General features: G+C 33.4%; 42 protein-coding genes and 1 tRNA gene (2 of these 43 running past the window's edge). 20 read left to right on the top strand and 23 right to left on the bottom strand.

All coding sequences use genetic code 11. The annotated features are described in order from the left end of the window. The 6 genes from J8M14_RS07305 to J8M14_RS07280 all read left to right on the top strand — a co-directional run. A protein-coding gene (locus J8M14_RS07305; protein ID WP_211073940.1) for an RHS repeat-associated core domain-containing protein crosses the window boundary here: on the top strand, positions 1 to 4,298 show its final stretch. It extends 5,263 nt beyond the left edge of the window; only the last 4,298 of its 9,561 coding nucleotides appear in the window; the start codon falls outside the window, past its left edge; it ends in the stop codon at positions 4,296 to 4,298. Positions 4,299 to 5,370: 1,072 nt separating this feature from the next. Beyond that, positions 5,371 to 6,528 (top strand): hypothetical protein, encoded by a 1,158-nt coding sequence (locus tag J8M14_RS07300; protein WP_211073939.1) that lies wholly within the window; start codon positions 5,371 to 5,373, stop codon positions 6,526 to 6,528. A 321-nt stretch (positions 6,529 to 6,849) separates the two neighbouring features. Further along, positions 6,850 to 7,395 carry a hypothetical protein gene (locus tag J8M14_RS07295; RefSeq protein WP_211073938.1) on the top strand — a complete coding sequence of 182 codons (546 nt, stop codon included), beginning with the start codon at positions 6,850 to 6,852 and terminating at the stop codon, positions 7,393 to 7,395. 50 nt (positions 7,396 to 7,445) lie between these two features. Next, a complete protein-coding gene (locus J8M14_RS07290) occupies positions 7,446 to 8,042 on the top strand; it encodes a hypothetical protein (RefSeq protein WP_211073937.1) in 597 nt (198 codons plus the stop codon). Positions 8,043 to 8,182: 140 nt separating this feature from the next. After that, entirely contained in the window at positions 8,183 to 9,103 is a 921-nt protein-coding gene (locus J8M14_RS07285; protein WP_211073936.1) for an AraC family transcriptional regulator, read from the top strand. 259 nt (positions 9,104 to 9,362) lie between these two features. Continuing rightward, on the top strand, positions 9,363 to 10,514 hold the full coding sequence (locus J8M14_RS07280; RefSeq protein ID WP_211073935.1) for a leucine-rich repeat domain-containing protein: 1,152 nt from the start codon (positions 9,363 to 9,365) through the stop codon (positions 10,512 to 10,514). A gap of 511 nt (positions 10,515 to 11,025) precedes the next feature. Here J8M14_RS07280 and J8M14_RS07275 read toward each other — a convergent pair. Both J8M14_RS07275 and J8M14_RS07270 read right to left on the bottom strand, forming a co-directional pair. Further along, positions 11,026 to 12,369 carry an MATE family efflux transporter gene (locus J8M14_RS07275; RefSeq protein ID WP_211073934.1) on the bottom strand — a complete coding sequence of 448 codons (1,344 nt, stop codon included), beginning with the start codon at positions 12,367 to 12,369 and terminating at the stop codon, positions 11,026 to 11,028. Beyond that, a complete protein-coding gene (locus J8M14_RS07270; protein WP_211073933.1) occupies positions 12,366 to 12,866 on the bottom strand; it encodes a GNAT family N-acetyltransferase in 501 nt (166 codons plus the stop codon). The genes J8M14_RS07275 and J8M14_RS07270 overlap by 4 nt, the downstream gene beginning before the upstream one ends. 118 nt (positions 12,867 to 12,984) lie before the next feature. Between J8M14_RS07270 and J8M14_RS07265 the strand changes: the two genes are divergently transcribed. Beyond that, positions 12,985 to 13,058: transfer RNA gene (locus tag J8M14_RS07265), tRNA-Ala, on the top strand. Positions 13,059 to 13,352: 294 nt separating this feature from the next. Here the strand turns inward: J8M14_RS07265 and J8M14_RS07260 are convergent. The 9 genes from J8M14_RS07260 to J8M14_RS07220 form a co-directional block, all read right to left on the bottom strand. Continuing rightward, positions 13,353 to 13,922, bottom strand: coding sequence for a hypothetical protein (locus J8M14_RS07260; RefSeq protein ID WP_211073932.1), 570 nt, complete (start codon positions 13,920 to 13,922; stop codon positions 13,353 to 13,355). A 7-nt stretch (positions 13,923 to 13,929) separates the two neighbouring features. Then, on the bottom strand, positions 13,930 to 16,641 hold the full coding sequence (locus J8M14_RS07255) for a Dyp-type peroxidase (protein ID WP_211073931.1): 2,712 nt from the start codon (positions 16,639 to 16,641) through the stop codon (positions 13,930 to 13,932). Positions 16,642 to 17,602: 961 nt separating this feature from the next. Beyond that, positions 17,603 to 18,154 carry a type 1 periplasmic binding fold superfamily protein gene (locus tag J8M14_RS07250; protein WP_211073930.1) on the bottom strand — a complete coding sequence of 184 codons (552 nt, stop codon included), beginning with the start codon at positions 18,152 to 18,154 and terminating at the stop codon, positions 17,603 to 17,605. A gap of 5 nt (positions 18,155 to 18,159) precedes the next feature. Beyond that, on the bottom strand, positions 18,160 to 20,559 hold the full coding sequence (locus J8M14_RS07245; RefSeq protein WP_211073929.1) for a TonB-dependent receptor: 2,400 nt from the start codon (positions 20,557 to 20,559) through the stop codon (positions 18,160 to 18,162). Between the two features lie 78 nt (positions 20,560 to 20,637). After that, positions 20,638 to 20,922 (bottom strand): hypothetical protein, encoded by a 285-nt coding sequence (locus J8M14_RS07240; RefSeq protein WP_211073928.1) that lies wholly within the window; start codon positions 20,920 to 20,922, stop codon positions 20,638 to 20,640. 57 nt (positions 20,923 to 20,979) lie between these two features. After that, positions 20,980 to 21,828, bottom strand: a complete 849-nt coding sequence (locus J8M14_RS07235) for an alpha/beta fold hydrolase (RefSeq protein WP_211073927.1) — start codon at positions 21,826 to 21,828, stop codon at positions 20,980 to 20,982. Positions 21,829 to 21,833: 5 nt separating this feature from the next. Next, positions 21,834 to 24,422, bottom strand: coding sequence for a PD-(D/E)XK nuclease family protein (locus J8M14_RS07230; protein ID WP_247672577.1), 2,589 nt, complete (start codon positions 24,420 to 24,422; stop codon positions 21,834 to 21,836). A 209-nt stretch (positions 24,423 to 24,631) separates the two neighbouring features. Continuing rightward, positions 24,632 to 26,056 carry an OmpA family protein gene (locus J8M14_RS07225; RefSeq protein ID WP_211073925.1) on the bottom strand — a complete coding sequence of 475 codons (1,425 nt, stop codon included), beginning with the start codon at positions 26,054 to 26,056 and terminating at the stop codon, positions 24,632 to 24,634. A 284-nt stretch (positions 26,057 to 26,340) separates the two neighbouring features. Next, a complete protein-coding gene (locus J8M14_RS07220; RefSeq protein WP_211073924.1) occupies positions 26,341 to 29,493 on the bottom strand; it encodes a UvrD-helicase domain-containing protein in 3,153 nt (1,050 codons plus the stop codon). A gap of 171 nt (positions 29,494 to 29,664) precedes the next feature. Here J8M14_RS07220 and J8M14_RS07215 point away from each other — a divergent pair, with 171 nt between their 5' ends. After that, positions 29,665 to 30,273, top strand: coding sequence for a superoxide dismutase (locus J8M14_RS07215; protein WP_211073923.1), 609 nt, complete (start codon positions 29,665 to 29,667; stop codon positions 30,271 to 30,273). Positions 30,274 to 30,536: 263 nt separating this feature from the next. On the opposite strand, the gene J8M14_RS07210 is transcribed toward J8M14_RS07215, so the two are convergent. The 4 genes from J8M14_RS07210 to purN all read right to left on the bottom strand — a co-directional run bounded on the left by J8M14_RS07210 (position 30,537) and on the right by purN (position 34,850). Then, entirely contained in the window at positions 30,537 to 32,435 is a 1,899-nt protein-coding gene (locus J8M14_RS07210) for an amidophosphoribosyltransferase (RefSeq protein WP_211073922.1), read from the bottom strand. Between the two features lie 84 nt (positions 32,436 to 32,519). Next, a complete protein-coding gene (locus tag J8M14_RS07205) occupies positions 32,520 to 33,449 on the bottom strand; it encodes a PfkB family carbohydrate kinase (protein WP_211073921.1) in 930 nt (309 codons plus the stop codon). A 69-nt stretch (positions 33,450 to 33,518) separates the two neighbouring features. Further along, positions 33,519 to 34,154: a ribonuclease H family protein gene (locus J8M14_RS07200; RefSeq protein WP_211073920.1), complete on the bottom strand. Its 636-nt coding sequence runs from the start codon at positions 34,152 to 34,154 to the stop codon at positions 33,519 to 33,521. Between the two features lie 117 nt (positions 34,155 to 34,271). Further along, on the bottom strand, positions 34,272 to 34,850 hold the full coding sequence (gene purN / locus J8M14_RS07195; RefSeq protein WP_211073919.1) for a phosphoribosylglycinamide formyltransferase: 579 nt from the start codon (positions 34,848 to 34,850) through the stop codon (positions 34,272 to 34,274). Between the two features lie 180 nt (positions 34,851 to 35,030). Between purN and J8M14_RS07190 the strand changes: the two genes are divergently transcribed. The 5 genes from J8M14_RS07190 to pyk all read left to right on the top strand — a co-directional run bounded on the left by J8M14_RS07190 (position 35,031) and on the right by pyk (position 39,368). Next, positions 35,031 to 35,264 carry an acyl carrier protein gene (locus J8M14_RS07190; protein ID WP_024768509.1) on the top strand — a complete coding sequence of 78 codons (234 nt, stop codon included), beginning with the start codon at positions 35,031 to 35,033 and terminating at the stop codon, positions 35,262 to 35,264. 17 nt (positions 35,265 to 35,281) lie between these two features. Continuing rightward, positions 35,282 to 36,535 (top strand): beta-ketoacyl-ACP synthase II, encoded by a 1,254-nt coding sequence (gene fabF / locus J8M14_RS07185; protein ID WP_211073918.1) that lies wholly within the window; start codon positions 35,282 to 35,284, stop codon positions 36,533 to 36,535. Further along, entirely contained in the window at positions 36,535 to 37,269 is a 735-nt protein-coding gene (gene rnc / locus J8M14_RS07180) for a ribonuclease III (RefSeq protein ID WP_211073917.1), read from the top strand. Before fabF ends, rnc begins: the two co-directional genes overlap by 1 nt. 180 nt (positions 37,270 to 37,449) lie before the next feature. Beyond that, the gene (locus tag J8M14_RS07175) at positions 37,450 to 37,941 is read left to right on the top strand and encodes an IPExxxVDY family protein (protein ID WP_211073916.1); all 492 of its coding nucleotides are present in this window, start codon (positions 37,450 to 37,452) and stop codon (positions 37,939 to 37,941) included. Continuing rightward, positions 37,941 to 39,368: a pyruvate kinase gene (gene pyk / locus J8M14_RS07170; protein ID WP_211073915.1), complete on the top strand. Its 1,428-nt coding sequence runs from the start codon at positions 37,941 to 37,943 to the stop codon at positions 39,366 to 39,368. Before J8M14_RS07175 ends, pyk begins: the two co-directional genes overlap by 1 nt. 46 nt (positions 39,369 to 39,414) lie before the next feature. Here pyk and J8M14_RS07165 read toward each other — a convergent pair whose 3' ends face one another. From J8M14_RS07165 to J8M14_RS07150, 4 genes are all read right to left on the bottom strand, one after another. Then, positions 39,415 to 39,831, bottom strand: a complete 417-nt coding sequence (locus tag J8M14_RS07165; RefSeq protein WP_211073914.1) for a response regulator — start codon at positions 39,829 to 39,831, stop codon at positions 39,415 to 39,417. Positions 39,832 to 39,849: 18 nt separating this feature from the next. After that, complete coding sequence (locus tag J8M14_RS07160) at positions 39,850 to 41,301, bottom strand: PAS domain-containing sensor histidine kinase (protein WP_211073913.1); 1,452 nt, start codon at positions 41,299 to 41,301, stop codon at positions 39,850 to 39,852. Positions 41,302 to 41,345: 44 nt separating this feature from the next. Then, positions 41,346 to 41,741 carry a DUF2721 domain-containing protein gene (locus tag J8M14_RS07155; protein WP_211073912.1) on the bottom strand — a complete coding sequence of 132 codons (396 nt, stop codon included), beginning with the start codon at positions 41,739 to 41,741 and terminating at the stop codon, positions 41,346 to 41,348. Positions 41,742 to 41,837: 96 nt separating this feature from the next. Beyond that, the gene (locus tag J8M14_RS07150; protein ID WP_211073911.1) at positions 41,838 to 44,693 is read right to left on the bottom strand and encodes a glycosyl hydrolase; all 2,856 of its coding nucleotides are present in this window, start codon (positions 44,691 to 44,693) and stop codon (positions 41,838 to 41,840) included. 134 nt (positions 44,694 to 44,827) lie between these two features. Between J8M14_RS07150 and J8M14_RS07145 the strand changes: the two genes are divergently transcribed. Next, the gene (locus tag J8M14_RS07145; RefSeq protein ID WP_211073910.1) at positions 44,828 to 46,123 is read left to right on the top strand and encodes an aminopeptidase P family protein; all 1,296 of its coding nucleotides are present in this window, start codon (positions 44,828 to 44,830) and stop codon (positions 46,121 to 46,123) included. A 120-nt stretch (positions 46,124 to 46,243) separates the two neighbouring features. Next, positions 46,244 to 46,627 (top strand): VOC family protein, encoded by a 384-nt coding sequence (locus J8M14_RS07140; RefSeq protein WP_211073909.1) that lies wholly within the window; start codon positions 46,244 to 46,246, stop codon positions 46,625 to 46,627. On the opposite strand, the gene J8M14_RS07135 is transcribed toward J8M14_RS07140, so the two are convergent. Together J8M14_RS07135 and brnQ are read right to left on the bottom strand one after the other, a co-directional pair. Next, positions 46,624 to 47,964 (bottom strand): cytochrome c peroxidase, encoded by a 1,341-nt coding sequence (locus J8M14_RS07135; RefSeq protein ID WP_211073908.1) that lies wholly within the window; start codon positions 47,962 to 47,964, stop codon positions 46,624 to 46,626. The two genes, J8M14_RS07140 and J8M14_RS07135, sit on opposite strands and share 4 nt — an antisense overlap. Before the next feature lie 149 nt (positions 47,965 to 48,113). Next, positions 48,114 to 49,388: a branched-chain amino acid transport system II carrier protein gene (gene brnQ, locus J8M14_RS07130; RefSeq protein ID WP_211073907.1), complete on the bottom strand. Its 1,275-nt coding sequence runs from the start codon at positions 49,386 to 49,388 to the stop codon at positions 48,114 to 48,116. A 49-nt stretch (positions 49,389 to 49,437) separates the two neighbouring features. Here brnQ and J8M14_RS07125 point away from each other — a divergent pair, with 49 nt between their 5' ends. Beyond that, positions 49,438 to 50,232 (top strand): alpha/beta hydrolase, encoded by a 795-nt coding sequence (locus J8M14_RS07125; protein ID WP_247672576.1) that lies wholly within the window; start codon positions 49,438 to 49,440, stop codon positions 50,230 to 50,232. A gap of 198 nt (positions 50,233 to 50,430) precedes the next feature. Beyond that, the gene (locus J8M14_RS07120) at positions 50,431 to 50,700 is read left to right on the top strand and encodes a hypothetical protein (protein WP_211073906.1); all 270 of its coding nucleotides are present in this window, start codon (positions 50,431 to 50,433) and stop codon (positions 50,698 to 50,700) included. Here the strand turns inward: J8M14_RS07120 and thiL are convergent, their stop codons facing one another. Further along, on the bottom strand, positions 50,701 to 51,747 hold the full coding sequence (gene thiL / locus J8M14_RS07115) for a thiamine-phosphate kinase (RefSeq protein WP_211073905.1): 1,047 nt from the start codon (positions 51,745 to 51,747) through the stop codon (positions 50,701 to 50,703). A gap of 191 nt (positions 51,748 to 51,938) precedes the next feature. Further along, a complete protein-coding gene (locus J8M14_RS07110; RefSeq protein ID WP_211073904.1) occupies positions 51,939 to 52,472 on the bottom strand; it encodes a hypothetical protein in 534 nt (177 codons plus the stop codon). Positions 52,473 to 52,667: 195 nt separating this feature from the next. On the opposite strand from J8M14_RS07110, the gene J8M14_RS07105 reads away from it, so the two are divergent. The 3 genes from J8M14_RS07105 to J8M14_RS23365 form a co-directional block, all read left to right on the top strand. Then, positions 52,668 to 53,900 carry a choice-of-anchor B family protein gene (locus J8M14_RS07105; protein ID WP_211073903.1) on the top strand — a complete coding sequence of 411 codons (1,233 nt, stop codon included), beginning with the start codon at positions 52,668 to 52,670 and terminating at the stop codon, positions 53,898 to 53,900. Between the two features lie 74 nt (positions 53,901 to 53,974). Further along, positions 53,975 to 55,417: a choice-of-anchor B family protein gene (locus J8M14_RS07100; RefSeq protein WP_211073902.1), complete on the top strand. Its 1,443-nt coding sequence runs from the start codon at positions 53,975 to 53,977 to the stop codon at positions 55,415 to 55,417. A 237-nt stretch (positions 55,418 to 55,654) separates the two neighbouring features. Continuing rightward, a protein-coding gene (locus J8M14_RS23365) for a choice-of-anchor B family protein (protein ID WP_348772828.1) crosses the window boundary here: on the top strand, positions 55,655 to 57,671 show its 5' portion. 686 nt of this gene lie beyond the right edge of the window; only the first 2,017 of its 2,703 coding nucleotides appear in the window; the start codon lies at positions 55,655 to 55,657; its stop codon lies off the right edge, out of view.

The following is a 57,671-nucleotide window of genomic DNA, read 5'->3' as shown; positions in this document are numbered from 1 at the left end:
CACCTAAATTCACCTACTTTTTTAAAGAATTTTTGAATGCTTTATTAGACGATGAGGACTTTTATCGAGATAATGTTTCATTAAGTAGTCATCCAGAATTTAATACCTTTTTACAGGAGTTTTTTACGAATAATTATATATCGCTTTGTCAAAGTAGTGATTGTACTCCTATTGATTTTAGCGAAACTAATACGATACGTTGGCACGGAGCTTCTCTATCAGAAGGAAGCGGAAGAGCTTTTCTTTATAACGAAGGAGAAAGAGTAGCCAGTATCGTTTTAGGCAATTGGAATTCTAATACCCATCACGAAAGTTTAAAGAATATAGAAAGTATTATTTCTGTAGAAAGTGGGGATATACAATTTGCAAATAACCTTACATATACTTATTTAGATACAAATGGAGAAGAATTTACGTATGGAAATAGAGCTGTATACATAGAATATACAAAAGAAACACCTCCCGCAGGTTTAGTGTCATCCATACTAAGGTTCAGTTGCGGATTAGCAAATATTGATTCTCAAGATAATCCCACCCTACTATCTGAGAATAATTTTGATGTGGATTCAAACAATTCTCCAAGCCAAAATAACACCCCACAAACCTGTATAACCTGTATCCCACAGCCGGTAGCTCCGGTAAGTTGTTCAGAGCAATATCCTGTCTTTATGGATTTCTTGGATCTGGATGCGGATGGAAATTCTGCAAGGATTACAGATTACACTTTACCAGAATTTTTTGATGAAAAATTCTTCTGCGAGCTTAATTTTGCCTACCTGGTAGATTCTTATATATCTTATATCAATACATTGGGCATTACCAGTACGGATGATTACGCGTATTTGTCTATAGATGAGTTTGGAAGTACAAAACTTAATTATGGGTTTGATAGAATCGAAAACGTAATCCAAGCCTATAAAATAGCTGGCGGTAATACAGAAGGGGCGCCTTCATGGATCACCTTTGTAAACGAAACCTATTTGGTAGAAAATCAAGTATGTCCTCCGGCACCATTACAACCTAAAATATCCATGGATATTGACATCGAGATCGAAAAAGATCCGTGTACAGAGTTCAACCTCAGTGTATCAGAAACCTATCAAAAGGATTCTTATGATCAATACCTCCAGACCAAAAAAGCTCAGTTTATCAGATCATATACAGAGGCGGCATATGCTAATGCCAAAGAAACCTTTACGATGACCTACTATGATAAAGAATATCACTATACATTGTATTACTACGATCAGGCCGGTAATTTGATCCAAACAGTACCACCGGAAGGGATCGATCGATTAGATAATGCTGCTCATGAGGAGATTAACTATTTACGAGTAAATGAGCCTAACTATACATTGGCTACAGGTAGAAATAATGAGAAGGTATTACCAGAGCATCGTTTACAAACAGAATACAAATATAATTCGTTGAATCAATTAATCTGGCAGCAAACCCCCGATGGTGGGATCACTCGATTTGCGTATGATAAACTGGGTCGTATCATTGCTTCGCAAAATGCCAGGCAAGTCGCTAAAAATGGTACAGAACGTTTTAGTTATTCTACTTATGATGATCTGGGTAGAATTGTAGAAGCCGGAGAAATCTGGTTGCCAGAAGGAACCTATACCATTACCGAAAAAGGACGATTACAAAAAACAGGAAATACAGGCTATCAAGACGGATTTGAAAAAACTGATCGTAACGATCTGAGAGAAGTAACCGTTTCTCAATACGATTATACTGATAATGATGGCATACAATACTTTAAAACCAACTACGATCCGTATAACAGTCGTAATAGGGTAGCCATGAGCCTGTATTTTGATACCTATAATGAGGCTACAGCACTAAGCACCTATGACAATGGCTGTTATTATAACTATGATGTACATGGCAATGTAAAAGAACTGATGATGATCATCCCGGATATGGCGATTAATAACTTTGCACAAGGTGTAAAAAATACCATCTATGAGTACGATTTGATCAGTGGTAATGTACACTCGGTAACCTATCAAAAAGACCAACCCGATCAGTTTATCCATCGATACAGCTATGATGCAGACAATAGGATTACAGCGGTAGAAACTTCTACCGATGGAGTGATCTGGGAAAAAGATGCATCCTATCTCTATTATGCACACGGCCCAATCGCCAGAATGATTGTAGGAGATAAAGAAGTACAGGGTATCGATTATGCGTATACCTTACAAGGTTGGATCAAAGGTGTGAACTCAGAAAGTCTAACACCGGATACCGATATGGGTAAGGATGGAGCAACCGGTTCTGCCGTGGCAAAAGATGCGTTTGGGTATTCTTTAGGGTATCACAAAGGTGATTATATATCCGTAGGCAATACAGCGACCAACGCATTTGCCCATAGTAACAATGTAGCTTTACAGACCAATAGAAACCTATACAATGGTAATATCAAGCAAATGGTCACTAGTTTGATCGATACGGATGAGACTGCCTTAGCGCCACAAATAAATCATTATACCTATGATCAGCTAAACCGTATCACATCTATGAATGGGTATACCGATCAAGGCACTAGCAACTATAATAGTGCATATACCTATGACCGTAATGGAAACCTGCAGAGCTTGCAACGATCTGCAAAAAATGCTAATGGGCAAATGGTAGAAATGGACAACCTGTCTTATAACTATAATGTAGATGCCGAGGATAATAAAGTGAATAATCAGTTACGATCCGTGTATGAAACAGTAGGGTTAGATGCTAATTTTGACACCGATCTGGATAGCGGGCAACAACAAGATAACTATGTTTATGACGAGATTGGCCAATTGCTAAGAGACAAGCAAGAAGGACTTACGATCGAGTGGCGTAATGATGCCAAGGTAAAAAGCGTGACCAAAGATGATGGTACGGTGATTACATTTGCTTATGACCCTACAGGTAACAGGATTTCTAAAACCACTACCAGAAATAATGTGGCAAGCACTACCTATTATGAGCGCGATGCACAAGGTCATGTGCTGAGTACCTATACAAAAGAAGATAAGAACGGTACCAAGTCATTAACGCTTAACGAACAACATATCTATGGTAGCAATCGATTAGGAATACAAGAAAATAGCTTGGATCTTTTAGCTAATACCCAAAACCTAACACCTAACACCTACAACCGCCAGGTTGGTGACAAACGTTTTGAGCTTAGTAATCATCTAGGCAATGTGTTAAGTGTTACAACTGATCGTAAGTTGGCCGTTGGAAACGTATTTACACCTGATGTAGTTGCCTATAATGACTATTATCCTTTTGGGATGCTATTACCTAACCGACAAGGAAACTCAGCTGAGTATCGATATGGGTTTAATGGTAAAGAAAAAGATGATGATTGGAAAGGAGAAGGCGTACAATATGATTATGGATTTAGAGTATATGATGCAAGGATTGCTAAGTTCTTAAGTGTAGATCCATTAGCACCAAGTTACCCATGGTATACACCCTATCAGTTTGCAGGGAATATGCCAATTGAAGCAATTGACTTAGACGGTTTAGAGCCTCAATTTGTTAATGGTGTATTTACTGGTCAATATAAAGTTAAGGAAGGTCAAGGGCCAACTCAAATTGCTAAAGATATGGCTGGGTATGGTATAAATGTTGATTGGATGGATATTACATATAGTAATCAACAATATTTTGATCATATTCCTGCTCCTGAATTTGTTAAAACTAGTCCTAAATTTAAAAAGTTGAATATGAATCCAGGAGATACAGTAATTATTCCAATTACCAATGATACTAATTCTAAGACAACTAATAATGATAGTGGGAATAAAAGCTCATTTATTAGTGATGGCATAAATGCACTTGGTGTAATGGGGAATGTTGGTAATGAGACCTATTATAGTAAAAACTTTAATACTTGGATGGATAAAAAAGGAAATTTAAGGTCACAGAAATGGGGTGGGAACGGTTCTATGGGAGGAAAGCATAAGTTTGCCAGAGCTAGAGCTAAAGGATTGGGTTTATTGAATTATGGTGCTGGTGCGTATAATTTGTATTCAATTAATGAAGATTATGAGAATGGAATAATTGATGATAGAACAAAAAATTTATTGCATTATCAAAATGCTGTTGGAACTATTTCTCCTCCTCTTATTTCAATACCAATGACCGTTGGAGGTAAAATTGGAGAAGAAAATGCTTCAGAAATTGAGAAAATGGTAATCTGGCTTTCAATACATTTGGGACCCTTTAAAGAAGAAGGATTTAATAAAAATGAAAAACAAAACAAAGTTGATGAAGATGAATCTACAAGTAGGTAATAAAGAATAGAAAGTACATATGCAGCTCTGTAAAGTTTGCCCCCGCTTGCGCCCGAATCCTTTCGGGTGCCGTCAAAGATTGGCAGAAGTTTCAATGCTAGTGGCGACTATGAGTAAGCATGTACCATCATAGAAAACGTTATAAAAACTACTTTCCAAGAAAAGTAGTTTTTATATTTTAGTAGGATTATGAGTCGTAATTATAAATTTCATAACAAGTCAGGATTGTATTTTGTGAGCATTGCAACTGTACATTAGATAGATGTGTTTACAAGACAATTATATTTTGATGTATTGGTAGAAAGCGTTACCCGCTCTCCAAAGAGTGATTAAATTATAATGGTATTGCTGCCCACACGTCTCCTGACTTTGCGCAATAGCGCTCGTGCCAAAAGTTGTTTTAAAGTGTTAAAAAATGAATTTTTAAAAAGAATACAAAGTAGAAGCAATCTTCACTATACTTATAGTCAAATGTTTATTTAGCCCAAAACACCAATATTATACAGTTGTCACAATGACAATTGCATAGTTTTTAAGAGTTTTTCATTCTTTTTTATAGGGGTAACCACTATCTCAGAGATACCTCATAGGTATGTCGCAGTAGGTAACCTACCATCTCGATAAGGGTACAGAGGTGTCTTGTTAAGGGTATTGACCCATCTTCCATAGGGGTCCAGACCATCTATAAGACCCCTCTGTCAGGTTAGTGTCATACAAGCTACCCATAAGCTGTCATATAAAACAGCCCTGTTGCTGAGGGGTCAGGACTATCTCTGAGATAGTTCCTACCCATTACTGAGATAGTGCTGAGGTATCTGCGAAATAGCTCTAAGGTATTAACAAGATAGCGCTGTAGTATCTATTGCATGGCTATGAAGTATCTCTGAGGTATTGGTTGCCTATAGTTGCCTGGTGGTTTGGGCACATTAGAAATACCAGATCCAAATCTTCAGGAAAGAAGCTTTATCTTCTGTTTGAGGTCTTTTAGAAGTTAGAACTGGCAATTCAGAAACTCCGTATTCAATTGTATTACAGGTTTATAGTTATTTGCATTAATATAATTCAAACGACTATGAAATTTAATTTTACATCTATTCAAACTAGAACATGCAGACGACCATTTTTATTATTAATGGCTCTTGCATTTATGACCACAGGCGTATCTAATGCGCAGTTTGGGAAACTATTAAAAAAGAAGAATAAATCTAGTAAAGTAGATAAATCTGACCCTAATTATGATCCGAACAGAAAAATTCTTATTACCGATGTGCCTGCCTTAAAATATGATAAACCGTTTCCTCCGGCAGTGATGTATCGATCTTTTATGAAGCACATCGATTTTACGAGTGATGGTTATCTTGATCTAGATTATGTATCTATAGGGTTCCCTCCAAAACAAGATGTAGACGGTAACCCAGAGAAATATAACGGGCGAAAGGCTTCTGGTGGCGGTGGTATAATGGGAGGTACACAAAAGAGGGATGATTATTACAGATTTCATTTAAGATTGATAAAAGAAGGAAAAGAAGTGTATGATGTATGTTATAAAGCTCAATATAACAATGAGTTGTATATTAAATTTGAGCGAGTAGATTTTGCACTAAGTGATCGTGATGGATCTTCAGAAGAACCGTATAGTAAACGTAAATTAGAGAACGGTAAATATACTTTTGAATTCTATTTTGATGATAAAATGTTCTCACGCATTCCTTTTGAAGTAGTATCTATAAAAAATGATGATCCGTATGCCAAAGTAGCTGAGAAAAAATTTATAAGAGGAGTATGGAATGACTATGGATATTTTGATTGGGAAAAAAACACAGATAACCCAAGAATATATTGGAATATTTATGCACAGGTCGAAGAACTTTTAAACAGTAAATATAAAGAAGTACCAATGTATTGTGATGTATATAAGAATGGTAAATATTTTGCTACATCAGGAAGAGTAGATCAATATGATAATCCTAGTAAAGAAAAGCTAGAAAACACCTGGGATTTATATAGATATTCATTGATGCTTAAAGGCAAAAAATCAGGAGACTATGTAAGACAGAATGATATGACAGATGGCAAGTATGAAGTAAGAATGCATATAGACGGCACCAATCATATTTATAAGTTCGAAATGAAAGGCGGAAAAGTCATCGGATCACAAAAAAGAGAAACAACTGACCCATTGGATTTTATGGAAGGAATGAATAAAGCATTTTTCATAAAAAAACAATAGTAGACAATTTTCATGATGCAAAAATTAATTTGCGAATAAGGATGCCAAGTAGTTGAGTTAGCGCATATACTACTTGGTTTTTTGTTTTAGCAATTCAAATAGACCTTTCAGAAGATTATAGTGGGGATTCATCTAATTGAGCAGATTATGTGTAATACTTATTGATATTTTTGGTTAGAATTATTTTATGATCATACGTAATTTATTAGGCTGCTCGGGTGAGCGGTCTTTTTTATTTTTTTTTGAATAAATAAAGGAAATTGAGGTAACCTATAATGAGGTTATGACATTAAGTAACTAACAAAAATAAAAAAAGGGAAAATGAGAAGAACACTAATGCTATTATTAACAGGAATACTATTTGTTTCATTGGGTTGTGACAAAGAGGAGGATATACTTCCCATTATACAATCAGAATTTTATATTCAGGGAAAAGTAGATGGAGAATTGATTTATACAGATTACATAGGGCCAGGTAATATAGATATATATCGTATATCAGATCCTACTTATTTTAGTTTTGAAAGGAAAATTTCTAGAGAAAATCATATTATTTGGGACGTGAGTGTATCGGATCTTAATCTAGATAACGCAGAGTTACCTATAACCATAAGAAACTATGGGGGTATTGGAGAACCTTCAGTTCAATTTTATTTTTCTAATGATAATGGAGATGAAGGAATTAATTATGGTGTGGATAACATTGATCCAGATAGATTTGATTTTACCATTACCAGCTGGTCAGATGATATCATAACAGGTGCTTTTTCCGGAGAGCTTATTTCGGGTAGTAATCCGGACAAATTTATTACAGTTACAGATGGTTCATTTAGGATAAAGCTTACCAGATTTGACTTTTCCATCTAAAAGACATAAAGTTTGTACCTTCGCAAAATTGATCAATAAGTATATAGACAATGAATAAACACTATATAAAAGCTTTAGGAGTAATTATAGTATTGCTTTTTGCCATATCCTGTCAAAAGGATAAAAAAGTACAACGAACTGAAATCGAAGAACGATTATTTAATCTGGAACAATCCGGATGGAAATCCAGATCTATTTCACATTTTTTCTCTGATATAGAGTATAATGCCACATTGGTACCTATACAATATTATATTCTGAAGAATGAAGGTAATCAGGATCTTAATAGAATAGATTCGATATATCAGGAATATAAAAATGAAAGAGTAATTGAAATCAAATTTCAGCAAGAAAGAGAAGATGATTTATTGAAGGATAAGTATACTAACAGGTCTTATGAAGATGCAGTAAAGTATATGGCTTTTGGTGTGAAGAAGGATTTTAAGATCGTAACCACATCCGGAGATACAATTCCTTGTGCGGGAGTAACTTTTGAGCGTAATTTTAAAGTAGCTCCTTTTAAAAGATTACTGTTGAATTTTGGTAATATTCCTGAGAATGAAAATGTACAATTGATCTATGATGACCAATTATTTGGTAATGGATTGATGAAATTTAATTTTACAGAAAGACCAGTGAAATTATAAGCAATAAATAGTATATAAAAATAGAAAGCCATGATGCAGAAATAGTATTATGGCTTTTTTAATTTGTTAAATTGTGTTAATTTGTATATATTTGTGACTCATAATCAATTATTTACAGTAATTTCTGACACGCCCCAAATATGCAGGAATATAAAAACGAATACTACAACCACTTTTCTAAAGTGCGTGGCCCTATCCCTCCACAATTTAATCGAGAAGAAAATTTTATGATGCGTTTTAAGACGCAACTACCTTATTACGGATATAATGAAAATAGCCTTACGATTATTTATTTTAAGGATGGAGTTGGTGATCTTATCGTAAAGGATAAAAAAGTAAAAGTAGATGGTAATAAGTTCATCGTTTCTAATCCTAGTTATGGATGGGAATACTTTAACAAAAGCGAAGATTATATTGATGTATTAAGCTTTGCAATCTCTGATGATCTAATTGCTAAATTTAACTTTTTTGCCTTTGCATCGGAAGATCAATTGCTAAATGTACCATTGGAAAAGATAGAACAAAAATCTTTTTTTTTAGAAAAGATATACAACGCGGATCATTATCCATCCGGTAGATTATTAAAATCCATACATCAACAGAGTTGTACTGATAATTATCAATATCTAGATCCTAAAGAGCTTACTATAGAGGTGCTGCAGGCTATCTATAAGGATCAATTCAGAGCCTATTTAATGGCAGAAAAAGTAAAGGGAACAAAAAGTTCCACAAAAATCGAAGTGCTTAAACGATTATTGGTAGCCTATGAATACATCCATGATAATGTAGAGCAAAAAATTTCTATTGAAAATTTATCTCATGTTTCTGCGCTTTCAGAGTATCATTTATATAATTCATTTAAGAAAGTGTTTGGTAAAACTCCTCATCAGTATGCGCTAGGTTTAAAAATGAATAGAGCTGAGCAATATCTGCGTGTAGGCCATCTTTCGATATCAGAAATTGCAGATCTTCTTCAATTTCCTGACCTACCCTCGTTTAGTAAATTATTCAAAAAAACGTTTGGACATTCTCCGGCCAATTATTTACAACAGGCTTCATAAAACTAAAGATTTTAAATACTATAATAAAGAATTGCTAAAGAAACCTCTTTAGCAATTCAAATCTGTATTTCATAAACATTTACTCCGATTTCAGCAGTTGGTTTCTTTCTGTAGGTCAAAATGTTAAGATTTTTGTGACAACAACAATCTATGGTAAAACCATAAGTTTTTGACAACATACTAAGAGTATTAAGTATATATTTTTGCGTGGTCAAAAATAAAATTACACAATTTAAGAAACCCAAAATAAGTAAGAATTATGAAAAAGTATGTAAAAGTATTAGCTGTTTTAACCCTATTTATTACGGGGTGTAGTAAAGATGATGGTAATGACCTACTACTAAGTGATGCAAAGCAAATTACTGATTTTGTCTTTTTGGCATCAGAAAATGAGGCATTAGATGTTGATGTGATAGCTGATATCAATGAAGAAACAAAAACAATTACTGCATTAGTACCTTCTGGAACAGCTGTTACCTCATTACTACCAGATGTTGTCGTTTCAGAAAAAGCGACGATATCTCCAGGTAGTGGAATCGCTCAAGATTTTAGCAATCCGGTCGTATATACTGTAACTGCAGAGAATGGTTCCACCCAGGATTATAATGTTGAAGCAAAGATTATCACAGAACGTGATGCACTTCTTGCAATATACAATGCAAACCCTGATAATACCTTAGAATGGAATTTGGATGATGCTACTATGAAGACTTGGCAAGGAGTTACATTAGATACTTCTGGAAAAGTTATTGAACTTAGACTGTCTTTAAATAATATATCAACTATTCCTATTTCTATAGGAGCATTAGTTAATTTAACTTATCTAGATATTTCAGGTAATAAAATAAAAGAATTACCGGTAACAATGGGTAATCTAATTGGTCTAACTGAATTAAGAGTTGGTGATAATGTATTGATTAATATTCCTAATGAAATTGTGAAACTAACAAAATTGAGATTGTTACTTCTAAATGAAAATTCATTAACCTCGCTTCCGGAAGAAATAGGTGATCTGTCTTTATTAGAAATCTTTAACGTAAGAGGTAATCAACTTATTTCAGTTCCAAGCACAATTGGAAACCTTAATAAATTGAGAGTTCTTAATTTATTAAGTAACAAGATAGTGGATCTTCCTGAAGAAATGAAACAGTTAAGCTCATTACAAACATTATATATCCAGAGTAATAAACTAGGTAAATTGCCAGCATTTTTTGAGAGCTTAAGTAGCCTTACAGAATTAAGGGCGGATTCCAATGTTATAAATGAAATCCCTGAAGAAATTGGTAATTTAACTAATCTAAGAACACTTTCTTTAGTTAATAATTTATTTACTACGTTACCTCAAAAAGTATGTGATTTAAGAGATACGGGTACTTCGATAGCAACAGATGCTGGAGTAACTTGTCAATAATAAATTAAACTGTATAATACTTATTTATGTATTGAGAACTAAAAATACAGACCATACTTAAATCATTTGATTATGTATGGTTAGGATACCGGATAGGACAGGGGTGTCGTTATCCGGTATTATTTTAAAAAAACAAAATAAAATTAGCCGTTGGATTTATGATGATGAAATGTTTAATAAAATATAAAATAGTAATCTTATTGATATGTATCTATACAATAGGAATATTTACAATGTTAAAATTAGTTTTTTAACAACTAAACAGGGTAACAAAATGTCTTTTGGAGACACTAAGTAGTAATTAAAATGATTACTTGATTTTGTGTAGTTGGGATACCGGGTGACCTAGGGGTGGCGTTGCCCGGTATTATTTTTTAATAATATATACGTGTTTTTACCTATATGAACTAGAAAATACTATATGTATCTTTGGCTAATGGTAAAGAAATATATTGATAAATACAGGTTAGAAATTGTAATGACATTGCTATATGTATCTATATTAAGTTTACTACTTAATATTCTCCTTTAAAGACAATGGTACATACTTTTTTCTAAATTTAATAACCAAAGCCATACCTCTTATAAACATCCATACGGATATTGCAATCCAAACTCCAATAAGTTGCAAATTAAAATATCTAGTGATTAGCAGAACAGGTAGAAATCCTAAAAAAGTAGATCCCAGTAATACATTACGCAAGTATTTTGTTTCTCCCATCCCTTTAAATATACCATCTCCTACAAAAGCAAAAGCATTGATAGGCAACATAAGCACTACGATATAGAAAAACCCCTTAAAAATGGATAATACTTCTGGATCTTTAGAGAATATTAACCCTAGTTTTTCAGTAAATAAAAAGGCTATAACGCCGAGTAAGCAAGCAACGATAACTCCATAGATATTTACTTTCTTGGACATTACTACTAGAGTAGTATAATCTTTGGCTCCTAATAACCTTCCTCCCAGAATATTTCCTGCACCTCCATATCCATCAATAAAGAAGGCAAAAAACAGCCATAATTGAATAGCAATACTATGTGCTGCAATATAATTGGTCCCTAAACTCGTAGCTTCTCTTACGGCAAGCATCAACGTGACATTTAATGCAAGCGATCGTATAAAAAGGTTACCACTCATTACCAGGAAACGATTCATTTCAGGATGCCAAGGTTTTTTTAGTTTTAGAGAGACCTCAGTTTTCTTAAGAAGCAATACTAATGATAAGACTGCCATTAAAATTTGCGAAAACAAACTTGCCCATGCAGCTCCTTCTAAGTGCATTGGTTCTATGACTCCTTCTATACCATAAACCAATGCAAAATCCAGGATAACATTAGCGATAACACCTATTAAGGCAATAATCATTGGCCAAAAAGTATTCTGCAGCCCTCTGAAAATTCCGAAAATAGCAAATACAAATAAGGATAATGGAAATCCCCATACTCGGATACTATAGTATGAAATACAATATTCCAGAACCTGCCCTTCTGCTTTTAGCACAGCAAAGATTTCTTTAATAAAAGGAACCGTAATAATTAGAACAATAATACTTAATCCAATATTAAATAATATCGCTTGTGCAGGAAGTGTCTTTACTTCATCTAATCTTCCTGCTCCTAGATATTGTGATATGATGGCCGATATAGCTGCACGGGTTTGTGCCAATACCCAAATTAGCATAGATAGAAATGAACCAACGATACCTACTGCTGCCAGAGACTCCGTGCCATTTATAGGGATATTACCTACGATTGCGGTATCCGTAGCTGATAGTATAGGCTCAGCGATTCCAGAAATAATGGCTGGAACAGCTAGCCTGTTTATATTTTTAAAACTTATAATACTACTCATAGTACAAGTTCATAACAATAAAAAGGATGCTCACTTTGTTTAGGAAAAAATATATTTCCTAATCGTTGGTATCCTCTGGTTTCATAAAAATTTTGATTTCGTTTATTTTGGCTAAAAGTATCTAGACGCACAGATTGATAGTGAGAATCTCTTGCATGACTTTCAGCAAAACCCATAAGTTGCTGTGCATATCCCAGACCCCAATACTCAGGATAAACAGCTAACCGATGAACATATAGATTATTTTTGTTTTGGGTTAACCATTCAATAGGAATATATTCCTCATCCATTACCTCAGTGAGAACTATAATTCCTTGGATGTTATTATTTTCTTCTAAAACATATAATTCTTGTAGTTCAATATCCTTAAGAAAACGTGATCGAGAAGGATAATGTTCATTCCATTGATAAATTCCTTTTGCGATCATGGCTTTTGCACACGCTTTTGTTAACAGAAGAATAGTATCAATATCAGAGAGTAATGCTTTACGAATCATATTTTTTTGAGAAAAGCCAAAAATACTAACTTTCTTTTGTAGAAAAGGTTTCTAATTATCTTGTATGATATTTTTATATAAACTTTAAGAAAAAAGAGTATTTTTACCGACCAACTATGGGGATGTAGCTCAGCTGGCTAGAGTGCTTGACTGGCAGTCAAGAGGTCGTGGGTTCGAGTCCCATCTTCTCCACAGATGAATCGAAGCCTGCACGATAGTGTGGGCTTTTTGTTTTGGAAAAAATCCTTCCTTGTTTTATAACATATCGAATTGAAATTTTCTAAAAATGACTCTTACAGATTTATGATTAAGATAGAAGTGATTCATAGGTTTTGTTACACGTTTAGTAAATCCATTTCAGGACAAGACACTCCTTTGCCAGGATATAAAACGTATTGTTTTTTTGGCATCTAATCTAGGTTTTACTTTTTAGCACCTCATTTTACCTAAAACTTTAGATAATTTAAGAGAGATACAATCTTTATTTCAATCCTCTTTTAGCCCGCCTCCTTGGATAATATGTTCTATAGATAAACCAATAATTAAACAGGCAATTCCTATGATCGGTTGATCATTAGTATGAAAATACATCCATCCCACTGCGCCTAAGGTTTCCATTAGTGTATAAAAATGAGTTTTAAAAGCTTTAGTATATATCCAAATACTTTTTTCCTTTACTACAGCCATTTCACCACTATGCTCCACCAGCATCAATACATATAACACAATACCTGCTCCTACATGTCCTAATAGCCCTATTGATTTATACCAAATCACCCAGATGACAATTTCTGTAAACGTAATAAAAGTCCAACCTAATATTTGTTTCCAGATAGGAACTTGTTTACTATTGATTCCTGAATTTTTGTGATATACCGTTTTTAACCAATAAGCGACACTCCCACGTTCTATACCAAAACCAACCCACAAGAGTATATTAGCTAAAACGAATTGTCCTAATTCTAAATATGTAAGCCAAAAGTGTAATGCGATAAACTCTCCGATTGTCGCTATTAAAAACGGTAATAAATCTTTTTTAAAATCTAACTTAGCCATATTGTTACTATTTAGGTTCACCTAGTTGATTAATTGCAGAAATACTTGGAAAGAAGAAATAGGAACCACCTACAACTTCTACAAATTGTTTAAGACCAGTATATCGTTTTCTTAACGGGGCTTGTTGCACACTAAATGGGCATTCAGAAGTCTTTTGTTGTTGTACACCTATAAGTGGATCCACCTCGTCATACAGATCATGAAATTTAGGATTATTAACCCAGGTGTGCTGGATGAATTCGAACTGTCTTTCGATATTGGTATTAAAGCAAATAAAATTTAACCCTCTATCTGTTGCATCAATGGATTCTCCCTTGGTAATTTTGGATATTATCTTATCAATTTCCATATCTTCATCAACTGGCGGGCCATAGGGTCTTCCTTTTCTAAGAATTCTATGATTTTTTACAATATTGATAGCATAGTCTTTATCTTTTTTCTTCTGAGATAAACTCAAACTATCTCTTGGATTCGTTCTTCTAATATGTGCTCCAAAAGGACATTTTTCACCATCAGGATCTAGTTCTTTATAGTTAAATTCATTATTACTATCACTTGAATTTCTTTTTTTAGAAGAGATAACTAATGGGTCACCATCTGGATTTCGACCCACTAGTTTACTAGCCAATGCAATTGCCGGAATTATATCATTGGAGTTAGTTTCACTTAGTTGTAACATGTTTTCCCAGAAAGTTGCTACATTTTGTTTTAGTTGTCTAAATACCATATAACTACCATCATTGCCAAAACTACCGTGATTCTCTTTTAACCTTTCTGGTTCAGGTGTACTGGGATGCTTACCATATTGGTTGGGATATCCTAATATGAACTCTCCTGGTTCGATAACATCGTTTGCAAAAATACGAGAGCTAATTCCTTTCATCGCAGGTTGACTAATACCATCTTTAAATCCAAAATGCTCTTTACCTCCTTTCAAAAAGCCTCCATCAATTGGTGTGTGATGGTTACTTAGACCATTTTCGGAATTATTGGAGAAAATATCGGCTATAATTTTGTCCATGACATCTTTTTCTTTGGCATAGACTAATAATAATACATGTAATTTGGTGTCCTTTTTATTCCCCCAAGCCCATTTGTTAGGGCTGTTATCGTGTAAATCACCCAGTACTCTATTACGATGTGGGGTATCCATTCCTTCTATGAATGGTCTACTAAACCCATTTTGGTCATCGACAGCTATATCCATTTTTTCTAAGCCATTTTTAGAGAAAGCAATATTTATGGCAAATTTTTCCGGACGGAATTCTGCTGAATTGAATTTGGTCTTCTGTAGCCATTTTTTGAACTTAATGACATCTTTAATTTCTATGAAAATATACTTTGCAAAGGGTAATCTACCATAAGAATCTAACAACAAACCTTGCATATTTTGCTTATTGATAGGTGGTGGATTTTTGATATTTAAAGTGTCACGAATCCACATAGGTAGATGTTTCAATTTAATTTTATCATTAAATCCTTTAGAGATTAAAGTGTTTCGGTTTTTATTGACTACGCTCAGATGAGGATATGCACTATACCATACATCAGTTTTTATCTGATTTAATCGGGCTACGGCTTTAAAGCGTTCCTCGTCTGTTGCCCCGTCAAAAACTAAAAATCTGCTTTTTGGGAATTGTTTGGTATTACTCCATATAGCTGTAAGTCCAACAGCTGCTTTGTCTACAAAATCACCTAGATAGTTTTCCCAACTACCATCAAAATTGCTTAAAAACAATAATCTTTTCCCTTTATCAACAATAACCCATCTAGCAAAATGTATAGTAGGAATGGTGCCTAGTTTTCCTTTATTAAACTTATAATGGCTTAAAAAACCAACAAGCCAAAGCACAATTTTGAGTAAATTTTTTCTAAATAGACCATCTTTTATTTCTACAATCGACGTAAATTGATTTTGTACTTCTAAATCTTCATTTTTTACAAACTCTCCTGTAGATGAAGAAGGAGCCATGTTTTTATCATATTCAGGATCTTTTTTTTCTAAAGACCGTAGGCGAAACGTAAAAATAGCCAGAAGTCCAACTATGCATATACAAGCAATTCCTATTATTTTTAGGAAAGAATTCAGTCCTAAAAAATGTATTAGTAGATAAGAACTAATTGTTAGTATCGATATCACCAGAAGTATAGGAATCAATAATGTAGGCAAACGCCCTGAAGAATCTATACGGGTATATTTTTCTGATTTTAAAACTTCTTCTTTAATTCCCATAAACATATTCATAGGTGTCATCCTTCTAGTCCGAAATAGATCGATCACTTGATCAATAATCTTTCGGTTTTCTTCCTCTTTTATGATTTGCTTAGAGGTCCTCCCCCAGGTGCTTGCGTAAAAATAGGCGTGGTAGTTAGAGTGTTTTTTTATAAATTTTATGACCGAATCTCCTTTGGTAAAACCTATACAGTAAGAAAGTATTTCCTCAAAATCCCCTGATTCTTCTAATTCTTTAACGTGATCTTCTAATGATCCATTGAAATTGGTAGATAGTAGTAATTGAGCAGCATAACTATGTTTGTCATTGTTATTATGATGATCTACAATAACTAGTCTGGCAAAATGAATGCTTGGTGTTTTAGAAAATGATAGATATTTATTCTGCAGTAAATTATCATTTATATGAGTAAGTTTAACTCTAAGAGAATCAATTCTATCCTCAAGTATTGGTGCTAAAAATGTTAAAGGTTTTATTTTCTCCATCAAACGTTTTTTAAAACTTATATATAAGTTGTATTAAAGATTAATAGGATATTATGATGTCATAAACAATTGTTACAACCATTAAACTTTTTTGGTTTAGGTCACAACTATTTTAATCTATAAATAGACGAATGTTTACGGTAACCTTGATAGTTCTCTATATAAAAAATAGGGGATAATTACTTCTATGTGGGATCTATAATTATTCTTCTAAAGATCTATAAAACAAGCTTATAAAAAAAGAGGTAAATACCCCTTTTTTATATACTTTTTATAGCAAGGCTTTTGCACCAAACCATATTATAAATCTGGTTTGATTGGATTCAGGTATGAATAAAAATAATTTAGTTTAACGCTATTTAAAGAGGAGACAGATTACTAAAAAAGCAACCCCCAGGTTAACTACTCCCAGGGGTCTGAATTGAAACTTAATTGTATTTAACACAAACTCAACTTATACTAATTATGAACGTTTCAATTTTGCTATATTTTTTGGTTAGATTTTACATCACGAATATAAGCTCAAATGTTAAAATATTATAGCGTTTTTTTGATCATAAATAATATTTAACGATGCCATAATGTCTTGATAAAACCATTGTTATTAACGTATTGAAAATCAGTTTTTGTTGTTGTTAACAATAGTGTTTTATCATTTCTTTTGCCATATTTTCAATGTGTTTTTACCAAAATGATGTTTTATACTGTTATGCTATTGTAAAATTATCAAATATTGTACCATTTATTAATGTCTTTACTAGACAAAATGTTACGCCAAATTTTGTTTCTATGAATGATTACTCTTCTAAAACATCTCTGATATTTCACGTTTTGATTGTTTTTAGACAAAAAATAACCCCCAGGTAACTACATCCGGGGGTTAGCATTGAAACAAATCATGTATTAACTTACTACAAACTCAACTTGTTATTATGATTTTGGTGTTTCAATAAATTATGGTTTAAACTGGGTCTACTACAGAGACATTAAAATCTACTTCGATATCAGTTTCGCCCCCAAAATCATCACGATCGTTACCTGTTTTAGTAGTGGGTTCGTGAATTAAGAAAGCTCTTATAACTCCTGTTGCCGCACCTGTAGATGACCAATCCGTAGAAATATTAATAGAAATATTACCAGAATCCACCGTGTCATCAGAAGCGCTGGTAAAGGTTAATCCGTTCACTGTTGTTTGATAAAAAACAAAATGCTCGTCTTTTTCTAAAATTACTTCTTCTGTAATATCTTCAACATTACTGGGATCAGATTCGTCTAGAAACTGAATTTTAATATTATAAGAAGTATTTGAGGCTAAAGTGATATCATCTTTACTATCAGTTGTCCAGTCATAAACTTGAGAATTAGTTGTTCCTGATTCTGTTACAGTTAGTTTTACTGTAGTGATTGTTTCTTCTTCATTAATCACTATCGGGTTTTCATCATCGTCTCCACAGGATACAAATATGAAAGCTATAGAGAATATAAAAGCTAGTTTGTTAATCATTGTTTTCATTTGTTTTAAAATTTAAAGTTTATGTTAAAAGTGAAATTACGACCTATATTATCTGCATAGAATCGTTGTCTGTTTAAGTAATCTCTATATGAGGTGTCGAATAAGTTTGTGATACTTGCTCCGACATTAAAATCATTTTGACCCCACAAACTAAATTGATATGAACCAGTAAGATCAAAAATACTATACCCTTCTGGAGGAGTAGAAATGTCTACAAGCTCGGTTTTTTCCATACCATTTTCGATAAAATCAGTTTCGAAATTGTTATTTGGATACCTGGTTTGTTTAAATGTTGAAGTATTGACCAATTTCATATTCCATTTTTCTTTTTCATAAACAATTTGTGATCTGAAATTGGGTGCCGGCATATTAATTAAAGGTCTTTCTAAATTAGTGTCTTGACCATAGATATATGAAAAGGCAGTATTAAATTTTAGATGTTTTGTAATGTTGAGATCATAATCAATATCAATACCATACAAAAGAACTTCGGTTTGTTTATATTCCCATACTGGGAAAGATCCTCTAATCGTAAAATCTACTCCTGTAGGTTCCAAAAGAATGAAATTGTCAATAAAACTTACATATGGAGAAATAGTAAGGCTACCCAAATTAAAAAGATTAGGGGTATTGTTGCTTAATGAAAATTTTAATGATTTTTCCTGCTCAAAACGTAAATCTCCTAATTCAATAATGGCTGCACTATGGTGTAAACCATCACTAAATAACTCTACAGCATTTGGAGCTCTATTAGCATAGGAGATATTAAATAATAATGAGTTTTGGTTACTATAGGAATAATTGATTCCTGCAGAAGCAGAAATACTGTTATAATCAAAATTCGGATTCGTTAACCACTGATCTCCTTCATCTGCAATAATAAGGGTTTCAAACTCCTGATTATATCCTCGATCTGTCCAAAAGTCCTTCTTATAGAATTTTTTGGCATTAATATTTACAAAATCATAACGTATTCCAGCATCGGCAGTAAGTTGCTCGTTTATATTAAATTCTGTAATCGCAAATACTCCTGCACTGGTTTTTTTGTAATCAGGGATCAATCTTCTCACTCCTGTTTCTGGATCAGGAGTATTAACTTGGTAGGATAATTGAAAGCCTAAATTCTTTTTGAAATTATCATTAGAATCAAACAAGAAATTACTTTCCAGGGTATGAGTAAGTAATTCTAAATCTAGGCTTGCTTTATCACGATCATCACCTCGTCTGATGTCAAACTCTTTTCTATTATTAAATTGAAAAGAATATTGAAGATTAAGCCTTCCTAGGTTTTTTAATCTATTATATCCTTTTAATTTAAGTAAATGATGTTGCGTTTCTTGTTTTGGAGCATTGATATCATAGGTGAAATCATTTATAACCAGAGGTGTATCGTTATTAATAGCTCTTACCAAATCACCTACATTACCAATATGAGAAGATCTGAGTATTCCTTGTTTGGCATTGTAAAAACTATAATACCCTTCAAAACCGTAAACAAAATTATTAAATCCAAACCCGGTAGAAAAACTTTGTTCTCTATGACCAGTGTTACTCAGAATATAGTCAGGAGCTTCACTATCACCAAAGTGCTTTACCGTTCCTTGAAATTTAGCACCCCAACCTTTTTTAAAACCTAGATTAAGAGCTGTGTTTACTCCGCCGCCTCTTCCATTACTGCTTAAAGCAAGTTGCGTGTTTCCAAAAATTGTGTCTTGTAAAGAAGTTAGTCTATTTTGTGCAATAATCACTCCACCAATAGCATTTCCACCATATTGAAGTGCTCCTGCACCTTTAATAACCTTAAGTTCATTAAAAGCATTGATATCCAGATTGGGTGCGTGCTCTTCGCCCCATTCCTGATCTTCTTGTCTAACACCGTTATTTATAATGATAATTCTACTACTATGTAATCCTTGTATAACAGGTTTTACAATTGTATTTCCCGAGGTTAGACTATTTACTCCAGATATTTCTTTCAGTGCGTCTCCAATAGATAAACTACTATATTGGTCAAGTTGCTTTCTACTTAATTTATCTTCGGTTTGGCTATTGGTGGTTTTCTTTTGAGATACAGATTCCACATTCACTTGATCCAAATCTGTATAATGGTGTTCTAGATAAAAATCTTTTGTTGAGATCTTTGCTACGTCAATTGTTACAACCTGAGAATTACAATCAGGATGTGAAATCGTGAATGCATAAGATATCTGACAAAGCCCAGTTATAGTATAATTTCCGTTGCTATCAGTAACTATCATACGATTATCGAATGTAATTGTAGCATCTTTTAGAGGTGCTCCATCGTGAAAATCAATCACTTTTCCGGATAAGCTGGCATCGCAGTCTTGTGCGAAAGCCGAAAACACTCCTAAAAGAGATACTAGCAAAAGCGTGTATCTTTTCATTAGTAAAAATTAAGTAAATACTTGTAGTTAAAACAAGAGAAAGGTCAATCCATTATAATATGGAAAAAAATAAAAAAACTAAGCTGCCGGAGGAGCTTTGTTGGATAAGGAATAGTCCAGAGAAGATCCAAAATATTTGCTAACATAAGTACTTCGAACAATCTCAGAAGGAATTATGTTAATTTCAGGAATGGTAACAATTTCTGAAGGTATATAATCAAGATCTTGATGATCCAAAGCTAAAAGACAAATAGTACAGTCAACATCATTAGCATCATGATCTAAAACATGTAGATCAGCTAATTGCATAAAACTGAATACTATCAGAAATATAGATGCTATGATATGTCTTTTGGACTTCATTATGGCAAATAAACGAAAAAAAAAGAAAATCATTACATTTTTAATAATGTAATGCTGTTAAAGTATTGCAAATGGGATGGATTTTTCAATTGTATATAACAAATCATTTGGGAGAAATTGTTCAATCCAAGGATGTTTAGCTCCAAAAACGTGATCAGCACCATTGACTAAAAACAACTCACTTTCAGGATTCCATTGATGTAAAAGTTGTGCTTCTTTAATATTTACTGTGGGATCATCTGTTCCATGGATAATAAGATGTGGGATTTTTATCTTTTTTGCTGCTTTAGAAATGGTAAGACGGTCTTCGTTGTCAATAAAAGAAGTGTAAAACTGAAAGTAATGAGGCATCTGCTGTTTAGTTCTTCCGTTTTGTATATAGTAAACTCCATTCTTTTTCCAAAGCTCAAAAGCCTCATCTTTAGGAAAACGGTTTTTATAATCTGAAACACTGGCCCAAGAGATAAGTTTAGTAATTCTATGGTCTTCTGAAGCTTTTAGAATTGCAATTCCACCACCACGAGAATGACCGATTAATGTTATTTGAGAGTTGTTAACTTGATTTTTATATTCAAAACTTGATGAGGTGACCCAATCTATAACAGATTCCAGATCATCTAATTCTTTGATATAATTATTATATCCAAAAGCTTCTAAATCCGGAAAATCAATAGGTTGCTCTACGGTTCCTCCATTATGAGAAAAATTAAACTTTAAAAAGAAAAATCCAGCTTTTGCAAAAGATTCAGCAACTAAATCCCAAGCGCCCCAATCTTTAAATCCTTTATAGCCGTGACAGAAAATAACTAATGGTTTTTGTTTTTCGTTTTTGGTATAAAATAAATCTGCCAGGATAGGTTTTTGGTGTTTTCCCTCCAGTACTATGTTTTTAACTGATGCGATCATAATAATTATACTTCTTTTTCTGTAAATGGAATATCCAGATTAAATATTTCTAGGATAAGTTTTTTTAGCTGTAAAAGATATTCATCGAATACTTCTTTGGTGATATCATGGTTAGTTCTACCTCTAACAGTTTCTTTGGTTCCAAATTTTAGAAATCCTTCTTTTAGGTTCTTAAAAGAGATAATTCCTGCGTGAAAAGGTTCAGAAACTGGATTTTCTTTGTTTTGCATATATGCATAGGCCAATACTTGAACTGCTTTACTGTATTTATAATCTTCCATAATTATATTCCAATCCATAAAAACGACATCATTTTTGGCGACTTTTCCAGTTTTGTAATCAATGATTCTCAGCTGTCCGTCTAATTCATCAATACGATCCACTTTTCCTTTGATATAAATAGTAAAATCTAATTCAGGGATATCAATAGGTGCTTTGAGATTGCTTTCGATTGATAAAACCTTAAGTTGTGATCCATTTTTGATTAATCGCTCTTCAGACTTTAAAAAATTATATACATACCTTTTAGCAACCTCAAAAATCAATAGGTTTTTGCCATGTGTAATATCTAGTTTAGAATATACATTTCTGAATTGAGTTTTGATTTCAGAATCAATCTGAGAGATCATGGATATGATATGCTGTTGATTTAGAAATTGATTTTGAAATGGTTTGTAAAAGGTTTCTAATGTATTATGAATTACTGTTCCCAATGTATTGGCTGCAATGGTTTCTTCAACTTCTTCGGTTTCTTTAATCCCTAAGACATATTTGTAATAGAAATCAATTGGGTTTCTGATATAAGTAGTCAAAGCAGAAGGGGATAAGCCGTGTTCTGCTAATTCTTGTAATCGAGAAAGCATTTCTGAAGTTTTCCTTACTTGTAGAGGGTTATTATTAAGTTTAGGAACTTCAGAAGAAACAATGTATTTGGCGAGTTTATGTTTAGGTCTTTTGTCAATTTCTAACTGACGAAGGAATCGGCTTTTTTCTCCACCACCGACTCCTTCATCTTCTGTGTTGTAAAGTAAATATATATTATTAGCTCTTTGTATTAATCTATAAAAGTGATAGGTATATATGGCATCTTTTTCTTTATATGTTGGCAAATTGTATGCTCTTTTTAGATCATATGGGATAAAAGAGTTAATGCTTTTTCCGGCTGGAAGTACACCTTCGTTAACTGATGTAATGATTACAGTTTCAAAATCAAGACATCTAGATTCCAACATCCCCATTAATTGTAATCCACTAAAAGGTTCTCCTCTAAAATCCAAAGTCTCCGAGGTCAAAAGATCTTTGTATAGTTGATATAAGGATGATAAGCTGTTGAGATATTGATAAGTGTCTTGTAGTGTAGTTAGTTTATTAAAAATAATATGAAAATGATATACGTACTCTAATTCTAATGCGTTTTTCTCGTGATCTAAACTGTTCTTAAGTAGTTGTATGATTTTACTACAACTATGTAAGGCTATCGATACGTCTTTCCATGGTTCAAAAAATAACTTAATTGTTTCTTTTTGATGATCAGAGACTATGTTTAATAGTTTTTTAAAGGTTATAAAAACCATATTTTCATCCGAAATCTGTTTGGATAGCTCGGAGGAAACGTCCTTTAGAATTCTGGATGCAATTTGACTATTTAGAATTTCTAAAACATTTTTATAATAATAACCTTTGGGATTCAAGTTTTTATGGAGACGAAATAACATCTCGAAGAAGGCTGAAATAGGAACTTCTTTTAGTGGTAAGCCCATAGTAATATTAAGAGAAGCAATGGTGTTTGGTAATGCATTTAATACAGGCTGTAATAATGTTTCGTCTGCCAATACTAAAGCAGTTTTTTCCAAGGTGTTAGGATCAATAGAGGAAAGGATTTTACCGACTGATTTTGCTTGGCCAATATTCTTAGGAACACCAATAAGTTTAATGTCTTTTTCTTCTGAAAAGTAATTTTTCACCCAATTAAAAGGTTGTTGCTTATAATAATCCCATTGCTTTTGGTAAATTTTTAAAAAAAGTGCTGCTTCGTGATACGTATTATTGAAAAAGAATTTATCAGCATCCCAATATGCATCTGCTTTATTAGCTTCTAATAGTGATTGAAAAATATGTTGCTCGGCATTGTTTAAGGCATTAAATCCAACCAAAATATGTTTTCTGTCTTCAGTTTTAAGGTATTGTTTAATGTTTTCTGAAGCTTGTCTGTAGAGTAATCCCTGATATCCAATTTTCTTTTCGAGGAGTCTTTTCTTAAATTGAGAATAATAATCTAGTAAATTTTCCCAGAAACTAATATAGTTTTTTACGAGCTCGGTTTTTTCTTTTTGAAGATACCAGTGATTAAGGTCTTGGATCCCTGATAGGTAGTTAAAGAAGCTTTTGTGATCGATACAGTAGCGATCTATTTCATTAAAATCATAAATTAATGTTTGTGCCCAATTGCTAAAGGATTCAAAACTTTCTTTTTCTATATCAGTATGGGTGTCTAGATAGGTTTCATAAAACTCAAATAATGTTTGCACATTATCAATTTGTCTTAAACCTGATACTTGGGCAATGAACTCTTCTATACTAATAATCTTTGGCATAAAAAGAGCCTGATCAGTATAAAGTTTTAGGAGCTCTCTTTTGAGAAAAAGACCTGCTCTTTTACTGGGAACAAGAAAAATCAGTTCGCTTATACTCTTGCACTTTTTATGTACCTCTAATATTATTTCTTGTAAAAAACTATCCACCCTTAAAAATAAAAAACGTCCCGATTTAATCGGGACGTTTTATTATATATTTAGTGAAAAAATTACTTCACTAAGTTGATCTCAACACGTCTGTTTTGAGCTCTACCTTTTCTAGTTTTATTAGTAGCAATTGGTCTGTCTTCACCATAACCAACAGCAGATAATCTGAACTGATCAATACCGTTTTCAACTAAGTATGTCTTAACAGCGTTAGCTCTAGAGTCAGATAATTTTTGGTTAGATGATGCTCTACCTTGGCTATCAGTATGCCCTTCAATAGTAAACTTAGCAGTTGGGTATTCTTTTAAGATTCCAATGATATCACCAAGAACTTTGTTTGATTCTTCTTTGATAGTTGATCTACCAGAATCAAATAAGATAGTCTTAGCATAGTCGTTAAGAGTTTTCTGTACTTCTTCAGTTACTTCTGGACAACCATTGTTAGCAACAGTACCAGCAACATCAGGACAGTTATCATCTTTGTCTAATACTCCATCACCATCTTTATCTTGGTAAGGACAACCATTATTAGCAGCAGGACCTGCCTCATTTGGACAACCGTCTTTTGCATCAGTGATTCCATCACCGTCAGCATCAGGACATCCATTTAGGTTAGCTAATCCAGCTACAGTAGGACACTCATCCTGAGGATCAGCAACTCCATCACCATCAGTATCAGCACAACCGTTAAATTCTGCTGTACCAGGAGTATCAGGACAGTCATCTTTAGCATCAGTGATTCCATCACCGTCAGTATCAGGACAACCATTAAATTCTGCTAAACCAGGAACATCTGGACACTCATCATCTTTATCGTATACTCCATCACCGTCAGTATCTTTACCTCCAAATGCAAAAGTAAGACCTGCAGAGTGTTGGAAGTGAGTTGGAGGATAGCTTGTGTTTACTGGATTTGCATCAGTAGCGTTAACTGCATAATCCTCGAATACATGCTTGTACGTTGTTTGTAGATTGAAAGCTAAGTTTTCAGTTAACCAAAAGTTAAGACCAAAAGAACCATTTAAAGTTCCAACTCCAATTTCATCTAACCAAGTGTATCCACCACCAACTCCTAAGTAAGGGTCAAGCCAGTTAGAACCTAATATGTTTTTAAAACTGTAACTAATTCTACCGTCTACGGCATAATAAGAAAAGTCATCAGCAGATAAATCCTCCCCAGTAATAGGATTTTCACCAACTTTATCGATTTGATTTACACTACCGGAAACAGTAAAAGTAAATCCATCTCCAATGTATCTACCTACAGATAGTTTAGATACAGATGGAAGAATATTCCAGTGGTCACTAGCGTTGAAAAACTCGTCAAAAATTTCTCCTTGTGCTGGTAGGTCACCACCAGTAGGGAAAATGTCAACGGCATTAACGCCAATCGATACTGCCCAAGGGTTGTTTTCATCTTGTGCATTCGCAGTACTAAACCCGAGTACTAATAACGAAGCCACTAAAAAACTTCTAAGATGTTTCATATTCAATAATTTAATTTTTAAGTGTTAATTAGAGCAAATGTAATATGTTAATAATAACTGACAAAGACAAATGTAATAATTTTTTCTAAATAGGCCAGTGTATATCAGGGTTTGAAGGTTTTTCGAGTTTTTTACAACTACAGCTTAAGCCTCTAAAACATGATAAATATGACTAATTTTTAAGAAAAATAATATTTATTGTCCTTTCAAATTTGTTACAATTATAATATAAAAATCCTTTTTATCCCTACTTTTCTTTAAGTAATTCTGAAAATAATACTTATTTAGATGAATTTTAAAGCGATATTTTTATCGATATATACAAGGATTTTCTTATCAATTTTGTAACCCATTCTTATTAGAACCTCTCCATATTGTATGAGTTGTTTTTTATGAGAAGGCGATGAAACTCCTGTTTTATAATCTATTATAACAACATATTCTTCTGAAGTTATTATAATTCTATCTGGTCGATACAGTTGCCCATTAGCTATAATTTCTTGTTCATTTAGTATAGTATTGTTTTCTTTGAAATAATTTATAAGTTCTGGATGTTCAATCACTTTTGTCAGCTCTTTGTACAATATTTCTTTGTCTTGTAAAAGAATTCTTCCTTCTAAGTATGCATCAGCTATTACTTTGTTTATATCATTATGTGTATATATTAATGATAGTAAATCATGGATAAGGTTTCCTTTTTCAATAGCATCCCCTTGTGAAGTGTCCCATAATTTACTGGAGTTAGTTACTATACTAATTTTATATTGTTGTTCAGAGTTTTCAAATTGACTTAATCGAATGTTTTTGGATTTACTTTCTGAATGAGGTACTTGAGAAAATGGTTTATCCGCATTCCCAAATCCATATTCAAGTTGTTCAGGATTCCATAGGTTCTTATATTGTAAATAATGAATTAATTTACCCGAAAATTTATTTTTATTACTTTCACCTTTAGAGGTTAATTCTTTCTTTGAGATAATATATAATTGCTGCTCTGCCCGAGTCAAAGCAACGTATAATAGATTAAAGGTGTCTAGCTCTAATTTTGCTTGTCTCTCGACAACAATTTTTTCGGCTCTCGAATCATAATCGGATATACTTTTGTTATAATTGATAAATACTTCTTCAAAACCATTGTATTTTTCTTTGTCAACCGATAACCAGGTTTTAGGTTCTAACTCTCTATAAATATCAATATTGGCATAGGGGTATATAACACAAGGAAACTCTAACCCCTTGGCTTTATGTATGGTCATGATCTTAATAGCTTCCTCTCCTTCCGGAGCTACAATACTGAGTTTGTCTTTTTTACTATTCCAATAGTTAAGAAACCCAATAATACCTTCAGCATGTTTTTGAGAAAAAGAAAATATTGTATCCAGGAAAAACTGAATGTATGCTGGAGCAGAATTAGCTAGATTGAAGCTTTTAACAATATATTCTGCACTGGAATAAATAGAATTTACACCTAAAAAATTTAAGTTAAAGTCAATTCCGTAATTCTTTAATACTGATGAAAAGATGTTTTTATCAGTGAATATTACATTTTGTAAAAAGGAATGTTTGTCTTGTATCAAAAGTTTATCCGAAAGAAAATGAAGCATATTAGCTTTAGCCATAAGGTTATCAGGCTGTACATACCAGGTAAGTAAATCAATAATAAACACCACCTCGGGAGCATTATTGATAAGCAAAGTTTCTGATGATATTATGGATAATCCCTTTTCTGTGAGAAAATCGGCTATTAGTGCTCCTTCTTTTTGTCTTCTTACCAAAATACAAATCTCATCCAGGCCATATCTTTTTTCTTTGAGTTCTTTTATGATTTCAAATACTCTTTGCGGATAGATCTCATTCTCATCGATAGCATTCTTAGCCTCAATAAATGATATATTTACATAACCATTATCTTTTGGGTTTGTTTGCTGTTGATTTCCTTTTCGATAAAGTTCTTGGTGTTTTTGATCACTAAAGTCGTTTGATAAAAAGGTAAAAAAGTCATTATTAAACTCTATAATGTTTTTATGACTACGATAGTTTTTTGGTAAATTAAGAACTTGCTTTTCCTTAATCGAAAAAGGGTTTTGATCTGAAGAAAGATTAATAAACTGTTCCGCTTTTCCTCCTCGCCATCTGTAAATAGCTTGTTTAGCATCCCCTACTATAGTAAGTTGCCCTCTTTTACCGGTTAAGGTTTCAGTAGAAAGAGCATTATCTATTAATGGGATCAAGTTGTTCCATTGTAATTCTGAAGTGTCCTGAAATTCATCTATAAAATAATCCCGATATCGTTCTCCTAGACGTTCATAAATGAAAGGAGCTGGTTGGTCTTGTATGGCCTCACTAATGATTTTATTGAATTCTGAGATTAAAAGAATTCTTCTTTCTTTTTTGATATCTATAAGCTCTTTGTTGATTGCGTTAAGAATAGAAAGAGGAGTAAGGTTTTTGACGATATTTTCAAAAAGATGAATCTGAGATAGTTTCTTTTTTGTTTCCAAAAAAGTTCTTTCTATAGTATTACGAATACTATCGATTTGTTCTTTTTTGTATGTATCTAATTTCGAAGTGTAAAAAGAGGCTTCCTGTATATTTTGTTTCCAAGCAGCTTTAAAATCAACGTTCGTTTCTCCTTCGGATAACTTAATGAAGTGGTTTGGTATTGATCCACGATTAAAATCAGAATTTTCCAATCCATTATTTTTAATCAATTCTAGGGCTGCAACGGATTCAGAAATGATAGCACTTTTGTTTTCAGAATTTTTTTTGGCTAAAAGTGTCTTTAGGTTTTCGAAATCCTGATTAGTTTTATTAGATAGTCTATTGAGATGTTCTCTATCGTTTTCACTAAATAATAGTTTAGCAATTTTATTAAGTTCTGTTGTAATATCCCAACTCTTGTCATCTTCGAGTTTGCTTATGGCAAAATCAATAATTACTTTAGTTAGCTCTTGATCTACACCAACTTTGGCAACAACAGCATCTACTGCTTCTTCTATTAATGTTTCTGAGTCCATTTCGATCTCAAAATTCATAGGGATTCCTAAATCGTATGCAAATGTTCTTATGACTCGATGTGTAAAAGTATCTATGGTAACAATATCAAAACCAGCATAATTATGAAGAATACTTTTAAGGATTCTATTAGCTTTTTGTTTTATTTCAGACTCGGTAATTCCAATTTCGAGAACTAACTCTTTTAAAAGGTCTTTGTGTTTTGAAGGTGTTTCTGGATTGCTTATGGCAACTAGATTTTCTAAAACCCTTGTTTTCATTTCGGCAACTGCTTTATTTGTAAAAGTTATTGCCAAAATATTTTTATAGCTGTCCTTAAATTCTCCTTTTAGTAATGTAATTATATATGCTTTTACTAGGGTGTATGTTTTTCCAGCTCCAGCAGCTGCATTATAAATTGTAAAAGCTTTTTGAGAACTCAATTCGTTTTTTTTACTAAAATAATAAAAGCACTTTGTTTTATGAGGAAAAATAAAGTGATTTAGTTATAAAAGGATTTAAACAATTTATAACAAATATTAATTTTTATTCATCACTCTAATTGTTAAATTTGGTGTCATTTTGACTTTTATTCACTAAATAATTAAAAAACTATGTCATTTGAATTACCTAAATTAAACTACGCTTTTGATGCGTTAGAACCTCATATAGATGCTCGTACCATGGAAATCCATCACGATAAACATCATGCAGGATATACCAGTAAGTTGAATGCTGCTATCGAAGGAACAGATCTAGAGGGTAAAACAATAGAGAATATCCTTATCAATCTTGATATGTCCAACAAAGCTGTAAGGAATAATGGAGGAGGATTTTATAATCACACTTTGTTTTGGGAAATTATGTCTCCTAATGGAGGTGGAAAACCATCAGGAGAGTTAGCAGATGCAATTAATGCTGCTTATGAATCTTTTGATGCTTTTAAAGATGCTTTTTCTACTGCTGCAGGGACTCAGTTTGGTTCTGGATGGGCTTGGTTGTGTGTTCACGAAGGAGGAAAAGTAGAAATATGCGCAACTCCTAATCAGGATAACCCATTAATGCCTGGAATCGGTTGTGGTGGAACGCCTATCTTGGCGATTGATGTTTGGGAGCATGCTTATTACTTGAATTATCAAAACCGTCGTCCGGATTATGTTTCTGCATTTTTTAATATAATCGACTGGAATGAGGTTGCTAGCAGATATGCTCAAGGAAAGTAATACTCTTTGATCTTTATAAAAAAAGAGTCACAATTTGTGACTCTTTTTTTTATGTAAATATTTTACGAAATGTCATAAAATAAAAAAAGGTGGAAAGTCCACCTTTTTTTGCCCCAAATCTACCATGAACTTAACCTACTTATGCTATGGCTCTGCTAATATAAGTCGGAAATTCATTGTGAAAAAATGTTTTAGATGAAAGGTCAAAATACTTGTTGAAATACACAAATTAACAATTTTTAACTGCGTGGAATTATGGTTTTTTAGTAAGCTCTTTCATCTTTACCCTCAAAAAAGTTAATAAAGGCTTTGTTTACTACTCTATTTCCTCCAGCAGTAGGATAATCTCCTGTAAAATACCAGTCGCCTAGGTTCTTAGGGCAGGCCTGGTGCAGATTGTCTACAGTTTGGTATATAATTTTGACTTCCGCATTTACGGTTTCATCGCTAAGTAATTCGGCTATTTTATCACTAATTTCCTGATCTGTAAATCCATCATAGAGCTGTTTTACAAAATTCTGTACTTCTGCATCGGCAAGATTTTCCTGAGCTTTACATTTCTCATAAACCTGTTCTACAAGATCGTAATTGCCATTTTCTTTTAGAAGTTCTAAGGCGGCTTTAAAAGCAATTAAGCCTTCTAGTCTTGCCATGTCAATTCCGTAACAATCCGGATATCGAATTTGTGGAGCAGAAGAGACGATAACAATCTTTTTTGGATTTAATCGATCCATCATTTTAATGATACTCTTTTTTAGAGTTGTACCTCTTACGATACTATCATCTATAATGACAAGATTATCTTCTGATTTTACAACACCATAGGTAACATCATAAACGTGAGCAACTAAATCATCTCTACTGCTATCTTCTGTGATGAATGTACGAAGCTTAGCGTCTTTGATTGCTATTTTCTCTGTTCTTAATTTATGAGAGAGAATTTCTGATAATCGTTCATCTGTTAAAGATTCTTTTTCAGAAAGTATAGTTTCGTTTTTCTGTTTGTTTAATTCGTCCTGCGCCGCTTCCACCATACCATAGAAAGAAGTTTCAGCAGTGTTAGGTATAAAGGAGAAAACAGTATTTACAGTATCGTGATTAATTTCTTCCAAAACCTGAGGCATAATCAATCTGCCTAGATTTTTTCTTTCATCATAAATTTCAGCATCACTTCCCCTAGAGAAATAAATACGTTCAAAAGAACAAGCCTTGCGTTCTAATGGATCAATAATACGATTTATCGAAGTTGTACCATCCTTTTTAACTATGATAGCTTTTCCTGGGTCTAATTCTATAATATCATCAAAAGGAACATTAAATACAGTCTGTATTACGGGTCTTTCTGAGGCCACGACTACGACTTCATCGTCCTTATAGTAGTAAGCAGGTCTAATTCCGGCTGGGTCTCTTAGTACAAAAGCATCACCATGTCCTAACATACCCGCCATTGCATACCCGCCATCCCAATCTTTAGAAGATTTTTTAAGGATTTTGGTAACATTTAGTCTTTCTACAATTTGCGGAGAAGCGTCAATTTTGTTAAACCCTTCTTTCTTAAGTTTTTTGTATAATTTAGCTACTTCAGAATCTAGAAAATGACCAATTTTCTCCATTACAGTAACCGTATCTACCTTATCTTTAGGATGCTGGCCCAGACGCACTAAATTATCAAATAGTACATCATTATTGGTCATATTGAAGTTTCCGGCTACAATGAGATTACGATGCATCCAATTATTCTGTCTTAAAAAAGGATGAACACTTTCTACACTATTTTTTCCAAAAGTTCCATAACGCACGTGCCCTAATAATACTTCTCCTATATATGGGATGTTCTTTTTTTGTAAATCAACATCATCAGCATATTCGGGATGTTCTTCAAACTCTTTATTAATTCTTTGATTAATCTGAGAAAAAATATCTTGGATAGGTTGTTGTTCGCTGGATCGTACTCTGCTAATATAACGTTGACCTGGAGGAGTATCTAGTTTTACACTGGCAAAGCCAGCACCATCTTGCCCACGATTATGCTGCTTTTCCATAAGCAGATACATTTTATTGACACCATAAAATGCTGTACCATACTTTTCTTTATAGTATTCTAATGGTTTTAAAAGGCGTATTAATGCGATACCGCATTCATGTTTTAAAGCATCACTCATTGTATTCCAAAAATTGTAATAGTTGTGTTAGGTAAACCAAATTAAAAAGCCCTAAAACCAAAGGCTCCAGGGCTATATTTTATATCAAGACAATTCTATTTCGAATTGTGTTAATTCTTTAAACTGTTGAAGTCGTCCCTGAACTTCTTCTCGTTTTAAATTTTCCATCCTTTCCGTTCCAAACTTCTCTACACAAAAGGAAGCCAAGTTAGAAGCGTGTATTATGGCATTCTTCATATTTTCAAAAGAAATATCACCTGTTTTTGTCAAATATCCTGCAAAGCCTCCTGCAAAAGTGTCCCCAGCACCTGTAGGATCGAATACTTCTTCTAACGGTAATGCTGGAGCAAAGAAAATCTGTCCATTATGAAATAAAAGAGCTCCATGCTCACCTTTTTTTATGACCACATACTTAGGTCCCATGTTTTCGATTACTCTTGCAGCTTTAACCAATGAATACTCACCACTTAATTGTCTTGCTTCTTGATCATTAATAGTAATTACATCTACTTTGGCAATTACTTTTTTAAGATCATCTAAAAAAGCATCTTCCATCCAAAAATTCATCGTATCTAAAATCGCTAGTTTAGGTTTGGTAGCCATTTGTTCTAAAACACTAAGTTGTACTAATGGATTTAAATTTCCCAGTACTACAATCTCTGCATCTTTATATTCCTCAGGAACCACTGGATTAAAATCAGCAAGTACATTTAGTTGCGTGTCTAATGTATCTCTAGAATTTAGATCGTTATGATATTTACCACTCCAAAAGAAAGTTTTTCCTCCTTTTACTACCTCTATAGCAGAGGTATCGATATTTTTCTCTTCGAGTTTTCTAAGATAATCCTGTGGAAAATCTTCTCCAATAACAGATACGATTGCTGAATGAATGTTAAAATTGGATGCAGAAAGTGCAATATATGGCGCAGCACCACCTAAAATTTTATCCGTCTTTCCAAAAGGTGTTTCAATAGCATCAAAGGCAACAGAGCCTACAATCAGTAATTTGCTCATATAAATAGCGTAATATTTTTTTGCAAATATACGTTTTACTTTTAAGTAGTGAGCGGATTATTATAAAGGTTATTTTCTTCCAAAATCTGCAGGAATCTCACCCCAGGCTTTGGTTTCCCACTTTACTATTTTGGTTGTATATGTGTTTTTCTTAAGCCACTGTATTCCTCGGTCGACCAATTCAAACATTGCTGCATTTTTTGCAGTTCTCTTTAGCTTGGTTTTACAGGTCTTTTGCTTTACCCATCCAATAGCAATTTTAGAATCAGAATAAATAATACGATCGCTGTTTTTCTTTTTGAGATATGCTAGTCCATGGACTAATGCTAAAAATTCTCCTATATTATTTGTTCCTTGTGGAAAAGGACCTTGATGAAATAGTTGTTTTTCTGTTTGGGTGTCTACACCACGGTATTCCATTTTTCCTGGATTGCCACTAGAAGCAGCATCTACAGCAATAGAATACAGGTTGGGCTCTCCTATTCTTGCAAGCTGTTCTGCGGTAAGTGTTTTTTTGGGTTTACTTTTGCCTTTATAATCTTCATAATCTCCATTGTATGCTTTTTTAGCAATGTCAAAAGAATCAAAAGACTTATATTTTGCATTGGCATATCCTTTTACGGCAGCTTTACAATCATTCCATTTGGTATAAATTCCAGGCCTATGACCTTCCCAAACTACATAAAATTTTTCTTTTTTTGCCATTATTTAGTTAATCGTTGATGGTTATTAGCTGATAGAAAGTCGTTGTAAATAAAAAGATATAGTGAATAGCCTGCTCGAACGCCATTATTGACTGTCACCGACTCATCTTTCAAAAACTCACTCTTTATCTCTCAATCCTAATACCTGTTCTATAACGATCGGAAAATGTTTATATTCTAGTTGATGAATAGCATTTGCTACATCTTCTGCCGAATCATTTTCATTTATTGAAGTTTTTGCCTGAAAAATAACAGCACCTTCATCATAATGTTCGTTTACATAATGGATCGTAATCCCACTTTCTTTCTCTTTCTTTCTTATCACAGCTTCGTGAACATGATTTCCATACATACCTTTTCCTCCATATTTTGGTAATAGTGCCGGATGTATATTAATGACCTTGTCAGGAAAAACATCAATAATTTTTTTAGGAAAAATCCATAAAAATCCTGCTAGCACAATTAGGTCCGGCTTAGCGTCTTTTAGGATATTCAATACATCATTGGTGCTATAAAATGCTTCTCTGTCAAAGTGCAAGGCTTTTACCTTTAGGTCGTGAGCACGACGTAAAACTTTGGCACGCTGGTTGTTAGAGAACACATGTGTCACTTCTGCATTCTTACGTGAATTGAAGTGTTTGATAATGTTTTCTGCATTGGTACCGGAGCCGGAAGCAAAAATTATAATACGTTTCATGCTACAATAGAGTTGTTAGTTAGAGGATACAAAAAAAATAATTATTATTCATTTAAACGGTAGCAAAAAGCCAATACTTCCCTATATTTGAAAAATACACATACATTTTTACGGGATTGTGGGGTTTTAAAATAAAGTTTTTTATTTTTGCCACCTAATTAAAAATTAAAATTAAACATTATGTCAGACATTGCATCAAGAGTAAAAGCGATAATCGTTGACAAATTAGGAGTAGACGAAAACGAGGTTGTAAATGAAGCTAGCTTCACTAACGACTTAGGTGCTGATTCATTAGACACAGTAGAATTGATTATGGAATTCGAAAAAGAATTTGATATTCAGATTCCGGATGATCAAGCAGAAAATATTGCAACTGTAGGTCAAGCAATATCTTATATCGAAGACGCAAAGTAATAACTTCACGACAGAATATGAGCCTTAAGCGAGTAGTAGTCACAGGACTTGGTGCATTAACGCCAATCGGTAACAATATCGAAGAATATTGGGATGGATTAGTAAATGGTAAGAGCGGTTGCGCACCCATTACTTATTTCGATACCGAACATTTCAAGACTAAATTCGCTTGCGAAGTCAAGAATTATAATCCCACAGATTATTTCGAAAGAAAAGAAGCACGTAAACTTGATAAGTTCGCGCAGTACGCTATTGTCTCTTCTGAAGAAGCAATAAAGGATGCTGCTATTGACCTTGAGAAGGTTGATAAATTTAGAGTTGGTGTGATCTGGGGTGCTGGTATCGGTGGATTAGAAACTTTTCAGGAAGAAGTAATTGGTTATGCCAATGGGAATGGAACACCTCGTTTCAACCCTTTCTTTATCCCAAAAATGATCGCTGATATAGCTCCTGGACATATTTCTATTAGAAATGGTTTTATGGGACCTAACTATACCACGGTTTCTGCCTGTGCATCTTCTGCTAATTCAATGATAGACGCCCTGAACTATATTCGTTTAGGACATTGTGATATTATTGTAACTGGAGGAAGTGAAGCAGCCGTCACTATTGCAGGTATGGGAGGATTCAATGCTATGCATGCACTATCGACAAGAAATGAAAGTCCGGAAACCGCCTCAAGACCTTTTGACGCAACCAGAGATGGTTTTGTTTTAGGAGAAGGTGGTGGAGCACTTATTCTTGAAGAATATGAACACGCTAAAGCACGTGGTGCAAAAATTTATGCCGAAGTTGTTGGAGGTGGAATGTCTAGTGATGCATATCACATGACTGCACCACATCCAGATGGTATAGGTGTAGAACGCGTAATGCTTAATTGTTTAAAAGATGCAGGTGTACAACCAGAACAAGTAGATGCTATAAACACACACGGTACATCCACACCATTAGGAGATGTAGCAGAATTGAAAGCAATTACTAAGGTTTTTGGAGAGCACGCGTCAAAGATCAATATTAATTCAACAAAATCTATGACAGGACACTTACTTGGTGCTGCAGGAGCTATTGAAGCGATTGCTTCAATTCTTGCAATGCAAAATGGTATTGTGCCTCCTACAATCAATCACACCACTGTGGATGAAAACATAGATGCTTCATTGAATTTGACATTAAACAAAGCGCAAAAACGTGATATCACGTATGCAATGAGTAATACTTTTGGCTTCGGTGGACATAACGCTTGTGTGTTATTCAAAAAATTAGACGAATAATGAATGTTATTCGAAACATATTAAATTCCCGCTCTGAAAAGGACGGGAATTTTTTTTCTAAAATTCAAAAAATTTTAGGTTTTAAGCCTAAAAATATTAAACCTTACGAGAAAGCATTTACCCATAGATCACTTAATCTAAAAGATAAAAAAGGAAATGCAGTTAATTATGAGCGATTAGAATTTCTAGGTGATGCTATGCTAAGTAGTGTCATTGCTGCTCATTTGTTTAAAGAAGTTCCTGAAGGTAACGAAGGCTATCTTACCAAAATGAGAGCCAAAGTTGTAAGTAGAAAGCATCTTAACGAGCTTGGTAAGGATCTTAAATTAATTGATCTGGTAAGAACCAACATTCCTAAATCTCAATTTGGAGTCAATATACACGGAAACCTTTTTGAAGCATTAGTTGGAGCTATCTATTTGGATAGGGGGTTTGATTATTGCGAAAGATTTATTCAAGAAGCAGTAATCAATCCTTATGTAGATATCGAAAGCTTAGAAGGACAAATTATTAGCTATAAAAGTTTGCTGATAGAATGGTGCCAGAAAGTAAAGAAAAACTTCAGCTTTGAAGTATATGAGGATACTGGTAGGGATGAGATGAAGCATTTTGCAGTAAAACTTTGGATCAATGATAAGGTGGTAGCAAAAGCCAGAGCAACATCTAAGAAAAAAGCAGAAGAAAAAGCTTCTAAGAGAGCGTATTTTGCATTTCAATCTAAAATTGATTCTTAGAATTTTCTATTTGGATATAATTTTCCAGAAATAATTATTTCGATTTACTTTTTTAAAACTTTTATGACGTAAAAGATACTAACTCAATCGTTTTCGTGAAATATCTTTAGGTTTTATTAAAGTTGTAAGCCTAATTTATTTGTATATTTCGCGTTGATCATGATCTAATTAATGTCAAAAATGGCGATTCAGAAGTTAATTTTAGATACGTTCGAGGAAGATGATTATGAGTTAATAGCTATACACTGTTCATTAGCTTCATATAGATTAGCTTTTTTATTAAATAAGTATTTAGGATTACGTCTGGTTAGAAAAAAGGAAGATATAAATTTTGAGTATAGTGATTTAGAGGCGAGTTTTCCTTTATATCAGTATTCAGATCGTTTTCAATACAATACTTATAATCTTTTGGGAAATAAGTTTAGAACAAAAATTGAGTTGGATCAAATGGGAGCACAAGGATTATTTTCTGTACAAGAAGATAATTATGCTACAAGGTACTTAATACCAGAATTCAAAAATGTGGATTACTTCTTAAAAATAGAAACTGAAACATCACAATTTTCAAATAAATCGATAGTAACCAAATTACTTAATATTTCTCAAATAATAACCGCTTATACAGTAGAATATACCCAACTTAAATCAAAGAACAACTTAATATTTGAATAATGCCAAAACGTAAAAGAACTAAAATAGTTGCTACCCTTGGACCAGCGACTAGCACTAAGGAAGTGTTGAAACAAATGCTGGATGCAGGAGTGAATGTGTTTAGAATTAATTTCTCTCATGCAGATTATGATGATGTAAAGGAACGGATGAAAATGATACGTGAGCTTAGTGAAGAGTACGGGTATAATGCGGCAATATTGGCGGATTTACAAGGTCCTAAGCTTAGGGTTGGCGTTATGAAGGGAGATATCGTTGTTAATAACGGTGATATTATTGATTTTGTAACTGGAAAACCGTTTGAAGGGACTGCAGAGAAGGTATATATGAATTATGAGAGTTTTCCAAAGGATGTTAACTCTGGTGAGAGAATTCTACTTGATGATGGGAAATTGATTTTTGAAGTTGTTTCTACTAATAATAAAGATGTAGTTAAGGCAAAAGTTATACAGGGTGGACCTCTAAAGTCTAAAAAAGGAGTGAATCTGCCTAACACTAATATTTCGCTACCAGCACTTACAGAGAAAGATGTTAAAGATGCTATTTTTGCTTGTAGTCAAGAAGTAGATTGGATGGCTTTGTCTTTTGTACGTCATGCTCAGGATTTAATAGAGTTACAGGACTTGATTAAGGAACATAGTGAGTATAAAATACCTATTGTTGCGAAAATAGAAAAACCTGAAGGGGTAGAAAATATCGATAAGATTGTTGCGTATTGTGATGGATTAATGGTTGCCAGAGGAGATCTCGGAGTAGAAATCCCTGCGCAAGAAGTACCGCTAATCCAGAAAAAACTTGTATTAAAAGCTAAAACAGCTAGAATACCTGTGATTATCGCTACGCAAATGATGGAAACTATGATCGATAGCTTAACACCGACGCGTGCTGAGGTAAACGACGTGGCGAATTCAGTAATGGATGGTGCAGATGCAGTAATGTTGTCTGGTGAAACCTCTGTTGGTAAATATCCTGTTCAGGTAATCGAAACGATGTCTAAGGTGATTAAGAGTGTTGAAAATTCAGATTTAATACAAGTTCCCCAAAATCCACCTCATATTAGAACCAATCGTTTTATCACCAAATCTATTTGTTATCACGCAGCATTGATGGCAAATGATATTAATGCAAAAGCGATTTGTACATTAACAAATAGCGGGTATACAGCATTTCAGATTTCTGCTTGGAGGCCAAGTGCTCATATTCTGGTGTTTACCAGTAACAAAAGAATTCTTTCGCAATTGAGTCTTTTATGGGGGGTAAAAGCGTTTTTTTATGATAGATATGTGAGTACAGATGAAACGGTAGATGATGTAAACAAATTGGCAATGGAGAAAGGATTTGTGGAGAAAGGTAATATGTTGATTAACTTGGCAGCAATGCCTATCGTAGATAAAGGTATGGTAAATACTTTAAGGATTTCTCAGGTATAAATATCGTTAGAAATATAAATTAAAAAAAGCCTCAACTGAGGCTTTTTTATGCTGATTCTTTTAAAAAAACAGCTTCTAATTCTTCTATGGTAATAGGTTTTATGATATAATCCTTAACAGAATTTATATTTTTTGCTTTTTCAATATCTACTGGATTTATTGAAGAGCTTACAATATATAGCGTGATTACTTTTCCAAATTTGTTTTTTATCTGGGTAAATTTGTTTAAAAATTCCCATCCATCCATAATTGGCATATTAATATCCAGAAAGATAATTTCAGGAATATTATCTCTGTTCAGGTTTTTCAGAAGTGCTTCAAAATGATATAATGCATCTTTTCCGTTTTCAAAAACTAACAAATTTTTACACAGTTGTTTGGCTTCTATTATCTTTTTTATGAGATTGACGTACATATCGTCATCATCAATGATGCATGCTAATTCGACCTTGTTTTTTGTCATTATGTGGGGATTTTGAGTTTAAAATTCGATGGTAAATGTAGTTCCCTTATTAACTTCACTTTCTACAGAAATCCTTCCGTTTAATGATTCAATTTGGTTCTTTGTTAAGAATAAACCAATTCCGACAGCATCTTTATTATAATGAAATGTTTTATACATCCCAAATACTTTGTCTTTAAACAAATTCATATCAATCCCTCTGCCATTGTCAGAAATTTTTAAATATTTCTTCTTCTCTATTTTGTATGTTTTGATATTTATAACCGGATCTTTATCCTCATGTTTGTATTTTATAGCATTAGTAATTAAGTTCAATAAAATACTTTCTAAATATGCTGGGATATAATTAATTTCTTCAAGTTCACTAAAGTCTTTCTGAATTGTTGTTTTACTATTGCTCATCATTTGTCCAATACCACTGGTTACTATTTTTAAGGTATCATCAAATCTAATCAGCTTTTTTTCCTGATCTTTATTTGTATGAATAGCTACAATCTCATTAAGATGCTCTATAGTAATGTTCAGACTTGTAGAGATTTGACCTATTTCCTGAATTAATTCTATTTTCTCAGAAGGATCAGATATATCTTCTATTAATTGAACCAATAGAGATAAATTGCTGGTATGAGATCTTAAATTATGAGATACAATATGCGCAAAATTAAATAACCGTGAGTTTTGAGAGGCAATAATATCCATAGAACGTTGTAATCTTAATTCTTTTCTTTTGATATCATCTATATCCTGAAAAACCCCTCTTACACCAATGATTTCTTTATTTTCATTATAAACAGGTTTACCAATTGCTCTAACCCAAAATACTCTTTTATTGGCAGTAACCATTTTGATTTCGGTATTGAATGGAGTGCCAACCATAGCGCAGTTAAAGAATAAATCGGCGGCTTGTTGTACACAATCTTCTGCATAATAACTTGCAGAATCTTTTAGTGATGGGATATAGTCGTCTGGGTATTCTAGTATTCTTCTGGTTTCGAAATCCCAAAAGCTCTCTTTTTTTATAAAATCAACATACCAACTTCCAGTAGAAGTCATCTGGGCTGTTTCTTTGTAATAAAAATTATCTCTGGTAATTGTCTGACTAGGTTCTAATATTATTTCAAAAAAAAATATAAAATTGATTTCAGATTTTATGTTTACAGGCAGTTCATCATTAGTGCTACATCTAAACAATTGATATTCTCCCTGTTTATTTAAGATTTTTATATGTTGCTTGAAATCAATACTGTTTCTTTGGTAATTAAGAAAATTATCTCTAAAAACCTCTAGGTCATCTTTATGGATTAAATTATTTAAAAAATAATCAATGTTAGCCTCAACCTCTTCTTTTTTATAACTTAAAATTTTATAAAATTTCTCTGACCAGATTTCTTTATGCGGATCACTATGTAACTCCCAATAACCCGTATTGAAATCTCGCATTACATTATTAAAGAGTTCATTTTGAAGCATTAAAGATTTAATTAAAAAGAAAGGTTCTAACAATATAAGAATTTCTAATTATTTTCTTCGATTTTGTCTAATCTTATTGATAAGGCTTTGGTTGAAATTTGGACCTCTATGAACGATAAAAACAATGAAATCATCAAAGCAAATAAGCTAATACCAAATATGATATTGGCCAATTCCATTTTTTCAACATATAACAGGAACATAGTAACTACACTAGTGAGAAAACTGATAATAGCAATAGCTTGCATATTTCGTATCAACCATAATCTTTTTCGCAAATTTTTGATCTGCAAACCTGTGTTTTTTGAGGGAGTGGTTAAATATTCACTATGCAACTGTCTGATTAAAGCAGCAATAGCTAAGTATCTTGCGTTATAAGCTAGCATAGTCAAAGATATGGCAGGAAATAATAATGCTGGAATACTCATAGTAAGAACCATAAAGATGTATTTTTTGTAACACTAATTTAGGCTAAAAGTTAATACTCTTAATAGTTAGTCTAATGATTTTAGCTTAACAGAGGTGAACAACATAAATTAATTAACCTCGAAACTTACTTCTTTATTTAATTTTCCATCCGTAATGTATACCTTATATGTTCCTACAGGAAGATAATATTTATCATTCTTGCTTTTAGAAATCTTTTCATCTGGGAATTCTTTTTCAAGAATTTTTTTACCTTTTTTAGAGATAGTAAGATCGTAATTAGTATAATTAATTCCTTTATCCGCCTTGGTAGTAAATTCCTGTAATACTTTACCATCATCTATAGTAATTTTGATTTGGATTTCTCTCGGTTGTAAGGTGAAGAACTTAATTGTTTTTGATGGTTCATAGGCTTCTAGCCATTTGCTCCAGGTATTACCCCAACGCTCTGACCACTTTGCTGAAGGAATATCGAAGATATACAAAGGTGTATTTAGGATTTCTTTGTTTAAATTCTGAAGAGGTTTGATGTTAGTTTTATAAATACTTCTACCGTGTGTTCCTAATAATAAGTCTCCGGTTTCTTCGTGAATTACCAAATCATGTACGGCTACATTTGGGATACCTTCAGAAAAAGCCTCCCAACTTTCTCCTTTATTAAATGAAACATAAGCTCCATTATCAGTTCCGATATACAAAACGTTTTCATTGATAGGGTCTTCTTTAATAACATTTACTGGTGATAAAGGAAGGTTTGCGCCAATGTTTTTCCAACTTTTGCCATAATTATCACTCGAGTATACATAAGGTGTAAAATCATCCCATCGATAGCCATTTAGCGTTACATACACTCGACTTTTATGATGTGCAGAGGCAATTACTTTTGATACCCAAAGGTCTTTTGGAAGCGCATTAGAGATCTTTTCCCAGCTCCCGCCTGAGTTCTTGGTTAGATATACCAATCCGTCATCACTCCCTGTATAAAGTAACCCAAATTGGGAAAGTGATTCTGATATCGTGGTTATAGTTCCGTAGGCGACATTGCCTTTTTTCCCTCCATTTGTTAAATCACTAGAAATTGCAGTCCAGTCATCTCCTTTATTCATTGATCGCATCAATTTATTTCCTCCTAGGTATAAAATATCTTGATTATGAGAAGATAATAAAATGGGAGTTTGCCAATTAAATCGATATGGTGATTCTCCTAATTCGTGTTTTGGCTGAATAAAGGTTTGCTCATCGGTTGATCGGTTGATCCTAAAATAATTTCCGAATTGAAACCCAGTATATACAATGTTAGTATCTCTGTTATCAATTTGTACTTGCATCCCATCTCCACCCAGGATACGATCCCAAGGATAGTTACCACTTTGATGCCAGGAAACATCTTGTTCTGCATTATTTGGGCCTACCCATACGCCATTATCTTGTAATCCTCCATAGACATTATATGGTGTTGAGTTATCAACATTAATGGCATAAAACTGACCAACATTTGGCTGATTAGCCTTAATCCAATTCTCACCATCATCAAAAGAAATATTCACTCCTCCGTCATTACCATTAATTAGGTGATTTGGGTTTTTTGGATTAATCCATATAGAATGATGATCCACGTGAACATTTTTACCATTAATACTTTTAAATGTTTTTCCTCCATCTTTAGATTTCAGGATAGGAACTCCGGCAATATAAACGTGATCTTTGTTTTTTGGACTTACCGCAATTTGCGCAAAGTAATATCCATAGCTGTAAAAGATATCATCGAGATACTCATCATGAGTTTTTTTCCAGGTTTTACCGGCATCATCACTTCTATATACTTCAGCACCAATTACAGGTGTATCAAAAAGCATAGAATTGGCATCTTCCAGATATTTTGCTAAGTCTATAGGTTCAACCGTGCCGCTTCGGACTAATTGTTTGATGTTTTCGGATCTATATTTCTCCTGAAAATTATTAGTTTTAAGAAATACGTTTAGTTTTTTGTCATCAAGATTCAGAAAATCTTCTTTAGACATGGTTTTAAAATCTTCTTTATCTAATCGAGAACTATCTTTTTCATCAGAATTATCTTTCTCTCTTCTAAACTGATTATCATGCACAACATATACTGTGTTTTCATCAAAAACCGCTATGCCTATTCGTCCAACACCTTCTCCAGTGGGAAAACCACTTCCTTCAACAGAAATTTTCTTCCAAGTCTTTCCTGCATCTTCACTTTTATAGATTCCTGACCCCGATCCATTACCTTCAAAATTCCAAGCTTTTCTATCTTTATCCCAAGCTGCAGCATATATGATATTAAAATTATTAGGCGTATATGCCAGATCAATGATTCCAGTTCCACTATTTATAAAAAGTGTTTTCTTCCAGGTTTTTCCTCCATCAGTAGTTTTATAAACACCTCGTTCTTCATTATTAGAATATAAATGTCCTGTAACTCCAACAAGTACTTCCTCTGTATTATCAGGATTGATTATAATTCTACCAATATGATGAGAATCTGTTAACCCTACATTTTCCCAGGTTTTTCCTTTATCTGTGGATTTTAAAATTCCTGTACCAGCATATGATGACCTAGACGAATTATTTTCACCTGTTCCCACCCAGATTGTACCGTTAGTCCAATCTACAGCAATGTCCCCTACATTAATTGTTTCTGCAGTATCTAGAATTGGGTCGAAAGTAGTTCCGTTATTTATAGTATGCCATAATCCACCGGAGGCATATCCTACATAAAATTCAGCAGTATTATTGGGGTTTACATCTACATCTACTACACGACCACTCATAACAGAAGGCCCGATATTTTCAAAAGGAACATGTTGCACAATTGAAGAAGCCTCCATTTGTTTTTTTTGAAGTAAAGCTTTTTGAACAGCTTCCGAATTAGAAGCAGGTTGTTGTGCAAAAATAGATGTGGTTATATATAGTAAAGAATAAAATAAGAAAGGTGACTTCATATGATGATTATTTATCAATGCGGAAAGTATATACTATTAAAACAAAGTCAAAATTTTTACATATTGTTTAACAATACATCCTTTATGCTTTAGTATTTTTGGGAAAATTCAAAGATTATCAAAATTTCTCGGAAATGAAATATCACCAAATAGATAACAAACTCTTTATTAAGAATCGTAAAAATTTTACTGCCAAGATGAAACCCAATAGTATTGCGGTTTTTAATAGTAATGATATTTATCCTATTAGTGCTGACAGTACTATGCCTTTTGAACAGCATCGAGATATTTTTTATTTGAGTGGTGTGGATCAGGAAGAAAGTATTCTGGTATTGTTTCCTGATGCTCCCAATGAAAAACATCGTGAAATGCTGTTTTTAAAGGAAACAAGCGAATTAATTGCAGTTTGGGAAGGAGAAAAATTAACAAAAGCACGTGCTCTTGAGGTTTCAGGGATCAAAACGGTGTATTGGCTTCAGGATTTGGAGAAGATTTTCTTTGAGATCATGACACAATGTGACACAGTGTATGTAAATACTAATGAGCACTATCGATCTAATGTAGAGACCGAAACCCGTGAAGATCGTTTTACTAAATGGTGGAAAGCCAAATATCCTGCACATTCTGTGGCTAAGAGTAATCCAATTTTGCAACGATTACGTTCTGTAAAAGATCCAATCGAGATCGAATTGATGCAAACGGCTTGTAATATTACCGAAAAAGGATTCCGTAGACTTCTAGGTTTTGTAAAACCTGGAGTTTGGGAATATAATATTGAAGCTGAGTTATTACACGAATTTGTAAATAATAGATCTAAAGGTTTTGCTTATACACCAATTATTGCCAGTGGTAATAATGCTAACGTATTACATTATATAGAAAACAATCAGCAATGTAAAGAAGGAGATCTTATCCTAATGGATATTGCTGCGGAGTATGCTAATTATTCTAGTGATTTATCACGTACCATTCCGGTTTCAGGAAAGTATACCAAACGTCAGAGAGAAGTATACGATGCTGTATTAAGGGTGAAAAATGAGGCAACCAATATGTTGGTGCCAGGAACTATTTGGGCAGATTATCATGTAGAAGTAGGTAAAATAATGACTTCAGAATTATTAGGATTAGGGTTGATTGATAAAGCTGATGTAAAAAAAGAAGATCCCGAGTGGCCTGCATATAAAAAGTATTTTATGCACGGTACATCACATCATATAGGGCTGGATACGCACGATTATGGTATTCTAACAGAACCAATGCAGGCAAATATGGTATTTACTGTTGAACCTGGAATTTATATTCCAGATGAGGGATTTGGAGTCAGATTAGAAGATGATGTTGTGATTCGGGAAAAAGGAGAGCCTTTTAACCTGATGGCTAATATACCTATTGAAGCAGAGGAGATCGAAGAGTTGATGAACAGGTCATAGATCCGATATATGATTAAAAAATGCAAACCTTGAAAGCTAATACTTTCAAGGTTTTTTTGTTACTCATAGAATATTTTGAGCCAAATATTCGTTGAATATCAAAAAGCATAAAACTTAGTCATGAAACGAATGAAAATTACTGCCGGGCATCAACAGGCCATGCCATATCTGGTAGTGGATAAAGCTGAAGATTTTATCGATTTTATCAGAAAAATCTTTAATGCCCAAGAAATGATCAGAAAGGTTGATACAGATTATAAAATTCAACATTCTGAAGTTATGATTGGAGATGCTACAATCATGATTTCGGAAGCAACGAAATCTTATCCTGCCCAGCGCACTTCTATGTATGTGTATGTTAAAGATACAGATCAAACATATTATAATGCCATTGATGCAGGAGCTAAATCTCTTATGGAGCCTATGGAAGAAGACTATGAAGCTCGGGGAGCAGGTTTTCTTGATCCATTCGGGAATACTTGGTGGATTGCTACTTTAAATTAATCACAGCCTAAATCAACTTGCGAGCTTTCATCATTATTAGGAAAACAGTTACCTGAATTAACCTGTTCAGGTACATACCTTCTTAGATCTGGATCTCTTAAACTATTGGTTATAAAAGATGTGATGTTTTCTATTTCTTCATCAGTTAAATTGATGTTTCCAAATTGAGAGGCCAAGTTTTCAGTTGGTACTTCAGTACTTTGTGGGATACCATCATTTTTATAAATAACTACATCTTTTATAGAATTAAATGTGGAACCATGGCCATAAAAACCATTATCTACAATGTTGTATAGTGTGGGTGTTTTAAATTTATAGTCATCTTCAGCTTTCTTCGTAAAACTGCCTCTTCCCTTCTTTATATTCTCAAAATCTACACTTGCTAAAACTGTTGCTCCGTTAGAATTATCAAAATCGCCCATTCCAAAAGCATAGAAGTTTTTATCATTTAATGCCGGACCAGTATGACATTCGTAACATTTTCCTTTACCAAAAAAGGCAATCGCTCCTTTTTTCTCACTGTCACTTAAAACTTCGTTATTACCCCTTAACCATTCTTGCCACGGAGATTTATTTGCCAAAAGTGTTCGCTCATATGCAGCGATAGCTAAGGCAGCTGTTTTAGTAGTGTAACGTTCAGCTTCAGGTAAGTTTGAGTAGGCTTGATCAAATAATGTTTTATATCCATAAGTGTTTACAAAGCTTTCATCTATCAACAAGCGATGAACATTTTGCCCTTTTATAGCTTGAACTTCTATTCCTTGAAAACCTTCAAAATTTTCTGGAATATTATCCCAATTAGCTTCTGTTCCAGAATTGGTTCCTGTACCACCAAATTGCCCGTTCCAAAGCATAACATCTTGGTAAGCAACATTAAGGATAGTGGGAGATCTTAGAGGTTGTATGTCTACTGAATCTACAGGCACTTGATTATCAATTATTCTTTTTTCTCCTTTTAATCCAAACCCAATGCCACATTCACCAATTCCTTGGCGTAATCCTGAACTAAAACCGGCAGCAGCTTGATGACATGAGGCACAAGAATAAGTAGCTTTCATGTTATCAAGCTTAGGATTTCCTCCTGTTGCTGTTTCATGAAGAAGAAGTTGACCCAGCACAACTTTTTCTTTAGTTATTGGATTTAAAGGGTCTTGAGGAATTTTTGAGTAATCTTCACTATCAGGTAGTATGAAAAAAGATTTTCCTGCCCCATTTGATACATCAAGTAGAAGTTTTTCTAATTCACTATCAAGATTAGAAGGAATAGGTTGATAATCGTCATTAGCACAAGAAAATAAAAATAATGTACTAAGACTAAGAGTAATTATTTTTCTCATAGACTTCTTGGGTATAAAATATGGTTTGTAATTGTTAGTTGTTTTCTGAGACGAAATTAGTAAAAACCATATAGCTGTGAAAGGGGCTTTTACCCTTAAAACTTTGAGTTGAAAAATGCTTTAAGAACATATATACTAATTAATACTCTTTATTTATTTCTGTAAAACAAAAAAATATTCATAAGTACAAAAACCAATAAAGCTGGTAATAGCCAAGCCAAACTATAATTACCTAAAGGAATTATATCCATTATAGGTTGCACTTGTTCTTTGAATCCTATAGAAGCCAGAAAATCAGGTAAACTGAATATAATTGTTGTAATAACAACTCCTCTAAAAATTAACTGTGAGCTCATTTTTTCAGGTAATACATTCAGTAAGATCAAAATAATGGTAATTGGGTAAATAAACATTAGAGCGGGGATAGCTACCACGATAATATCGTGTACATCTAATTGCCCCATTAAAATGCCTAGCAAACACCCGAAAACAGCGGTTATGATATAAGCGGGTTGAGATTCTTTAAAAACGCCTTTGATAAAATCTGCAGTACCTGTTACAATTCCAACAGCGGTCGTAAAACAAGCCAGAGAAACCAAGACACTTAAAAAGGTATTGCCAATACTTCCTAGAGTTTGCAAGCTTAAACCTGATAGTAATTCAGTTCTGGTGATGTCTTTTTCAAAAGTAGTATTAAACAAAGCTCCATTATAGATTAGTCCGGCATAAACAAGAAAAAGCCCAATACCGGCAATGATTCCGGATTTTCTTATTAAACTTTTGTTGTGCTCGAAGCTATGTTGACCTTTTAACCTAAGTGAAATAATAATTACACCACCAACGACAACAGCTCCGATTGCGTCAAAAGTCTGATAACCTTCAAGCAATCCACTGATTACAGGTGTCTCGAATTCTGAAGGATTCATGGGTAGATGTGAAGAAAAAATACCAATACATATAATACTAAGGATAACAATAAATATAATTGGAGTTAAAAATTTTCCTAGGATATTCAATATTTTAGAACGATTAAGTACAAAAAACAATACTAAAGCGAAGTATAATGTACTTGTAAGCAAAGAACTAGTACCAAAAAATGGTTGAATTGCCATCTCATGGGTTACTGAAGCTGTTCTGGGTGAAGGTAAGGATATGGAAATTGCATATACAATAAAGCAATAAATCAAACTGAAGGTCGGTGACACTTTTTTACCAAAATCCAACATCGTTCCTTGTAATCTGGCATGTGCAAAGATTCCAAGAAGGGGAAGTACCACTGCAGAAATAACAAACCCTAAAGTTACCCATAACCACATGTCACCGGATTTAAACCCAAGATTAGGTGGTAAAATGAGATTGCCAGCGCCAAAAAACATAGAAAATAGTGCAAATCCGGCAATGAAGGTTTCTTTGTTAAATTTCATCTACAAATAATTTTAAGTTCGATCTTTAAGAATTTACCTTTGCAATATAATGACTTTAGCATACAAAAAAATTAAAATAAATTATACAACTGATGGTCAAGGAGTGCCTGTTGTATTTCTACATGGATTTCTAGAGAATGCTACAATGTGGAAGAGTATTACGCCTCATTTTATAGATTCATATCAGTGCATCACAATAGACTTATTAGGCCACGGGAAAACGGAATGTCTTGGGTATATACATACTATGGAAAGTATGGCAGAAGCTGTAAAAGCGATATTGGATCATTTAGAGATTTCTCAAGCCATATTCTTAGGCCATTCTATGGGAGGGTACGTTTCATTGGCTTTTATAGATCTTTTTCCTGAATTAGTTTCGGGTCTAGTTTTGCTGAATTCTACTTCTTATCCGGATAGTGAAGAACGAAAAATAAATAGAACACGTGCAATTGAGGTGGTAAAGAAAAATCCCGATGCTTATACTAGTATGGCGATAGCTAACCTTTTTGCAGAAGAAAATAGATTAGTTTTTGAAAAAGAAATTGAATTTATTAAGGAAGCAGCGTCAAAAACTTCTTTGCAAGGAATTATCTCTGCTCTTGAAGGAATGAAAGAAAGAAAAGATTATAGACTTATCCTTAAGAGTTTTAAAAAACCTAAAGTAATTTTTGCCGGAGAGAAAGATCCGGTATTAAATTATAATCAAAACCTTGAAGAAGTAAAAACATGTAAGATTGACCTTATATCTTTTGATGGAGGGCATATGACATATATAGAAAATAAAGAGGATTTTTTAGAAAGACTTCAAGAGTTTTTTAGTATAAAGTTAGCTGTAAAACCATAACATTTATTTTTGTTTTAGATGCGGTAAAATGGTTGGTTAAAAAGGATGAAATACATTTTTTATAGGTAAAAAACACATAAAAATAGGGTTTTTAGTTAAAAATCAGGGTTTTACCATAAATTTTTCTTACAAAACGCTGATTAATAAGAATTTTATTATTATTATTGTATTGATAATGAATATTTAACCCCTATTACGATGAAGAAATCTACCCCACATTCGTCATTTTCTTTCTCAAAAATTTACTGTTCTCTTTTTGGTCACAATTATGTGTTTTCTAAAAGTGTAACACATCATATAAAAGAATATACTTGTTCTCATTGCAAAGAGCAAGTTACTACAAATAGCAGAGGAAGATTAGAAGTAATGACTCCTAAATTAAAAGAAATTAATGATGCTTTAGCTTCTGTACATGCTAAGAAAATAGCTAAAAGTAAAAACAATACTACATTTCAGGCTGCATCATAATTATTCTTTTATTGGATTCCACCCCTGAGCTTGTAATTGAATCTTCTCATTTGCTCTGGTTACTAAACCAATACCGCTTTTCTCGTCCGTCATGTGACCTATTACCGTAAGGTTAGGATTAGCTTTGATTTTAGGAAAATCTTCCTGCTTAATTGTAAATAATAATTCATAATCTTCTCCGCCATTAAGGGCAACAGTTGTACTATTTAGTTTAAACTCTTCGCAAGTAGAGATTACAGCAGGATCTAAAGGTATTTTTTCTTCATATAAATTAACTCCAACCTTAGATTGTTTACATAAGTGAATAACTTCTGAAGATAATCCATCGCTAATATCAATCATACTGGTAGGTTTTACTTCTAATGCTTTTAGCAATTCCGGAATGTCCTTTCTTGCTTCAGGTTTAAGCTGTCTTTCTATAAGGTATGTGTACTGATCAAGGTCTGGTTGCGAACTTGGATTTACATCAAAAACTTGTTTTTCTCTTTCTAATACCTGAAGACCTAGGTAGGCAGCCCCAAGATCTCCTGAAACTACTAATAAATCATTATCCCCAGCACCGCTTCGATATACCAAATCCGATTCATTAGCATGTCCCATAGCAGTAATACTGATAAGTAGGCCGGTAGTTGATGAGGTAGTATCCCCTCCAACAACATCAATGCCATATATTTTTGCCGCGGTTTGTATTCCTGAATATAATTCTTCTAAGGCCTCTAGAGGGAATCTATTAGATACAGCTATAGATACCGTGATTTGTGTAGCAGTGGCATTCATAGCGTATATATCTGATAAATTTACCATTACGGCTTTATACCCAAGATGTTTTAGAGGCACATAGGTGAGATCAAAATGAACACCTTCTACTAACAAATCTGTAGAGACTACACATTTCTTGTCTTTAAAATCCAAAACAGCAGCATCATCACCAATACCAAGGATGGTAGAATTCTGAGTGATCTTAAAATTTTTGGTCAGATGATCAATAAGTCCGAACTCTCCTAATTCTGATAGTTGTGTTCGAGATGTATTTTTGTCTTCAATCATAAGTGCAAAGGTAGCTAACAATGTTGTCGTAATATATAAATATCCCAATTTTTCGGGATATTTATATATTTAATCCACATTGTGGAGTTTAACTCTACAGGGCTCTCTTAGAATTCAAAAGCTATATATCCGCTGAATACTTAATGGGCTAATACAATGTAGTTGAATATGAAGACGGTATCCTGATTTCTCTATAATGGGAGCAGAATAACATCAATAACACATTTTCTTTCATAATTAGCATTGATAGTATCATCACTTATAGCTAGATTGTCTATAAATGAAATGTCTGATGTTATCTTTATTGTATAGTCACCAGTAGCTCCAGCACTTTTTCCCCAATCTCTAGCTACAGCTATATTGTATGTTCCATCTTCTGGAATTATTATGGTCTTATATTTTACGTCTTCATCTTGTTGTTTGCAACTTAAATAGTTGGTGTCGTTATCAATAAGTAAATTAATATCAGATAACGCTTTAGATACTTTTGTTGCTACAACAGAGTTACCAGAAACGTCTTCTATTATTATCAAAACTTTGGCTCCCTTTTTAAAATTAAAAGAATACACATCTTCGCAGCTTTCTGATTGGTTGCAATCCCAGGATCCTTGTTTTTCGTATGAAGTGATAGATGGATCTACAATTATAATATCATCTCCTTTAGTACAACTTATTGATGATAAGAGCACAATTGCCAATACAGTTTTTAAAATTTTTGTTTTCATGATAAAAGTTTTTGTGTTTTATACTCTTATATCAAAAACATCAAAATTTTGTTACCCCCAGTTCTTTTAAAAAGGAAGTTTCCTTTCTTAAATATTTACGATTCTTTGATAAACCCTTGTGAAATAGTTTTTTAAATTGAACGTTACTTAAATAATACCGGAAAAGTTTGGTATTTTTGATAAAAAGGGAAAATCATGAAAAAATTGCTCAGACTTATTTTAGTGCTATGTATTGGTGTGTTTTGTATTATGTGCAGTAATGATGATAATGGTACTATAAACCCACCAAATCCTACGAACCCTCCGGTTAGTTCTAATCTTTGTGAAGGAGTTTACCCCTGTAATGGAATGGAACTTGTCTCTAGAATATCTCTAACAGATATGGGAGCAACTGAAGGAAATGATAGTTGGGGATGGACTGATCCGCAGGATGGAAAGGAATATGTTATTATGGGATTAGATAATGGAACCGCCTTTATAGATATTTCTACTCCAGAGACACCTGTGTATTTAGGGAAATTACCAACAGCAACGGTAAGTAGTAAATGGAGAGATGTTAAAGTATATAATAATCATGCATTTGTTGTAAGTGAGGCCTCAAATCATGGAATGCAGGTTTTTGATCTTACCAGATTGCGAAATGTTACTAATCCTCCGCAAACTTTTACAGTAGATACACATTTTACTGATTTTGGAAGTGCCCATAACATAGTAATTAATGAGGATTCTGGCTTTGCATATGCAGTAGGAACAAGTAGATCTGGTCCTCTTAAAGGAGGTCCTGTATTTATTAATATTCAAGATCCTTTAAACCCTGTTGCTTTCGGAGGTTTTTCTGGAGGAAATGAACCTTACAGTCACGATGCACAGGTAGTAACGTATAGTGGGCCAGATGCAGATTATACAGGAAAAGAAGTCTTAATAGGAAGCAATGAAATTGAAGTTGTAATAGCGGATATCACAGATAAAAGCAATCCAGTAACGATTTCCACTATAAGCTATTCTAATGTAGGATATGCGCATCAAGGTTGGTTCACAGAAGATCAAAAATATTTCTTATTAGGCGATGAATTTGATGAACAACGTATTGGATTTAATACACGAACAATAGTTTTTGACTTTACAGATCTGGATAAACCCGTGTTGCATATGAGTTATGATGGATCTAATTCATCTATCGATCATAATGGTTATGTAAAAGGGGATAAGTTTTATTTGGCAAATTATACATCAGGTATTAGAGTTATTGATATTTCGGATATTGGTAACAAAAATATGACCGAAACAGCCTATTTTGATACATTTCCTAACAATAATGCAGCGAGTTTCGATGGGGTATGGAATGTATATCCTTATTTTGATAGTGGAAATATTGTAGTGAGTGATATTAATTCTGGTTTTTTATTACTTAAAGAGAGTTCTCAATAATTTCCTTATTATACTTTTTTCCTTATCGTGTCGTTATCAAAAAACTCAACTAATTATTTTTAAGGGTTTTAAAAATGAAGACACAATACTTATACCTATTATTAGGAATTTTATCTATACAATTACAATCTCAAACAATCTGTGATAACGGTTTTGCAGGTTCCTATCCATGTAATAATTATGACCTAATGTCACATATTCCGCTCTCAACGATGAACGCTGGAGCAGGTAATGATAGTTGGGGTTGGACTGATCCACAAGATGGGAAGGAGTATGCAATTATTGGATTAAATAATGGAACTGCATTTATAGATATTTCTGATCCTATTAGTCCTGTATACCTGGGTAAATTACCAACAGCGACTGGTAATAGTGATTGGAGGGATGTAAAAGTATATAGTAATCATGCTTTTATCGTCAGTGAAGCTTCTGGTCATGGAATGCAAGTTTTTGATCTTACCAGATTACGAAATGTTTCTAATCCACCTCAAACTTTTACTGCGGATAAACGTTTTACAGGTTTTGGTAGTGCACATAATATTGTAATCAATGAAGATACAGGCTATGCATATGCAGTAGGAACCAGTAGATCAGGAACCTATAAAGGGGGTCCGGTATTTATTAATATTCAGGATCCCAAGAACCCTATTGCAGCAGGAGGTTTTCTTTCTGGTGGAGATAGAGCTTATAGTCATGATGCACAAGTAGTAGTTTATAATGGTCCAGATAATGATTATACTGGGCGTGAAATCTTGATAGGAAGCAATGAAATTGAAGTTGTAATTGCTGATATCACAAATAAGTCAAACCCTGTTACAATATCTACAATTAAGTATTCTGATATAGGATATACTCATCAAGGCTGGTTCACCGAAGATCAGAGGTATTTTATTCTTGGAGATGAAACTGATGAGCAAGGGGTAGGATTTAATACACGCACCGTAATTTTTGATTTTACAGATTTGGACCTTCCTAAGCAGCATATGATTTATTCAGGGCCTACGGCCGCAATTGACCATAATGGTTATGTAAAAGGAGATAAGTTTTATTTAGCTAATTATCGAGCAGGTTTTAGAGTTATTGATATATCTGATATTGCTAATAAAAGTATAACTGAAATAGGTTCGTTTGACACCTATCCTTCTAGCAATGCAGCTGCATTTAACGGGGTATGGAATGTATATCCTTATTTTGATAGCGAAAATATTGTAATAAGCGACATTGAAGGTGGTTTTTTTCTAGTACGTGAGAGTAATACATTAAGCACACCTAGTTTTTCTACGAATTCTAATTTTTCTATGTTTCCTAATCCTGCAACCTCAATACTTACAATTAATGGTAGAAATGGATTTCAGCTCGAAAAAGTAGAGATCTATGATATTTTGGGAAATAAAATAGATGAAGTGAAAAACTTCGACACACCAATAAGCAGTACTACTTTTACTTTTGATTATACCACAGGTATTTATGTAGTCCGAATTAATGATAACTTCGCTAAAAAACTGATTATTGAATAGGAAATAATCTGGTCTTACTAATTTGATTTTTAATTCATTGGCATTTAATAAAATGTTAAAGCCATCTCATTAACAACTATTTATGTTAAATAAAGCTTAACAGTATTAACTCTTTTAAAAACTGTTAAAAAAACCCAAATTTATTTCATAAATTAGGTAACTATATAACAATAAGCTTTTAATATGACCTAATAATTTAAAAATCCAACTAACTTTTTTTTAATACACAAACTCACAATGAAAAATCTTACAATTACTCTTATGTTTTTGGCATGTATCTCTATTGTCAAAAGTCAAACACCATGTACCAATGGTACTGCAGGATCTTACCCCTGTGATAATTACGATTTGATGTCTCGAATTTCTCTTTCTACTATGAGTGCCGGTGCCGGCAATGATAGTTGGGGCTGGACAGATCCACAAAGTGGAAAAGAATATGCATTGATTGGTCTTAATAACGGAACAGCATTTATAGATATTTCTAATCCTACTAACCCTGTTTATCTTGGCAAATTGCCTACTGCTACCAGCAATAGTTCCTGGAGAGATTTAAAAGTATATAATAATCATGTTTTTATTGTTAGTGAAGCTTCTGGACATGGGATGCAGGTTTTTGATCTTACTAGATTACGAAATGTATCTAATCCTCCTCAGACTTTTGCTGCTGATACTCGATACACAGAATTTGGTAATGCTCATAACATCGTAATCAATGAAGATACGGGATACGCTTATGTAGTTGGAGCCCAAAGAAATTCAGGTCCTTATAGAGGAGGTCCTCTTTTTATTAACATTCAGGATCCTAAAAACCCTCAAAATGCTGGTGGGTTTTTATCCGGCGGGCAGCGTGCATATACACATGATGCACAAGTGGTTACTTATAATGGACCAGATAATGACTACAGCGGACGAGAAATCCTTATAGGAAGTAATGAAATAGAGGTTGTAATAGCAGATATTACTAATAAATCAAATCCTGTTACCATATCTACTATTAAGTACTCTGATATAGGTTATACACATCAAGGATGGTTTACAGAAGATCAAAGATATTTTATACTGGGTGATGAAACTGATGAGCAAGGTGTAGGATTCAATACACGTACTATAATTTTTGATTTTCAAGATTTGGATAACCCACAACAGCATATGATTTACAATGGCCCTACCGCTGCAATAGATCATAACGGATATGTAAAAGGGAATAAATTTTATTTAGCTAATTATCGAGCAGGAATTAGAGTAATTGATATTTCTAATATTGCTAGTAAAAATATTACTGAAATAGGTTCATTTGACACCTATCCTTCTAGTAATGGGGCTGCTTTTAATGGGGTATGGAATGTATATCCCTATTTTAATAGTGGTAATATAGTGATTAGCGATATCGAAGGAGGCTTTTTTTTAGTTAGAGAAAGCACACCAGCGGTATGTAATGCTACTGTACCAACTTCGGTTTCATCTTCTAATGTTCAGGCAACTTCTGCAACTGTGAGTTGGAACAGTGTTGCTAATGCAACCTATGATGTGAGATATAGAGCGGTTGGTTCATCATCTTGGATAACAAATGGCTCTTCTTCAACTTCTGCAAATCTTTCTGGTTTAACACCATCTACACAATATGAAGCTCAGGTAAGAAGCAAATGTTCAGACGGAAGTACATCACAATATAGTGGTTCAATAACATTTACAACAACTACTATACAGATAACATATTGTAGTTCTAATGGAAATGATGTTTCTGACGAATATATAAGTAATGTATCACTTGGTTCTATAAATAATAATTCAGGAGCATCAAGTGGAGGATATATAGACTATACTTCAATATCAACTGATCTTCCTATAGATGATACGCACACCATAACAATAACGCCAACCTGGACAGGTACAACCTATAGTGAAGGATACAGTGTATGGATAGATTTTAATCGTGACGGAGATTTTACGGATTCTGGCGAGCAAGTATGGACACAAAGTGCAACGCAAACTACTCCGGTCAGTGGTAGTTTTACAATTCCGACATCAACAACAGAGGGATCGACCAGAATGCGCGTTTCTATGAAATATAATGCAATCCCAACATCTTGTGAGTCCTTTAGATATGGAGAAGTGGAGGATTACACGGTTAATATCATCGGTGGCGGTGGTAATCCTAATCCTGGAGGGTGTACAACAGGTATTTCATCTTTTCCGTATAATGAAGGTTTTGAAAATACCTTAGGAGACTGGATTCAGTCCACAACGGATGATA

Source organism: Aquimarina sp. MMG016 (assembly GCF_018100805.1).
Lineage (GTDB): Bacteria > Bacteroidota > Bacteroidia > Flavobacteriales > Flavobacteriaceae > Aquimarina.
This window is presented reverse-complemented; position numbering and strand designations above follow the sequence as displayed.

What these genes read in the sequence shown, in the direction of transcription:
- J8M14_RS07215 (WP_211073923.1), top strand. Translation starts at nt 29,665, where the DNA reads ATGTCATTTGAATTACCTAAATTAAACTACGCTTTTGATGCGTTAGAA.
- J8M14_RS07225 (WP_211073925.1), bottom strand. Translation starts at nt 26,056, where the DNA reads ATGAAACATCTTAGAAGTTTTTTAGTGGCTTCGTTATTAGTACTCGGG.
- J8M14_RS07280 (WP_211073935.1), top strand. Translation starts at nt 9,363, where the DNA reads ATGAAAAAGTATGTAAAAGTATTAGCTGTTTTAACCCTATTTATTACG.
- J8M14_RS07125 (WP_247672576.1), top strand. Translation starts at nt 49,438, where the DNA reads ATGACTTTAGCATACAAAAAAATTAAAATAAATTATACAACTGATGGT.
- J8M14_RS07160 (WP_211073913.1), bottom strand. Translation starts at nt 41,301, where the DNA reads ATGCTTCAAAATGAACTCTTTAATAATGTAATGCGAGATTTCAATACG.
- J8M14_RS07240 (WP_211073928.1), bottom strand. Translation starts at nt 20,922, where the DNA reads ATGAAGTCCAAAAGACATATCATAGCATCTATATTTCTGATAGTATTC.
- J8M14_RS07120 (WP_211073906.1), top strand. Translation starts at nt 50,431, where the DNA reads ATGAAGAAATCTACCCCACATTCGTCATTTTCTTTCTCAAAAATTTAC.
- J8M14_RS07250 (WP_211073930.1), bottom strand. Translation starts at nt 18,154, where the DNA reads ATGAAAACAATGATTAACAAACTAGCTTTTATATTCTCTATAGCTTTC.
- J8M14_RS07255 (WP_211073931.1), bottom strand. Translation starts at nt 16,641, where the DNA reads ATGGAGAAAATAAAACCTTTAACATTTTTAGCACCAATACTTGAGGAT.
- J8M14_RS07275 (WP_211073934.1), bottom strand. Translation starts at nt 12,369, where the DNA reads ATGAGTAGTATTATAAGTTTTAAAAATATAAACAGGCTAGCTGTTCCA.
- J8M14_RS07105 (WP_211073903.1), top strand. Translation starts at nt 52,668, where the DNA reads ATGAAAAAATTGCTCAGACTTATTTTAGTGCTATGTATTGGTGTGTTT.
- pyk (WP_211073915.1), top strand. Translation starts at nt 37,941, where the DNA reads ATGCCAAAACGTAAAAGAACTAAAATAGTTGCTACCCTTGGACCAGCG.
- J8M14_RS07150 (WP_211073911.1), bottom strand. Translation starts at nt 44,693, where the DNA reads ATGAAGTCACCTTTCTTATTTTATTCTTTACTATATATAACCACATCT.
- thiL (WP_211073905.1), bottom strand. Translation starts at nt 51,747, where the DNA reads ATGATTGAAGACAAAAATACATCTCGAACACAACTATCAGAATTAGGA.
- J8M14_RS07155 (WP_211073912.1), bottom strand. Translation starts at nt 41,741, where the DNA reads ATGGTTCTTACTATGAGTATTCCAGCATTATTATTTCCTGCCATATCT.
- J8M14_RS07205 (WP_211073921.1), bottom strand. Translation starts at nt 33,449, where the DNA reads ATGAGCAAATTACTGATTGTAGGCTCTGTTGCCTTTGATGCTATTGAA.
- brnQ (WP_211073907.1), bottom strand. Translation starts at nt 49,388, where the DNA reads ATGAAATTTAACAAAGAAACCTTCATTGCCGGATTTGCACTATTTTCT.
- J8M14_RS07230 (WP_247672577.1), bottom strand. Translation starts at nt 24,422, where the DNA reads ATGCCAAAGATTATTAGTATAGAAGAGTTCATTGCCCAAGTATCAGGT.
- J8M14_RS07200 (WP_211073920.1), bottom strand. Translation starts at nt 34,154, where the DNA reads ATGGCAAAAAAAGAAAAATTTTATGTAGTTTGGGAAGGTCATAGGCCT.
- purN (WP_211073919.1), bottom strand. Translation starts at nt 34,850, where the DNA reads ATGAAACGTATTATAATTTTTGCTTCCGGCTCCGGTACCAATGCAGAA.
- J8M14_RS07290 (WP_211073937.1), top strand. Translation starts at nt 7,446, where the DNA reads ATGAATAAACACTATATAAAAGCTTTAGGAGTAATTATAGTATTGCTT.
- J8M14_RS07300 (WP_211073939.1), top strand. Translation starts at nt 5,371, where the DNA reads ATGAAATTTAATTTTACATCTATTCAAACTAGAACATGCAGACGACCA.
- J8M14_RS07135 (WP_211073908.1), bottom strand. Translation starts at nt 47,964, where the DNA reads ATGAGAAAAATAATTACTCTTAGTCTTAGTACATTATTTTTATTTTCT.
- J8M14_RS07245 (WP_211073929.1), bottom strand. Translation starts at nt 20,559, where the DNA reads ATGAAAAGATACACGCTTTTGCTAGTATCTCTTTTAGGAGTGTTTTCG.
- J8M14_RS07165 (WP_211073914.1), bottom strand. Translation starts at nt 39,831, where the DNA reads ATGACAAAAAACAAGGTCGAATTAGCATGCATCATTGATGATGACGAT.
- J8M14_RS07270 (WP_211073933.1), bottom strand. Translation starts at nt 12,866, where the DNA reads ATGATTCGTAAAGCATTACTCTCTGATATTGATACTATTCTTCTGTTA.
- rnc (WP_211073917.1), top strand. Translation starts at nt 36,535, where the DNA reads ATGAATGTTATTCGAAACATATTAAATTCCCGCTCTGAAAAGGACGGG.
- J8M14_RS07210 (WP_211073922.1), bottom strand. Translation starts at nt 32,435, where the DNA reads ATGAGTGATGCTTTAAAACATGAATGCGGTATCGCATTAATACGCCTT.
- J8M14_RS07100 (WP_211073902.1), top strand. Translation starts at nt 53,975, where the DNA reads ATGAAGACACAATACTTATACCTATTATTAGGAATTTTATCTATACAA.
- fabF (WP_211073918.1), top strand. Translation starts at nt 35,282, where the DNA reads ATGAGCCTTAAGCGAGTAGTAGTCACAGGACTTGGTGCATTAACGCCA.
- J8M14_RS07175 (WP_211073916.1), top strand. Translation starts at nt 37,450, where the DNA reads ATGGCGATTCAGAAGTTAATTTTAGATACGTTCGAGGAAGATGATTAT.
- J8M14_RS07110 (WP_211073904.1), bottom strand. Translation starts at nt 52,472, where the DNA reads ATGAAAACAAAAATTTTAAAAACTGTATTGGCAATTGTGCTCTTATCA.
- J8M14_RS07295 (WP_211073938.1), top strand. Translation starts at nt 6,850, where the DNA reads ATGAGAAGAACACTAATGCTATTATTAACAGGAATACTATTTGTTTCA.
- J8M14_RS07140 (WP_211073909.1), top strand. Translation starts at nt 46,244, where the DNA reads ATGAAACGAATGAAAATTACTGCCGGGCATCAACAGGCCATGCCATAT.
- J8M14_RS07235 (WP_211073927.1), bottom strand. Translation starts at nt 21,828, where the DNA reads ATGATCGCATCAGTTAAAAACATAGTACTGGAGGGAAAACACCAAAAA.
- J8M14_RS07190 (WP_024768509.1), top strand. Translation starts at nt 35,031, where the DNA reads ATGTCAGACATTGCATCAAGAGTAAAAGCGATAATCGTTGACAAATTA.
- J8M14_RS07285 (WP_211073936.1), top strand. Translation starts at nt 8,183, where the DNA reads ATGCAGGAATATAAAAACGAATACTACAACCACTTTTCTAAAGTGCGT.
- J8M14_RS07145 (WP_211073910.1), top strand. Translation starts at nt 44,828, where the DNA reads ATGAAATATCACCAAATAGATAACAAACTCTTTATTAAGAATCGTAAA.
- J8M14_RS07260 (WP_211073932.1), bottom strand. Translation starts at nt 13,922, where the DNA reads ATGGCTAAGTTAGATTTTAAAAAAGATTTATTACCGTTTTTAATAGCG.